This is a genomic window from Pseudoduganella flava, from assembly GCF_007830495.1.
In the GTDB taxonomy this organism is placed as follows: Bacteria; Pseudomonadota; Gammaproteobacteria; order Burkholderiales; family Burkholderiaceae_D; genus Rugamonas; species Rugamonas flava.
This window is the reverse complement of the sequence record NZ_VLKW01000007.1, coordinates 1-57,183: the sequence shown is the minus strand read 5'-3', so window position 1 is coordinate 57,183 and position 57,183 is coordinate 1. Positions and strand designations below refer to the sequence as shown.

Annotated in this window: 49 protein-coding genes, 1 tRNA gene, 1 rRNA gene and 1 pseudogene (1 of these 52 only partly in view); 27 read left to right on the top strand and 25 right to left on the bottom strand. The window is 66.4% G+C overall.

What is annotated here, in order from left to right; translation table 11 throughout:
* Positions 1–214: the 5' portion of a putative bifunctional diguanylate cyclase/phosphodiesterase gene (locus IP92_RS18175; RefSeq protein WP_229418839.1), read on the bottom strand. 2,102 nt of this gene lie to the left of the window's left edge; the window shows 214 of its 2,316 coding nt (coding positions 1–214); its start codon is at positions 212–214; the stop codon falls past the left edge of the window.
* A gap of 234 nt (positions 215–448) precedes the next feature.
* Between IP92_RS18175 and IP92_RS18170 the strand changes: the two genes are divergently transcribed.
* Both IP92_RS18170 and IP92_RS18165 read left to right on the top strand, forming a co-directional pair.
* Positions 449–970, top strand: coding sequence for a DUF805 domain-containing protein (locus tag IP92_RS18170; RefSeq protein ID WP_145877614.1), 522 nt, complete (start codon positions 449–451; stop codon positions 968–970).
* A complete protein-coding gene (locus tag IP92_RS18165; RefSeq protein ID WP_145877612.1) occupies positions 970–2,064 on the top strand; it encodes a hypothetical protein in 1,095 nt (364 codons plus the stop codon). Before IP92_RS18170 ends, IP92_RS18165 begins: the two co-directional genes overlap by 1 nt.
* A 94-nt stretch (positions 2,065–2,158) precedes the next feature.
* On the opposite strand, the gene IP92_RS18160 is transcribed toward IP92_RS18165, so the two are convergent.
* Positions 2,159–3,304, bottom strand: coding sequence for a glycerate kinase (locus IP92_RS18160; RefSeq protein WP_145877609.1), 1,146 nt, complete (start codon positions 3,302–3,304; stop codon positions 2,159–2,161).
* Positions 3,305–3,309: 5 nt separating this feature from the next.
* The gene (locus tag IP92_RS18155) at positions 3,310–4,641 is read right to left on the bottom strand and encodes an MFS transporter (RefSeq protein ID WP_145877607.1); all 1,332 of its coding nucleotides are present in this window, start codon (positions 4,639–4,641) and stop codon (positions 3,310–3,312) included.
* A 133-nt stretch (positions 4,642–4,774) separates the two neighbouring features.
* Here IP92_RS18155 and IP92_RS18150 point away from each other — a divergent pair, with 133 nt between their 5' ends.
* The 3 genes and pseudogenes from IP92_RS18150 (at position 4,775) to IP92_RS18140 (ending at position 7,755) form a co-directional block, all read left to right on the top strand.
* Positions 4,775–5,902, top strand: a complete 1,128-nt coding sequence (locus tag IP92_RS18150; RefSeq protein WP_145877605.1) for a sugar diacid recognition domain-containing protein — start codon at positions 4,775–4,777, stop codon at positions 5,900–5,902.
* Positions 5,903–5,939: 37 nt separating this feature from the next.
* Positions 5,940–6,689 carry a helix-turn-helix transcriptional regulator gene (locus IP92_RS18145; protein WP_145877603.1) on the top strand — a complete coding sequence of 250 codons (750 nt, stop codon included), beginning with the start codon at positions 5,940–5,942 and terminating at the stop codon, positions 6,687–6,689.
* Between the two features lie 76 nt (positions 6,690–6,765).
* A pseudogene (locus tag IP92_RS18140) lies at positions 6,766–7,755 on the top strand (DMT family transporter).
* Here the strand turns inward: IP92_RS18140 and IP92_RS18135 are convergent.
* From IP92_RS18135 to IP92_RS18105, 7 genes are all read right to left on the bottom strand, one after another.
* Positions 7,672–8,073: a VOC family protein gene (locus tag IP92_RS18135; RefSeq protein ID WP_145877601.1), complete on the bottom strand. Its 402-nt coding sequence runs from the start codon at positions 8,071–8,073 to the stop codon at positions 7,672–7,674. The pseudogene IP92_RS18140 and the gene IP92_RS18135 sit on opposite strands and share 84 nt — an antisense overlap.
* 200 nt (positions 8,074–8,273) lie before the next feature.
* Positions 8,274–9,743: an efflux transporter outer membrane subunit gene (locus IP92_RS18130; protein ID WP_145877598.1), complete on the bottom strand. Its 1,470-nt coding sequence runs from the start codon at positions 9,741–9,743 to the stop codon at positions 8,274–8,276.
* 9 nt (positions 9,744–9,752) lie between these two features.
* Complete coding sequence (locus IP92_RS18125; protein ID WP_145877596.1) at positions 9,753–10,682, bottom strand: efflux RND transporter periplasmic adaptor subunit; 930 nt, start codon at positions 10,680–10,682, stop codon at positions 9,753–9,755.
* Positions 10,675–10,869, bottom strand: a complete 195-nt coding sequence (locus IP92_RS18120; RefSeq protein WP_145878121.1) for a DUF1656 domain-containing protein — start codon at positions 10,867–10,869, stop codon at positions 10,675–10,677. Before IP92_RS18120 ends, IP92_RS18125 begins: the two co-directional genes overlap by 8 nt.
* Complete coding sequence (locus tag IP92_RS18115; RefSeq protein ID WP_145878120.1) at positions 10,859–12,871, bottom strand: FUSC family protein; 2,013 nt, start codon at positions 12,869–12,871, stop codon at positions 10,859–10,861. The genes IP92_RS18120 and IP92_RS18115 overlap by 11 nt, the downstream gene beginning before the upstream one ends.
* Positions 12,872–13,115: 244 nt before the next feature.
* The gene (locus IP92_RS18110; protein WP_145877593.1) at positions 13,116–14,048 is read right to left on the bottom strand and encodes a LysR family transcriptional regulator; all 933 of its coding nucleotides are present in this window, start codon (positions 14,046–14,048) and stop codon (positions 13,116–13,118) included.
* 121 nt (positions 14,049–14,169) lie between these two features.
* Complete coding sequence (locus tag IP92_RS18105) at positions 14,170–15,816, bottom strand: M28 family metallopeptidase (protein ID WP_145877590.1); 1,647 nt, start codon at positions 15,814–15,816, stop codon at positions 14,170–14,172.
* A 127-nt stretch (positions 15,817–15,943) separates the two neighbouring features.
* Between IP92_RS18105 and IP92_RS18100 the strand changes: the two genes are divergently transcribed.
* Both IP92_RS18100 and IP92_RS18095 read left to right on the top strand, forming a co-directional pair.
* The gene (locus IP92_RS18100; protein ID WP_145877588.1) at positions 15,944–16,852 is read left to right on the top strand and encodes a CE1 family esterase; all 909 of its coding nucleotides are present in this window, start codon (positions 15,944–15,946) and stop codon (positions 16,850–16,852) included.
* Between the two features lie 118 nt (positions 16,853–16,970).
* Positions 16,971–19,289 (top strand): sensor domain-containing diguanylate cyclase, encoded by a 2,319-nt coding sequence (locus IP92_RS18095; protein WP_145877586.1) that lies wholly within the window; start codon positions 16,971–16,973, stop codon positions 19,287–19,289.
* A gap of 4 nt (positions 19,290–19,293) precedes the next feature.
* Here IP92_RS18095 and trhP read toward each other — a convergent pair whose 3' ends face one another.
* Positions 19,294–20,652 carry a prephenate-dependent tRNA uridine(34) hydroxylase TrhP gene (gene trhP, locus IP92_RS18090; protein ID WP_199271800.1) on the bottom strand — a complete coding sequence of 453 codons (1,359 nt, stop codon included), beginning with the start codon at positions 20,650–20,652 and terminating at the stop codon, positions 19,294–19,296.
* Between the two features lie 195 nt (positions 20,653–20,847).
* On the opposite strand from trhP, the gene IP92_RS18085 reads away from it, so the two are divergent.
* On the top strand, positions 20,848–21,807 hold the full coding sequence (locus IP92_RS18085) for a MerR family transcriptional regulator (protein WP_229418838.1): 960 nt from the start codon (positions 20,848–20,850) through the stop codon (positions 21,805–21,807).
* On the opposite strand, the gene IP92_RS18080 is transcribed toward IP92_RS18085, so the two are convergent.
* The 3 genes from IP92_RS18080 to IP92_RS18070 are packed head-to-tail and all read right to left on the bottom strand — an operon-like array spanning position 21,808 to position 24,970.
* Complete coding sequence (locus IP92_RS18080) at positions 21,808–23,010, bottom strand: ferritin-like domain-containing protein (RefSeq protein ID WP_145877584.1); 1,203 nt, start codon at positions 23,008–23,010, stop codon at positions 21,808–21,810. It abuts the gene before it with no gap.
* Positions 22,988–23,842 (bottom strand): phosphate/phosphite/phosphonate ABC transporter substrate-binding protein, encoded by an 855-nt coding sequence (locus IP92_RS18075; protein WP_145877581.1) that lies wholly within the window; start codon positions 23,840–23,842, stop codon positions 22,988–22,990. The genes IP92_RS18080 and IP92_RS18075 overlap by 23 nt, the downstream gene beginning before the upstream one ends.
* Before the next feature lie 9 nt (positions 23,843–23,851).
* Positions 23,852–24,970: an acyl-CoA dehydrogenase family protein gene (locus IP92_RS18070; RefSeq protein ID WP_145877579.1), complete on the bottom strand. Its 1,119-nt coding sequence runs from the start codon at positions 24,968–24,970 to the stop codon at positions 23,852–23,854.
* 372 nt (positions 24,971–25,342) lie between these two features.
* Between IP92_RS18070 and IP92_RS18065 the strand changes: the two genes are divergently transcribed.
* The 7 genes from IP92_RS18065 (at position 25,343) to IP92_RS18035 (ending at position 35,774) form a co-directional block, all read left to right on the top strand.
* A complete protein-coding gene (locus tag IP92_RS18065; RefSeq protein WP_229418837.1) occupies positions 25,343–27,325 on the top strand; it encodes an LTA synthase family protein in 1,983 nt (660 codons plus the stop codon).
* 111 nt (positions 27,326–27,436) lie between these two features.
* Complete coding sequence (locus tag IP92_RS18060) at positions 27,437–28,723, top strand: GGDEF domain-containing protein (protein WP_229418836.1); 1,287 nt, start codon at positions 27,437–27,439, stop codon at positions 28,721–28,723.
* Complete coding sequence (locus tag IP92_RS18055) at positions 28,720–28,929, top strand: hypervirulence associated TUDOR domain-containing protein (RefSeq protein ID WP_145877574.1); 210 nt, start codon at positions 28,720–28,722, stop codon at positions 28,927–28,929. The genes IP92_RS18060 and IP92_RS18055 overlap by 4 nt, the downstream gene beginning before the upstream one ends.
* A gap of 121 nt (positions 28,930–29,050) precedes the next feature.
* Positions 29,051–29,797, top strand: coding sequence for a carbonic anhydrase (locus IP92_RS18050; protein ID WP_145877572.1), 747 nt, complete (start codon positions 29,051–29,053; stop codon positions 29,795–29,797).
* A gap of 188 nt (positions 29,798–29,985) precedes the next feature.
* Entirely contained in the window at positions 29,986–32,562 is a 2,577-nt protein-coding gene (gene rdrA, locus IP92_RS18045; RefSeq protein ID WP_145877570.1) for an antiviral RADAR system adenosine triphosphatase RdrA, read from the top strand.
* Positions 32,563–32,565: 3 nt separating this feature from the next.
* A complete protein-coding gene (gene rdrB / locus IP92_RS18040; RefSeq protein ID WP_145877568.1) occupies positions 32,566–35,127 on the top strand; it encodes an antiviral RADAR system adenosine deaminase RdrB in 2,562 nt (853 codons plus the stop codon).
* Positions 35,128–35,129: 2 nt separating this feature from the next.
* Positions 35,130–35,774, top strand: a complete 645-nt coding sequence (locus IP92_RS18035) for a hypothetical protein (RefSeq protein ID WP_145877565.1) — start codon at positions 35,130–35,132, stop codon at positions 35,772–35,774.
* Between the two features lie 51 nt (positions 35,775–35,825).
* On the opposite strand, the gene IP92_RS29945 is transcribed toward IP92_RS18035, so the two are convergent.
* Positions 35,826–35,966, bottom strand: a complete 141-nt coding sequence (locus IP92_RS29945) for a hypothetical protein (RefSeq protein ID WP_158206790.1) — start codon at positions 35,964–35,966, stop codon at positions 35,826–35,828.
* 42 nt (positions 35,967–36,008) lie between these two features.
* Positions 36,009–36,084 (bottom strand) — tRNA-Phe (locus tag IP92_RS18030).
* A 156-nt stretch (positions 36,085–36,240) separates the two neighbouring features.
* On the opposite strand from IP92_RS18030, the gene dkgB reads away from it, so the two are divergent.
* The 8 genes from dkgB to IP92_RS17990 all read left to right on the top strand — a co-directional run bounded on the left by dkgB (position 36,241) and on the right by IP92_RS17990 (position 45,668).
* Entirely contained in the window at positions 36,241–37,050 is an 810-nt protein-coding gene (dkgB, locus tag IP92_RS18025; protein ID WP_158206791.1) for a 2,5-didehydrogluconate reductase DkgB, read from the top strand.
* Between the two features lie 198 nt (positions 37,051–37,248).
* A complete protein-coding gene (locus tag IP92_RS18020) occupies positions 37,249–38,463 on the top strand; it encodes an FAD-dependent monooxygenase (RefSeq protein WP_145877561.1) in 1,215 nt (404 codons plus the stop codon).
* A 48-nt stretch (positions 38,464–38,511) separates the two neighbouring features.
* Entirely contained in the window at positions 38,512–39,237 is a 726-nt protein-coding gene (locus IP92_RS18015) for a DsbC family protein (protein ID WP_145877559.1), read from the top strand.
* A 128-nt stretch (positions 39,238–39,365) separates the two neighbouring features.
* The gene (locus IP92_RS18010; RefSeq protein WP_145877557.1) at positions 39,366–39,824 is read left to right on the top strand and encodes a (2Fe-2S)-binding protein; all 459 of its coding nucleotides are present in this window, start codon (positions 39,366–39,368) and stop codon (positions 39,822–39,824) included.
* A gap of 10 nt (positions 39,825–39,834) precedes the next feature.
* The gene (locus tag IP92_RS18005; RefSeq protein WP_145877555.1) at positions 39,835–42,057 is read left to right on the top strand and encodes a xanthine dehydrogenase family protein molybdopterin-binding subunit; all 2,223 of its coding nucleotides are present in this window, start codon (positions 39,835–39,837) and stop codon (positions 42,055–42,057) included.
* A gap of 2 nt (positions 42,058–42,059) precedes the next feature.
* Positions 42,060–42,632 (top strand): nucleotidyltransferase family protein, encoded by a 573-nt coding sequence (locus IP92_RS18000; RefSeq protein WP_145877552.1) that lies wholly within the window; start codon positions 42,060–42,062, stop codon positions 42,630–42,632.
* The gene (locus IP92_RS17995; RefSeq protein ID WP_145877550.1) at positions 42,629–44,500 is read left to right on the top strand and encodes a M61 family metallopeptidase; all 1,872 of its coding nucleotides are present in this window, start codon (positions 42,629–42,631) and stop codon (positions 44,498–44,500) included. Before IP92_RS18000 ends, IP92_RS17995 begins: the two co-directional genes overlap by 4 nt.
* Position 44,501: 1 nt before the next feature.
* The gene (locus IP92_RS17990) at positions 44,502–45,668 is read left to right on the top strand and encodes a GGDEF domain-containing protein (RefSeq protein ID WP_158206792.1); all 1,167 of its coding nucleotides are present in this window, start codon (positions 44,502–44,504) and stop codon (positions 45,666–45,668) included.
* Between the two features lie 287 nt (positions 45,669–45,955).
* Here the strand turns inward: IP92_RS17990 and trpC are convergent, their stop codons facing one another.
* The 7 genes from trpC to rpe all read right to left on the bottom strand — a co-directional run bounded on the left by trpC (position 45,956) and on the right by rpe (position 52,156).
* Positions 45,956–46,756, bottom strand: coding sequence for an indole-3-glycerol phosphate synthase TrpC (gene trpC / locus IP92_RS17985; RefSeq protein WP_145877546.1), 801 nt, complete (start codon positions 46,754–46,756; stop codon positions 45,956–45,958).
* Positions 46,757–46,763: 7 nt separating this feature from the next.
* The gene (locus IP92_RS17980) at positions 46,764–47,402 is read right to left on the bottom strand and encodes a LysE family translocator (protein WP_145877544.1); all 639 of its coding nucleotides are present in this window, start codon (positions 47,400–47,402) and stop codon (positions 46,764–46,766) included.
* 9 nt (positions 47,403–47,411) lie between these two features.
* Positions 47,412–48,449: an anthranilate phosphoribosyltransferase gene (gene trpD, locus IP92_RS17975; protein WP_145877542.1), complete on the bottom strand. Its 1,038-nt coding sequence runs from the start codon at positions 48,447–48,449 to the stop codon at positions 47,412–47,414.
* Positions 48,450–48,453: 4 nt separating this feature from the next.
* Positions 48,454–49,023, bottom strand: coding sequence for an aminodeoxychorismate/anthranilate synthase component II (locus IP92_RS17970; RefSeq protein WP_145877539.1), 570 nt, complete (start codon positions 49,021–49,023; stop codon positions 48,454–48,456).
* Position 49,024: 1 nt separating this feature from the next.
* Complete coding sequence (gene trpE, locus IP92_RS17965; protein WP_145877537.1) at positions 49,025–50,521, bottom strand: anthranilate synthase component I; 1,497 nt, start codon at positions 50,519–50,521, stop codon at positions 49,025–49,027.
* A gap of 268 nt (positions 50,522–50,789) precedes the next feature.
* On the bottom strand, positions 50,790–51,488 hold the full coding sequence (locus IP92_RS17960; protein WP_145877535.1) for a phosphoglycolate phosphatase: 699 nt from the start codon (positions 51,486–51,488) through the stop codon (positions 50,790–50,792).
* 2 nt (positions 51,489–51,490) lie between these two features.
* Positions 51,491–52,156 carry a ribulose-phosphate 3-epimerase gene (gene rpe, locus IP92_RS17955; RefSeq protein ID WP_145877533.1) on the bottom strand — a complete coding sequence of 222 codons (666 nt, stop codon included), beginning with the start codon at positions 52,154–52,156 and terminating at the stop codon, positions 51,491–51,493.
* 160 nt (positions 52,157–52,316) lie between these two features.
* On the opposite strand from rpe, the gene apaG reads away from it, so the two are divergent.
* Both apaG and mltA read left to right on the top strand, forming a co-directional pair.
* On the top strand, positions 52,317–52,691 hold the full coding sequence (gene apaG / locus IP92_RS17950) for a Co2+/Mg2+ efflux facilitator ApaG/CorD (protein ID WP_145877530.1): 375 nt from the start codon (positions 52,317–52,319) through the stop codon (positions 52,689–52,691).
* 168 nt (positions 52,692–52,859) lie between these two features.
* Positions 52,860–54,086, top strand: coding sequence for a murein transglycosylase A (gene mltA / locus IP92_RS17945; RefSeq protein ID WP_145877528.1), 1,227 nt, complete (start codon positions 52,860–52,862; stop codon positions 54,084–54,086).
* Between the two features lie 21 nt (positions 54,087–54,107).
* Here mltA and IP92_RS17940 read toward each other — a convergent pair whose 3' ends face one another.
* Together IP92_RS17940 and IP92_RS17935 are read right to left on the bottom strand one after the other, a co-directional pair.
* Positions 54,108–54,548, bottom strand: coding sequence for a universal stress protein (locus tag IP92_RS17940; RefSeq protein WP_145877525.1), 441 nt, complete (start codon positions 54,546–54,548; stop codon positions 54,108–54,110).
* Positions 54,549–54,624: 76 nt separating this feature from the next.
* Positions 54,625–55,896 (bottom strand): MFS transporter, encoded by a 1,272-nt coding sequence (locus IP92_RS17935; protein WP_229418835.1) that lies wholly within the window; start codon positions 55,894–55,896, stop codon positions 54,625–54,627.
* 73 nt (positions 55,897–55,969) lie between these two features.
* Between IP92_RS17935 and IP92_RS17930 the strand changes: the two genes are divergently transcribed.
* Together IP92_RS17930 and IP92_RS17925 are read left to right on the top strand one after the other, a co-directional pair.
* The gene (locus IP92_RS17930; protein ID WP_145877522.1) at positions 55,970–56,746 is read left to right on the top strand and encodes an enoyl-CoA hydratase; all 777 of its coding nucleotides are present in this window, start codon (positions 55,970–55,972) and stop codon (positions 56,744–56,746) included.
* A 350-nt stretch (positions 56,747–57,096) separates the two neighbouring features.
* Positions 57,097–57,183 (top strand): 16S ribosomal RNA (locus tag IP92_RS17925); the annotation flags it as partial.

Sequence of the window (57,183 nt, the reverse complement as noted above, 5' to 3'; positions counted from 1 at the left end):
TGCATACGCGCGTCGCGTACGGCAGCCCGCGCGCGCGCCACAGGACCAGCACCCACACGAATGCCAGCGTGTCGACGAGCGCGATGGCCCACAGGCCCTCGTGCAGCGCGAGCGCGATGCTCGGCACCGCGGCGGCCGTGCCGACCATTGCCGTCGTCGACAGCAGGGATGCGAGGATCTGTGTGCGCCAGTGCGCGATATCGTTGAAGACCACGGAACTGCCTTGCCGGTTGGTGGAACATGGAAATCTTCATTTCCAAGGGGAAACAGGATACCGCGCCACCGTCCTGAAGTCACTAACTTCGGCTATTTTGTTGCTAGTTGCTCACAAAAGTGGCATTCCAGCTAATAATGCGACAAATTCCAGGCCGGCCATGCAGAATGGTTTGCACACCCCCGCATCAGCCCCTACTATTTTCCCCTAAGTAATTACCTGGAGCATTGCCCCGTGACCGATTTCGCCAGCACGCCCGACACCCCCGTCACCCCCGACACCTATACACCCCGCATGTTCGCGTGGCGCGGCCGGATCGGCCGGCTGCGCTACCTGGCGTACGTGCTCGGGCTGGGCCTGTTGACGACGGTGCCGCCGATGTTCCTCGTCGCGCTGCTCGCCAAGCCGGAATCGTCCGCCTACATTGCGGTGCAAGTCCTGGTGTCGGTGGCGAGCGTCGTCGTATCCGTCCTGCTGGGCAGGCGCCGCCTGAACGACATGGGCCATGCCGGCTGGCAGGCGTTCGGAATGATCATCCCGCTCGTCAACGTGGTTGTCTTCCTGTGGATCGCGTGCGCGCGTGGCGATGCGGGGCCGAACCGCCATGGGCCGGCACCCGGGCCAAACACGCCCGGCATTGTGGCCGCCGCGCTGCTGTTCGTGGCGCTGCTGGTGATCGGGGTCGTCGCCGCCTTCGTGAGCGGCCCGCATCCCGGCTACCAGAACCGCAACGCACCTTCGGGCCAGGTGTTGTGATGGCGCCGCCGACGACGTTCCCGGCGCTGCGCCGGCTTGCCTGCGCGGCCGGTGCCGCGCTCGCGCTGACCGGGTGCGGCACGCCCGGCGGTACGCCATGGCCGCTGACCGATGCGCAAAGCGCCCATCCAGCGGGCAAGGAATATGGCGAATACCTGCAGGATAACTGGACGACCGATTCGTTTGTGATGCTGCGCCGTTCGCGCCTGCTCCCAGCGGAGCAGCGCGTACTGCTGCTGTTGCTCACGCTGCCGATGGCGGTCGGCGGCGCGCACTGCGCGCCGGGGGAGATGCTGGAGATCGTGCAGGTCGACGGTGGGCGCGACGAGGTGTGGAAGGCCCGCGTGTGCGGCAAGGTGGTTGAAACGCCGTCGGCGCAACGTGCCGGGGGCCCTTGCCCGGCGGGAGCCGGTACCACCGATACCGCCGGCGGCACGAGCCTGGCCTGCAACGCCAGGCCGGCGTTTGCCACGGCTGCCGAGTTCCGCCGCCTGCACCCGGCCCCCGCGCAGCTCGAAGCGGCTGTAGCCGCCCATGCCGCGGCAAATGCGCGCCTGGTCGAACGGGCGCGGACCGGGCTGCGCACCGATGTCCACCTCGTCGCGCCCGACGGCGCCGCACAGGAAGGCTACGACGAATACTTCGCGGCGCCGCCCGTGCGGTTCCGCGAAGTGAGGAGCGAGCGCGAAAGCATCATCGTGGGCGACAGCATCTGCAGGAAACCGGCACGCGGCACCTTCCGCTGCGAGAACCTGCCACCCGACATGAACATGGATTTCGGTATGCGCAAGCTCGTACCCGACGCGATCATGTCGATCGCACAGTCGACTGTCGCGTGCGGGCAGGCGCGCTGCACATCGTATGAGATCGTGCAAGCCGCGTCACTCGAGGAGAACGGGCGGTGGCTGGTCACGGCCGAGCCGGACCTGAACCAGTATGTGCTGACGCTCGTCGTGACCCCGGATGGCATGCCGTATTCGTTCCGCGAACGGGAGCGCTCGAACGGCAAGGCAACCGGCATGGATGCGACCTTCCGTTACGCCTACGGCACCGCCGTCGCCAGCTTCGCGCTGCCGGCGAGCGGATCGCGTTGAGCGGGAGCGGCGCGCCTGCCGGGTCAGCACCCGCGCATTGCTGACGGCCGGCGGCTCCGCCGACCGGTACTGCAGCGTGCAGACGAGGCTTCGTTCAGCACCGCAGCCGCATCCCGATCGCGATCGCCGCCGCCGCATTGCGCGCCGCGCGCCGCACGTTCTCCGTGCCGGCCGCCAGCGCTTCGGCCACGGTGCCCGGACGGTTCACGGCGGCGAACACGGCGTCGATGCCGTGCGCGTGCACGAGGTGCGTGTCCGGCGCCAGCGAGCCGCCGATCGCGATCACCGGCACACCATGGCGCTGCGCGACGCGGGCGACACCGACCGGGGTCTTGCCGTTCACCGTCTGGCCGTCGATACGGCCTTCGCCGGTGACGACGACGTCCGCATCGGCCACGGCGGCATCGAGCCCCACCGCTTCGGTGACGATCTCGCTGCCGGGGCGCAGCCGGCCTTGCAGGAAGGCCAGCATCGCGGCACCGATGCCGCCGCCCGCGCCGGCGCCCGGCACGTCGGCCACGGCGCGGCCCGTGCAGGCGGCCACCAGTTCGCCGAAGCGGGCCAGGTTCGCGTCGAGGGTTTGCACCATCGCCGACGTCGCGCCTTTCTGCGGGCCGAAGATGGCTGACGCGCCGTTCGGGCCCGTCAGCGGGTTGCTGACGTCACAGGCGATGTCGAACGTGCTGCCGGCGATGCGGGCATCGAGCCCGGATGCGTCGATGTGCGCGAGCTGCGCCAGCGCGCCGCCGCCATCCGGGAGGTCGGCACCCGCCGCGTCAAGCGGGCGCACGCCGAGCGCGCACAGCATGCCCGCGCCGCCGTCGTTGGTGGCGCTGCCGCCGATACCGAGCACGAAGCGGCGCGCGCCCGCGTCGAGGGCGGCGCGGATCAATTCGCCGGTGCCGCGGCTCGTCGTGACCAATGGATCGCGCCGTGCCGGCGGCACCAGTTCCAGCCCGCTGGCGGCGGCCATCTCGATGACGGCCGTGACGCCGTCGCCCATGATGCCGTAGAACGCGGCGACGGGTTCTCCCAGCGGTCCCGTCACGGTGGCCTCGACGCGGCGGCCGCCGCTGGCATCGATCAGCGCCTGCACGGTGCCTTCGCCGCCGTCGGCGACGGGCAGTTTCACGTAGCGCGCGTCGGGCAGCACTTCGCGCATGCCTTGCTCGATGGCCTCGGCGACGGCCAGCGCGCTGAGGCTTTCCTTGAACGAATCGGGGGCGATGACGATCTTCATGGGGTTCACCGGTTGACGAGGCGGGCCGGCACGCGCAGCACCAGCACGGCGCCGACGAACAGCACGGAAGAGAGGATGTACAGCGCGACGTCGGTGCTGCCCGTCGCGTCCTTGATCCAGCCCACCAGGAACGGGCTGACGAAGCCGGCGATCTGGCCCAGCGAATTGATGAGGGCCAGGCCGGCCGCGGCGGCGGCGCTGCCGAGGAAGGCGGACGGCAGCGGCCAGAACATCGGCAGCGCCGTCAGCGCGCCCATCGTGGCCAGCGTCAGGCCCGTCATCACGATGACGGTATTGGTCGAGAAGTTCGCCGCCAGCAGCAGGCCGGCAAGGCCCATCAGCATTGGCACCGCCAGGTGCAGGCGGCGCTCGCCGCGCGCATCGGCGGAGCGGCCGACGAACACCATGAACACGCCGGCCAGCAGGTAGGGGATCGCGCTGAGCCAGCCGACCGTCACGGCGCTGGCGAAGCCCAGTGCCTTGATGATCGACGGCAGCCAGAAGTTCAGCGCGTACACGCCCATCTGGATCGAGAAGTAGATCACGCCCAGCATCCACACGTGCGGATTGGCGAACGCGCTGCCGGTCGACTGCACGGCTTGCGGTGCCTGCACGCGGCGTTGCTCGTCGTCGGCCAGCGCGACCAGCATCGCCGCCTTTTCGTCGGCCGTCAGCCAGCGCGCCTGGCGCACGCCTTCGGACAGGTAGCACCACACGGCCACGCCCAGCACCACCGTCGGCAGGCCTTGCAGCAGGAACAGCCACTGCCAGCCGGCGAGACCGCCCTGGCCGGCCGCGAAGTGCTCCAGCATCCAGCCGGACAGCGGACCGCCGATCAGGCCGGACACGGGAATCGCCGACATGAACAGCGCCATCACCTGGCCCCGTTTCGCGGCGGGGAACCAGTGCGTGAAGTACAGCACCATGCCGGGGAAGAAGCCCGCTTCGGCCACGCCGGTGAAAAAGCGCAGCACGTAGAACGACAGCGGCGACGTCACGGTCAGCATCGCGGCCGACAGCGCGCCCCATGCCACCATCATCACGGCGATCCAGCGGCGCGCGCCGATGCGGTGCAGGATCAGGTTGCTGGGCACGCCGGACAGCACGTAGCCGATGAAGAAGATGCCGGCACCCAGCCCGTACACGGTGTTGCTGAGCTTGAGCGCATCGAGCATCTCCAGCTTCGCGAAGCCGACGTTCACACGGTCCAGGTAATTGAACAGGTAGCAGACGAAGATGAATGGAATCAGGTGCCAGGTGGCCTTGCGATAGCCCCGCTCGAGGATGGGCGAAGCCGCGCCGGCGTCGGCGCGGGCGGCGGAAAGCGTGGTGCTCATGCATGTCTCCTTATCGTGGTTTGCCGATTATGTGGAAACGCGATGCCAAAGTCCTCGTGCATGCGCACAATAATCGAAGCCGTGGCAGTGCGAATTCCTGGGAATATGCACAAGCTTGCGCTAGACTCGCTGAATGGACATCCTGACCACCGGCCTCGCGCGGGACATCGTCGACCGCACCATGCGCATCATCCCGTTCAACGTCAACGTGATGGACGCGCACGGCACGATCCTGGCCAGCGGCACGCCGTCGCGCATCGGCGAGCTGCATGCGGGCGCGCTGCTGGCGCTGGCCAAGCAGGTGCCCGTGGAGATCGACGCGGCGACGGCGCGCAATATGCATGGCGCGAAGCCGGGCATCAACCTGCCGCTCGTCGTCAACGGCCAGGTGTGCGGCGCGGTGGGGCTGTCCGGCACGCCGGACGAGGTGCGCCAGTTCGGCGCGCTGGTGCGGCTGACGGCCGAGATGATCCTCGAGCAGGCCGCGCTGGCCGGCGCGCTGCAGCGCGACTCGCGCCACCGCGAAGCGTTCGTGCTGAACCTGATCCGCTACGACGAGGCGACGCGCGGCGAACTGGCGGCGTGGGGCCAGCGGCTCGGGCTCGACTTTGGCCGCACCCAGCTCGTGTTCCTGCTGCAGCTGGACGACGGTGCCGACGCGCTGGCCGAGATCCAGCGTCTGCAACTGCGTCTACTGGCCCGCGACGGCGCGCTGCTGACGGCGGCCGCGGGCCCGCGCGAGATGGTGCTGCTGGCATCGTACGACCCGGCCTCGGCGCCGCCACCGCGCCGGCAAGGCGACCTGCTGGCGGCCATGCTGCGCGACGAATGCCGGCAGCCGCATGCGCTGGCGATGGGTATCGCGCTGCCGGGCGTCGACGGCGCCGCGATCTCGTACCAGAGCGCGCAGGCGGCCGCCCGCATCGGCCGCGCGCGCGACCCGGCCGCGCGCCGCTTCAGCTACGACGAGCTGGCGCTGCCCGTGCTGCTGTCGGGCCTGGGCGCGGGCTGGCAGGCGCGCCAGCTGCGCCAGCCGATGGCCCGCCTGCATGCCGGCGACCGCAAGGGCCTGTTGCGCCGCACGCTGGACGCATGGTTCGCCCATGACGGCAATGGGGGAGCCACGGCGGCCGCACTGCACATCCACCGCAACACGCTCGATTACCGGCTGCGGCGCATCGCCGACATCACGGGGCTGGACCTGGCGCGCACCGAGGACCGCTTCCTGCTGTACGTGTCCGCGCTGCTGGAAACGCCGTGACGCGTGCTAGACTGGTTCTTCTTCCGCGCCTTTCACGATGATCACCCAGCCCTTCACCGACCTCCACGTACGCAGCTACGGCGCGCGCGAGGCGCCCGACCGCCATGCGTTCGCGCAGCTCGTGCTGCCCGTTTCTGGCGCCGTCGTGCTCGAGATCGAGGGCAGGGAAGGGCGGCTCGATCCGCTGCATGGCGCGCTGGTGGCGCCGGGCGCCTGGCATACTCAGAGTGGCGCGGCCGGCAACCGCTCGCTGATCGTCGACGTCGACGCCGCCTTCATCGACGCCCAGCGCGAGCGCCTGCTGGAGCGGCCGTTCACCGCATTGCCGCCGGCCGCCCGCAAGCTGGTCGACTACATGGCGCTGATGGCCGACGCACCCGCTACCGGCGGCGTGCTGGCGAACTGGGTGCCGCTCCTGCTGGACACGCTGGCCGCCAGCCCCGTGCAGCCGGCCTCGCGGCTGGCCGCGTTGCGCGCCCGCGTCGAGGCGGAACCGGGGCTGCCATGGAGCACGGCGGCGATGGCGCAAGCTGCCGGCGTTAGCGTCAGCCGCCTGCATGCGCTGTTTCGCAGCGAGCTCGATACCAGCCCGCACGCTTGGCTGCTGGCGCTGCGCCTGGACCGGGCCTGCGCCTGGCTGGCCAACACTACCCGGCCGATCGCCGACGTGGCGCTGGCGGCCGGCTTCTCCGACCAGAGCGCGCTGACGCGGGCAATGCGCGACACGCTGGGCGTCACCCCGGCCGCTTACCGCCGCGCCGTGCAGGATTCGTCAAAAACACTGTAGACGGCGCCAAGACGGCCGCGCCGCCGCCACCGAGAATTCCCGCTTTCTGGAGATTTCATCGATGGTGGTTCATGACATCCGCCGCGGCATCGCCGCCGGCATCGCGGCCGGCGCCCTGTGGGGACTGGTCTTTCTCGCGCCGGAACTGACGCCGGGCTTCAAGCCGCTGCAGCTGTCCGCCGGCCGCTACCTCGCGTACGGCGCCGTGGCTGCGCTGCTGATCGCGCCGATGTGGCGCACGCTGCGCACGCGCCTCACGTGGCGCACCTGGCGCGGCCTGGCGTGGCTCGCGTTCAGCGGCAACATCCTGTATTAAGTGCTGCTGGCGGAGGCCGTGCAATCGGGCGGCGTGGCGATGGCATCGCTCGTGATCGGGTTGCTGCCCGTGGCCGTCACGCTTGCGGGCTCCCGCGACCGGCATGCCGTGCCGCTGCGCCGGCTGCTGCCGTCGCTGGCGCTCAGCATCGCGGGCCTGGCATGCATCGGCTGGCAGTCGCTGGCCGTGTCGCCGGGCGGCCTGCTGTGCGCACTGGGCGCGCTGGCATCGTGGACCGCGTACGCCGTCGGCAACAGCCGCTGGCTCGGCCGGCTGCACGACGTGGGCGCCCATGAATGGAGCCTGCTGCTGGGCGTCGTCACGGGGGCCGAGGCGCTGCTGCTGGCGGTACCCGCGTTCGTGCTGATGGACGGCACGGCGACGGCCGCGCAATGGTGGCGCTTTCTCGGCGTCGTCAGTGCGGTGGCGCTGCTGTGCTCCGTGCTCGGCAACGCGCTGTGGAACCGCGCCAGCCGCGCGTTGCCGCTGGCGTTGACGGGCCAGATGATCGTGTTCGAGACGGTGTTCGGCCTGCTGTATGGCCTGGTGTGGGAAGCACGCCTGCCGACGGCGCTGGAAGCGGCCGCGATGCTGCTGCTGGTGGCAGGCGTGGTGTCGTGCACGGCGGCGCACCGCCCGGTGCGGACGGTGCGCCGCAGCCCGCCGTCAGTCGAGGACCTGCACGAGCCAGTCCATGCCGAAGCGGTCGCACACGGCGCCGAAGGCTCCCGTCCACGACGTCTCACGTAGCGGTAACCGCACGTTGCCGCCGTCGGCCAGCGCATCGAGCGTGCGCTGCGCCGCCGCGCGGTCGGGCAGGGTCAACGTCAGCGAAACGCCGGCGAAGGTGGGGGTGTCGCGGTGGCCGTCGGACAGGTAGACAACACTGTCGCCGATGCGCAGCGCGGCACGCAGCACCTTGTGCTCGGTGCCGGGTTTTTGCTGGGCCAGCGGGATGTCGGTGGCGACCTTTTTGATGAACAGCAGCTCGGCGCCGAGCGCCTTGCCGTAGAACGCAATGGCATCGTCGCAAATGCCAGGGAAGTAGATGGTGGGTGTCAGTTGCATGAGTCGCCTCGATTCAATGGGGATGCAAAGACCCGCCGAGCGACTCCGCCTGGATCAAGCCAGGACGTTTCAATCCAGGAGTCGCGCCCTCATGAGCTTTCGGTGGGGACAGGTTTTCACGATGGCCTCCTTTCCTGGGGTTGAACGGTAGCGGCCAGTGTAGCGCAGGTAGCCGGCATAAACAAAGGCTTCTTGCGGCATCACCGGGCTGCTGCCTTTTCTAACTCGCCGGCTTGATCCGCCTCCGACCACCCCGCCCCCAGCGACTTGTAGAGCGCAATGACCCCGCGCACTTCCTCCCATTGGCTGAGGGCCAGTTCATCGCGCGCCTGGTTGACCGTGCGCTGCGCCACCAGCACGGGCAGGTAAGCGCTCAAGCCGCGGCCGTACAGTCGGGTCGCATGGTCCAGCGCTTGCTGGCTGTCCGCAACGGCGAGCCGCAACGATGCTTGCCGCTGGCGTTCGCTAGTCCATCCTGTCAATGCATCTTCCACGTCGCGTAGCGCCAGCCGCACGTCCCGTTCGTAGACCAGCCGGGCCGCGTCGGCATTGGCCTGTGCGCCGGCTACCCCGGCCTGGGCGCGCCCGCCGTCGTAGAGGGACTGGCTGACCTGCACTCCGGCCACCCACGCCATGCTGGCACTGGAGAAGAGGCGGTGAATGACGCTCGCGGTGGTGCCGATGCCCAGCGGGATACTGAACTTGGGGACGCGCTCGGCCTCCGCCACGCCGATCTGCGCGGTGGCGGCGGCAAGGCGCCGTTCGTCCGCCCGCAAATCGGGGCGTTGGCGTATCACTTCGGAAGGCAACGACAGCGGCAAGCGCGCAGGCCTGGGCAGGGCGGGCGCCGGCGCGGCCAACGCTGCGTGCCAATCGCCGGGGAAACCGCCCGCCAGGACGCCGATGGCGTGGCTGAAACGGGCGATATCGGCGTCCATCAAGGGCGGCTGCGCTTCGGCCAGTTCCCGTTCGGCGCGCGCCTGCATCACGGTCGCCAGCGTGCCGAACCCCGTGCGTTGCGACTGTTCAGCCAAGCGCTCGGCTTCGACCAGCGTGCGGATGTTGGCGTGCGCGATCCCCAGGCGCAGCTGGGTGGCACGCAGCCCGGCGTAATTTGACACGAGTTCGGCGACGAGGCTCACCTGCAGCGCGCGGCGGTCTTCCGTCAGCGCCGCGATGCCCGCATCGGCCGCTTCGACCGCCCGGCGCGTGCCGCCGAACAGGTCCAGCTCCCAGCTCGCATCGAAACCAAGCTGCCAGGTGCGCGACTCGCCGCCGGGTTGCCCGCCGAGCGCCTTGCTGCTGCGCCGGGTCTCGCCGGAACCTCCAGCGCTCACATGAAGTCCGGTTGCCGAGGCGATCTGCACGCGCTCGGCGCGCGCCTGCCGCAGGCGCGCCAAGGCGATATCGAGATCCTGGTTGCGCGCCAGCGTCTGGTCCACCAGGCTGTCGAGCATGGGATCGTCGAACGATCGCCACCACGTGCGCAGTCCCTCCTCGTCGCTGGCGGTCGTGGCGCGATGGTCCTCGATCCAGTTGGCAGGCACACTCACAGTGGGCGCGTGATAGTCGGGGCCTGCCGTCGTGCAGCCCGACAGGGCCGCCACTAACGAGAAGAGCAACAATGCGCCGCGACGGCGCAACCGGGGATGATTGGAAGATGCGTACATGATCGTTCCTTACATCCAGCGGTGCAGCAGCGCGATGAGCCGGCCCTGCGGTGGCGCGTCGGCTCCCGGCGCCGCCACCTCGATGCTGCCCGTCATGCCGGCAGACAGCACCAGGTCCTGCGGGAATTTTTCAAACGCGATCCGCACGGGAATGCGCTGCGCCAGGCGGATCCAGCTGAAGCTTGGCGCGACGTTCGGCAAGCCCTGCGCGTCGGCCTGCTGGTTGGTGTCGGTGATGCCGCGGCCGATGCTGACTACCCGGCCGGCAAGCACGCCGTCAAACCCCATCAATCGGATCCGCGCCGGTGCGCCGGGGCGGATGCCGTGCAATTTGGTCTCCTCGAAATAGCCGGTGATCAGGAAGCTCTTCGCGTCCACCAGGGCGATGTTCGGTTGGCCGGCCACCGCGTAGTCGCCCTTGTTCAAGCGCAGGCGTGTGACATATCCATCGGCGGGAGCACGCAGGACGGTGCGCTCGATATTGAGCCTGGCCATGTCGACGGCGACCTGCGCACCACGCAGCTCGGCCTGGGCGATCGCCACCGCCTGGTTCGCACGCTGGATTTCTTCGCCAGGGACCAGGGTTTCCATGCCCTGGCGCCGTTTCGCGTCCTCGGTTTTCTGGCGCAGCGCGGCATGCGCCGCCGCCAACTGCGCCTCGGCCTGTGCGAGCGCCAGCGTGAAGTGGGCAGGGTCGATGCGGTACAACACATCCCCCTGTTTGACATACCGGTCGTCCGATACCGGGACCTCCGCGACTGTGCCGGACACCTCCGGCGCGATCCGCACGATCTGCGCACTGACGCGGCCATCGCGCGTCCACGGCGCGAGCACATAGGCGCGCCACAGCGCGCTGACCAGGATGCCGGCAGCAACGATGGCAATGAGGGTGAGTGCCGCGCGGATGAGCGGCTTGACGGGGAAGGAACGTTTAGACATGGAGAATCAGCACTGATACAAGGCAGAGGGAAATCGCGAACTCGAACAAACCCGGGTGCCACACCCACCGCAACAGGCCACTGCGGGCGAGCACGAAGCGAAGCGCCAGGTAGATCGGCAGCGCGATACACGCATAGACAAAAAATGGCGGCAGGTAGATTCCCGCCAACGAGAACTCACTGAGCATCGGCATGGCCTCCAGGTCGTTGGGAAAAGTAATCGGCGTGGTGCTCGAGCAGCGCTGCGATATCGAGCAGTACGACCGCCCAGCGCTGCGCGTCGGCCATCGCGGCTTGTTCCGTCAACGGCAACCGCGCCAGGGATTGCGCAGCACGGCGGGCGTGCCGCGCGGCCAGGCGGGGCGCACGGGCCCGCCGGCTCACATGGCGAAAAGCGACGGCGAGCAGGCTGCGCGCCGCGCTGTCCCGCGGTTGCCGACGCAACCAATCGCGCACTCGCAGCACTTCCCGACCGAGATGCATACTGGCCAACGCATCGGCAATGGATCGGTCCATCGCTTCCGGCTGCGCTTTGAGCAGGGCACCGAGTTGCGCCGTTCGATGCTGCTGGCGCCATTGCCATGCCTTCGCATCCGTGCGCTTGCCGGTGAAGGTGCCCAGCGCCTCGTTGCGGATCGCAACGCGCAGGCGCGACAGGTCCCGCGACAGGTCCCGCGGCAGCACGATCCGGAAGCCCAGCAGCGTGAAGAACGTCGCCAGGATCCAGGCCACCGAATTGTTGAGGAAGACGGCGAAGTCGTAGCGCATCGGATTGTCCGCCGCGGCCAGCGTCGTGAACGCGACGAGATAGGCCACGCCGGCCAATGCATGGCGGGGCAGTGTCGTCGCATAAATGGCGGGCAACCAGAACAGGCCCAGAACCGCCAGCAACAGCGGCAGCCCGGAGATATGGGGCAGCACGACGAACGAGCAGAGAAACGCCATCACGACGGCGATCACAGTGCCCTTGATGAAGGCGACGGCGCCGAGCGGCGGGTTCGGCGCCGTGCACAGCAGCGCGCATGCCGCCGCCAGTCCGGCCAGCATCAGGTTCCCGTTCGTCCACCCGGTCGCGATCCAGAAGGCCCCGCCCAGTACGACGGTCAGCAATGCCCGCAAGCCGTTCTGGAGCGCCGCCCACGTGTCGCGGTGAAATGGTACGGCGACGCTTGCCGCTGTCGGCCGATGCCGGTGGAAGCGCCCGATGCCATCGAGGGCTTCCAGGTAGTCGTCGAGCTGTTCGATCAGCCGGTCGCCGGCGATCAGCAATGCCGCATGCTCCGATGCTTCGCTCAGCGATGTCCCGGCAAGCTGCGCGACCGTTTGCGCACGCAGGTCGGCCAGCGTGTGAACGGCGCGCTGCAGCCCGATCGGACCTGGTTCCTGCACCAGCGCCTGGCTGGCCTGTTGCCACGCCTGCTCCCATGCCGGCTGCAGCGATCGCAGCGCATGCAAGCTCGCACTGCCTTGCCGCATCGGCGGCGTGCCGCCGACCAGCGCGGCGAACAAGGCCACCATCGTGTGCCGAACGGTCGCCGCGCGGTGCGCCAGGTCGGCGGACTCGGATTTGCCGAGGGCCAGCAGGTCATCCACGCCATACACTTCAACAATGAGGTTGCGCCTGCCCGCATCCAGTGTCCTGGCGCCCGGTGCGCGGTCACCGTGGATGGCCTGGTGGTTCGTCGCGAGAAGGTCCGCCGTGGCCGATGCCAGGCGATGCAACTGCGCCGCGAGGCGGCTGCGTACGCTCCGTGTGCTGAAGAGTGCGGACACGATGCCCAGGCAAACGACGCCAACGAGCACGGAAGCGCCGCGCCCCATCACCTGGTCGAACGCGAGTTCCGGATGCTGCATGGCACCGGCGGCGGCCAGCCCCACGGTGTATCCAGCAAGGGTTGCGCCATACGCCCGGAAATGCCGCAACAGCGTCATCCCCACCACGCAGATACCCACCCACGCGCCAAAGCCGATCAGGAACAGCCAGGGGCTCTGCCCGAATGCGCTCATCAAGATGAAGGCTGCCAGCATGCCGGCCAAGGTGCCGAGCACCCGCCAGACGCCCTTGCCGATGACGGCGCCCTGCACCGGATTGATGACGAGCAGAACGGAGGATGCCGCGGCATACGGCGGATGCAGATCCAGCAGATAGGCCACCACCAGCGCCAGCCAGGCCGCGAGAATCGAGCGCATCACATACGTGGCGCGCGGCGTCGTCAGGTCGAGGTAGGCCAGTCCGCTAGCGAACCACTCCCGTAACCGGGAGAAGCAGGAGCACAGGATGGCTGGAAGGGGCGATGGCGCATTCGCAGGACGCACGATAAAACTCTTTTGCAGTGATCGATATGCATCACTGTAGAGACCATCGATCGTTCAGAAAAGTGAATTTGTTGCACTTACACTAGTGCGTCAGACGCACTGATGCAGGGGTCTACTCTCAGGTTCGCGTCCGTTTGGCCGCCTGCGCGGCATCCTCATTGCAGAGCGCGTGGATTGTCTGCCGCAGCCATTGATGGGCAGGGTCGCTGTCCAGCCGCGGATGCCAGGCCTGCGTCAGCAGCACGGTCTCCAGCGGCGTCGGCAGGTCGAATAGGCGGATGCGCAGACCCGCGGCGCGAGCACTGCTGGCGAGGTGCTTCGGCAGCGGTAGCAGCAGATCGGAGTCCTGCAACGCGAACAATGCCGTGTAGGGACTGGGGACCACCAGCGCGACATGCCGGCGCAGGCCCAACGCTTCCAGCGCGGTGTCCACCGGCCCGACGGACTTCCCCCGCCGCGACACGTTGACGTGCTCCCAGCGGGTCAGGCGCTCGGGCGTGATCTCGTCGTCGAAAATCGGGTGGTTGGTGCGGGCGACGCCGACGAACGTCGTGGTGAACAGCGACTGCACGCGAATCTCCGGCCCTAGTTTGCGCGACGCGCTGATGAACAGGTCGATGCGGCCGCTGCGCAGCGCCTCCTCGTCCACGTCATCTTCTTCCGGCGAAAAACGCAGCATCGCGCGCGGCATGTCCACCGCCATCGCGCCCAACAGATGGCCCAGGTGGATGCTGACGAATTCATCGGTGGCACGGACGTTGAACCGCCTGTCGAGCGACTTCAGGTCGATGCCGGTGCCAGGTTCGAACACCTGGGTCGCCTGTTCGACCGCCATGCGCACCTGCTCGCGCAACGCCAGCGCCTTCGGTGTCGGCATCAGCTTGCGGCCGACCTGGACGAAGACCGGGTCATCCAGCGCTTCGCGAATGCGGCTCAACGTACGGCTCATCGCCGGCGGGCTCAGATTCATGCGCCGCGCAGCGCCGATGACGCTGCCTTCCGCCAGCAACGCATCCAGCGCCAGGAGCAGGTTCAGGTCCGGCCGCGCCATATTGGTCCCTTCGATTGATCACGAAAACGCAATCATAGTGCAGGTTCGATTACCGCATACAACATCATGCGGACGAAAAAAAGCCCGCCATGAAGGCGGGCCCGCAGGATGACGGTTGCGCCTATTTGCGCGTGCCCGCGCTCTTGTCGCGGATTTCGCGGAACTCGGAATCCTTCGCCCAGTTCGGCCAGTCGCGCGATTCGGCCAGGTCGCGGCCCAGGCCATACAGCAGCTGCAGGTCGCTGGCCATGCCGGTGAATGGCCACTGCGCGCTCCATTCGTCCGACGGCTGGTGGTAGTTGTCGGTGACGTACTTGTCTTCCGCGCCCTTGCCGGCGGCGACACCGCCCTCGACCCAGTCCTCGCCCGAGCCGAACGACACGGCCGGCACGCCGCGCTTGGCGAACGGGAAGTGGTCGGAGCGGAAGAAGTGGCCCGCTTCCGGTTTCGGGTCCGGCGCATAGGCCTGGTTGCGGGCACGGGCCTTGGCGATCAGCTGGTCCAGCAGGTCCAGCTTCGCGCTGCCGGAGATCGTGAAGTTGCGCGCCGGGCCGAAGGGGCTCAGGGCATCCATATTGATCACGCCGACCGTCTTCTCGAGCGGGTACAGCGGGTTGGCCGCATAGTACTCGGAGCCCAGCAGGCCCTTTTCCTCGGCCGTCACGGCCAGGAAGGCCACGCTGCGCTTCGGTGCCGGTGCCTTCGCATAGGCGCGCGCCAGCTCCAGCAGTGCGGCGATGCCAGTGGCGTTGTCGACGGCGCCGTTGTAGATCTTGTCGCCCTTCGCATCCGGCAGACCGACGCCCAGGTGGTCCCAGTGACCGCTGTAGATCACCGTCTCGTCGGGCCGCTCGGTGCCGGCGATGCGCGCGGCCACGTTCTGCGACTTGATCACCTGCGCATCGACGGCGTAGTGGGCCGTCAGCGTGACGCCGTTCAAAGGCATCGGCTTGAAGTCGCGGCTTTGCGCCGCTTTCTTGGCCGTGTCGAAATCAAGGCCGGCGCGCTTGAACAGGTCGGCGACCGCGTCGCGCTGGATCCATGCTTCCATCGGCGCGTGCGACTTGGCCGGGTCCTTGCGCACGATGTCGTACATGACGTTCGTGTTCGAGTTCTTCACCGTGGCCCAGCCGTACGATGCCGGCGCCGTCTCGTGCACGATGATCGTGCCCAGCGCGCCGCGGCGGGCCAGTTCCTCGTACTTGTAGGTCCAGCGGCCGTAGTAGGTCATCGCCTTGCCGCCGAAGTCGCCCGCGCCCGTCTCGAAGTCCGGGTCGTTGATCAGCACCACGGCCAGCTTGCCCTTCAGGTCGACGCCCTTGAAGTCGTCCCAGTTGCGCTCCGGCGCCGTCACGCCGTAGCCGACGAACACCAGGGGCGCGTTCTTGAAGTCGACCAGCTTCTTGCCATTCATCGCCGCGCGCACGGCCATCTGTTCGCCCTGTTCGTACGTGAGCTTGTCCTTGCCGGCGCCGACCGTCAGCGTGACGGGCCCCTTGATCTCGAAGCGGCCCAGCGGCACTTCCTGCGTCCACACACGCTTGCCCTTGACCATGTCGCCGCCCGGCTGCAGGCCGGCCGCCTTGAACTGTTCGACCAGGTAGGCAATCGTCTTCTTCTCGCCCGCCGTGTTCGGGCCGCGGCCTTCGAACTCGTCGGAGGCAAGCACCTTCACGTGCTGCGACAGGCGCTGCGGATCGAACGTGGGGTTATCGGCATGCGCCGCGAATGCGGCGAACAGCAGGGTGGCCAGCAGGGTTTTTTTCACCGGGACTCTCCTTGTGCAAAGCAATGATGCAGAAAAAGCCAAGTATCGTCGGAACGCCTGGCCGCGTCAAAACGTTTGTTGGTCGCTGCCCCTTTGTCTATCGCTGTCGGCATGGCATCATCGCCTCATGGACCCCGAGATCAGCTCACATCAACTGGATACGGCCGACGGCCCCCGTCATTACCTTGTCGCCCGCCCGCCGGGCAGTGCGGGGCAGCGGCTGCCGGCGATCCTGCTGCTGCATGGGCATGGCCAGTCGGGCGCCTACATGCTGGGGCAGGCGCCGTTCTTCGGCTACCGCACGCGGATCTGGGCGCAGCTGGCGGCGCGCGAGCGCGTGCTGCTGATCGCGCCGGACGGCACGCCGGCCAGCGACGGCCGGCGCGCGTGGAACGATTGCCGCGCCGATGCGCAAACGAACGCGCCGACGGACGATGTGGCCTTTCTCGGCGCGCTGCTCGACCGCGCGATCGATGCCGAGGGCGCGGATCCGCAGCGCATCTACGCGTTCGGCAGCTCGAACGGCGGCGGCATGGTGTACCGGCTGGCGATCGAGATCGGCGCGCGCCTCGCGGCGATCGCCACGCAAAGCGCCGTGCTGCCGGCGCACAGCCGCTGCGCCGCGCCCTCGCATCCGCTGCCGGTGCTGCTGACGCACGGCACGGCCGATCCGATCACGCCGTATGCGGGCGGTGCCATCAGCGCGCCCGGCATGCAGGGCAGGGGCACCGGCATCGGCGTGGAGGCGACCGCGGAAGTGTGGCGCACACTTGCCGGCCTGCCGCCGGCACCGGTCACCGAGCGCATCGCGCGGCGCTACCCGGGCAACGCCACCGCCGTGGTGCGCCTGACGTGGGGCAGGCAGGATGGCCCGCAGGTCGTGCTGCTGAGGGTCGAAGGGGGCGGTCACACGGCGCCGGCGGGCGACGAGGTGTTGCCGAACATGCTGCGCCAGCTGGTCGGTGAACAGAACCGTGACGTCGACCTCGCGGCCGAGGCGTGGACGTTCTTTCAAGGCCGGCGCAGGCAAACGTGACAGAAGCTGAACACTCTGTCGCTTTTCCGTCGTGGCCCGCCGCGCACGAATGAATTCCTGAGCCGCGGTAATTTGCACGCTGCTAGTATCCGGTGTCACGCCTTGCGCCGGAATTTTCATGGGTTCGTTCTTCGCCAACATCTACAAGGCCATCGGCCGCCACTCGTTGCCGGCGCTTGTCTTCGTCGCCGGTCTCGCCGCTTCCGGCTGGGCCTACGTGGCGCGGTTCGAGCATGCCGAGGCGCAGCGCATGGACCAGTTGCGCGACGCGGCCGAGGACTATGTCTTCCTGCTGCGCCACCGGCTCGACCTGTATGCCGGCGCCAGCCGCGACCTGGGCGCGTTCTTCAGCGCGTCGAACCAGATCGAGGCGGAGGAATTCGCCGCATTCGTCAACGCCAGCCGCGTGTTCGACCGGCTGGACGGGGTGCGCGCACTGGGCTACCTGCCGCGCGTGCCCAGCCGGGAGGCGGAGCGCTTCGAGGCGGCGGCGTCCCGTCAATTCCCCGGCTACCGGATCACCGAGCGCCGGCCCGGCGCCGAGGACTATTACCCGCTGCTGTATGGCCAGCACGCTTCCGACCCGGCCCGCATCGACACGCTGCGCGGGCTCGATTATGCCGCGGCGCCGGAGCGGCGCACGGCGATGGAGGAAGCTGCGTGGCGCGACGCCCCGACGGCAACCCGCCGGATGGCTGCCGTGCGTGACCCGGAGCAGCGCCAGGTGATCCTGATCTTCTCGCCGGTGCGCACCCCGCGCGCCAGCGCGACCCCTGCGCAACCGGAAGGCTCGCTGCGCGGTTTCATCTTCTCCGCGTTGTATCTCGACCGGCTGTTCCTCGGTTTCGACAACGGCCGCATGGCGCGCGAATTCGACCTCGAAGTGTACGACGGCGCTGTCACGTCGGAGAACGTGGTGTTCGATGCGGACGGCACGCCCCATGCGCTGCATGCCAAGCCGCGGCGCCTGCTGGCCCATTCGGCCGAAGTGCAGTTCGCCAACCGCCGCTGGCTGATCTACTTCTATGCGAAACCGGCCGGCGTGGACATTGGCTCCGTGCACGCCGCCGCACTGGTGGCGCTGCTTGGCGTGCTGCTGTCGACGATCGCCAGCTATGCGGTCGCCGCCTGGCCGCGCTACCGGGCACGCAAGCGGGCGATGCACGATTTTTCGGAGCGCTTCGCCGGCTTCTTTGAAAACCATCCGTTCGCCGTCTATGCGATGGATGCCCAGCGCCGCTTCCTGCACGTGAACCAGCAGATGGCGAAGGAACTGGGTGTTCCGGCCGAGACGCTGGTCGGGACCGAGATCGACCAGTACGTCAGCAACGAGGACCGCGGCGAGGTCGCGCGCAAGTTCGGCGAGGCGCTGCGCGGCCAGGCCGTCGCGTACACGACCCGGGTCACCGACCACGCGGGCCGCCGCTCGGACATGTCGATCGTGCTGATCCCGATGAGCATCGGCGACCGCGTCACGCACGTGCTGGGCTTTGCCGAGAACATCACGGAGCGCAAGGAGGCGGAGCGCGCGCTGTACGCATCGCGGCAGATGCTGCAGCTTATCCTCGACAATATTCCGCAGAGCGTGTTCTGGAAAAACCTCGACAGCGTGTACGAAGGCGGCAACCGCGCGCTGCTGGCCGACGCCGGCCTCGCCAGCGACACGGAACTGATCGGCAGGACAGACTTCGACCTGCGCTGGAAGGGCCAGGCGGAGCACTACCGCCAGGTGGACCTGGAAGTCATGTCGTCCGGGGTGCCGCGCATGCGGATGCAAGGCCTGGACGTGCGCCCGGACGGCACCGAGTGCTGGATCGAGACCAACAAGATTCCGCTGAAGGACGACACGGGCCGTGTGGTCGGCGTGCTGGCGGTGACGGAGGACATCACGGCGCGCAAGTACATGGAACAGGAGCTATTCCGCCGCGCCAACCACGATCCGCTGACGGGGCTGCCGAACCGGGGCTACTTCAACAGCCACCTGGAACAGGCCGTCGCGCGCGCGCAGCGGGGCGGGCCGATGGCGCTGATGTACTTCGATATCGACCGCTTCAAGCAGATCAACGACACCTACGGCCACGACGTCGGCGACGACGTGATCCGCATGTTCGCGAGCCGTGTGCGCGCCGTCGTGCGCGAAGCGGACTTCCTGGCGCGGCTGGGCGGCGACGAGTTCGTGCTGGTTGCCGAGGGATTGAGCGGCACCGGCGACGGCGCCGTGATCGCCGGGAAGATCCTGGCCGCGATGGTGCCGCCGTTCCAGCTGGGGATGGCCGCGCTGCGCGTGACGACCAGCATCGGCGTCGCGTGCGTCGCGCCGGGCATGAAGCCGGAGACGCTGATCAAGGCGGCCGACCAGGCGATGTACGACGCCAAGCGCGCCGGGCGCGGCTGCTTCCGCGAGGCTACCAGCCCGGCCGTCCAGCCGGTCGAATGAGCCCCTACAGATAACGCGCCAGCAGCGCGCCATCGGCCGGCGCATCGAGCTCGATGCGCACGACGTGGCCGCTGCCCGGCGCGACGGCGATGGCGCTGCCGTCGTCCGCCAGCATGCGGTCGATCGTGATGTCGCGGTTGCCGGCAGGGTGCACGACCTCGATGCGGTCACCGACGGCGAAGCGGTTCTTCACGTCGATGCGCGCCCAGCCATCCTCGATGCCGAGCACGTCGCCGACGTACTGGCTGCGGTCCACTTCGGACGCACCGCGCATGTAGTTCTGGTAGGACTGCGTGTGGTGGCGCTGGTAGAAGCCGTCCGTGTAGCCACGGTTCGCCAGGCCTTGCAGCTGGCCCAGCAAGCCTTCGTCGAACGGGCGGCCGGCCACGGCGTCGTCGATCGCGCGGCGATACACCTGGGCGGTGCGCGCCACGTAGTACAGCGACTTCGTGCGGCCTTCGATCTTCAGCGAATCGACGCCGATCTTCACCAGCCGCTCGATGTGCTCGACGGCGCGCAAGTCCTTCGAATTCATGATGTAGGTGCCGTGTTCGTCCTCGAGGATCGGCATCAGCTGGCCGGGCCGCTGGGCTTCCTCGATCAGGTACGGGCGGTCCGCCAGCGGATGGCGCGGCTGCTGGTGCAGCGCCGACAGGGGCCGCTCCGCCTCCGCGACGGCGCGGTGGAAATCGATCGGCACCACTTCCATCCGCGCCAGGTCGCCGCTGGCGTCTTCATCCGCATTCGCCACCTTGTAATCCCAGCGGCAGGAATTGGTGCAGGTGCCCTGGTTCGGATCGCGGTGGTTGAAGTAGCCGGACAGCAGGCAGCGCCCCGAGTAGGCGATGCACAGCGCGCCGTGCACGAACACTTCCAGTTCCATCTCCGGGCATTGCTGGCGGATTTCCTCGATCTCGTCCAGCGACAGCTCGCGCGACAGGATCACGCGCGTCAGGCCCATGCGGTGCCAGAACTTCACGTCCGCCCAGTTCACCGCGTTGGCCTGCACGGACAGGTGCACCGGCACTTCCGGCCATTTATCGCGCACCATCATGATGAGGCCCGGGTCGGCCATGATCAGCGCATCGGGGCGCATCGCGATCACGGGTTCCATGTCGCGCAGATAGGTCTTCAGCTTGGCGTTGTGCGCGAAGATGTTACTGGCGACGAAAAACTGCTTGCCGCGCGCATGGGCACCGTCGATGCCTTCGCGCAGCGCCTGCAAGGTGGAGAAATCGTTGTTGCGCACCCGCAGGCTGTAGCGGGGCTGGCCGGCATACACGGCGTCGGCGCCGAAATCGAAGGCGGCATGCATCTTGGCCAGCGAGCCGGCGGGGAGGAGAAGTTCGGGAGCGCGCAGCATGGTCAAAGCTGCGTATGCTAGAGGCCGCTATCCTGTCTTTCCTTGATCTTGATCAAAAAATCCAGCCGTCGCTTTGAAATCTGGGATTGACCAGGGTGATGAACAGGTAACGAACCGATATCATGGGGATGTCGCGCTGCTGACCTGGCAATGACGCGGTATCATTCGCCCATATTCGTGCAATGGCGGGTCGCTATGAACAAGAGTGAACATGAACCGATGTACCGCAGCGGCGTGGCCGCGCGGCTGGCGGGGCTCAGCGTGGAGACGCTGCGGGTGTGGGAGCGCCGCTATGGCGTCTCGGACACGCAGCGCTCCGAACGTGGCCAGCGCCTGTATTCCGCCGGGCAGGTGCGCCGGCTGGGGCTCCTGAAGCAGCTGGTGGACAACGGCCACGCGATCGGCACGCTGGCGCGCCTGCCCATCGAGCGGCTGGAGGAAATGACGGGCGTGCACGCCGACGCGGCCGAGGCGCCGCGCGGTCCCGTGCGCGTGGCGCTGGTCGGCGCCGCGCTGGCCCGCCGCATCGCGGCCGTCGGTGCCGCCAGCCTGGGCCTGGACGTGCGCCGCTCGTGCGCCCGCCTGGACGAGGACATGACGGTGCTCGATGGTGCCGAGGCGGAGGTGCTGCTGTTGGAACTGTCCGAGCCGGACGAAGCGGCGCTGCCGCTGATCGCCGCGGCGCGCGCCAATGCGGGCGTGGCCGCCGTCGTTGTGCTGTACCGCTTCTGTTCCAGTGCCACGATCCGCGCGCTGCGTGCGCACGACTGCATGGTGGCGCGCATGCCGTCCGAGATGGGCGAGCTGGCGCTGTTGTGCCGCGCCGCGCTGACGGGCCGGCAGCTGCCCTCACCCGTGCGCACGCCCGGCATGGTGCCGCCCGTGCGGTTCGACGAGGAAGGGCTGGCGACGATCACGGCGGCGGGCAATCGCATCGCGTGCGAATGCCCGCGCCACCTGGCCGACCTGCTGATGATGGTGGGCAGCTTCGAGCGCTACAGCGCACAATGCGCATCGCGCAACGAGGCCGATGCGGAGCTGCACCGCGAGCTGGGCCACGCCGCCGGGCTGGCGCGCAGTGTGCTGGAGACGGCGATGGAGCGGCTGGTGCTGGCCGAAGGCCTGCCGCTGCCGCCACCGCCGAAGCGGGCCTGATCACATGAAGTTACGGGTGTGCAGTGCCGACAGGTCGCGCGCCGCATCGCTCGTGAAGCCCAGCTTTTCGAGGCGCGCCTGGCGGCCGTCCGCCATGTCGCGCATCAGCTCCTGCACGCGGGTATAGCCGCGGGCGATCGCCGCCGGCGTGAACTCGCCGGCCGCCAGCAACACGAGCGCATCGAACACTTCCTCGTTCAGGCCGGACGTGGCGGACAGCGCGTCGTTGCGCGCTTGTACCGCATTGGCCAGGCGCACGCGCAGCGCCGGCTCGTGTTCCAGCCGTTCGGCCAGGTGCAGCATGCCGAACGCCACGTGGCGCGCTTCGTCGCGCGCGGCCAGCCTGGCGATCTGCCGCGTTACCGGATCCGGCGCATGGGCGTGCAGGAACTGCAGCAGGCTGACGAACGTGCCTTCGCCCAGCACGGACAGCAGGAAGCCGGCCACTGAAAAGTCGGTCTCGTCCAGCAGCGTCTTCAGCGACGCCTGGCCGCCGGCCGTCGACAGCCCCGGCTCGCGGCCCTTCAGCCGCACGCGCCGCGTGAACACCTCGATGTGGCGCGCCTCGTCGGCCACCTGCACGGCCAGCACGGCTTGCACCTCGCGGTAGTGCGGGTGCACCTGGCCGAGGAAGCGCGCCGGCACGACCAGTGCCGCTTCCTCGTTTTCGATCATGTATGTGAACACCTGCACGACGGCGTCCTCGACGACGTCCGGCAGCGTGAACTCGGCGTGCCAGTCGATCGCCGTTTCCGGGTCCCATTGGGCGGCAGCGGCCTGCGCGTACAGGTCGGCCGCGCGCGGCGTCCACACCTCCTCCTTGCGGTCGAGGCGGAAGTACATCTCCGGCGAGCCCGCTTCGACGGTGGCGCCGCGGGCAGCGAGGCCCCAGCGCGGCTGTGCCTGGGCTGCGACGGCATCCGGCGCCGCGATGGCCGAGCGGCCCGTCGCCAGCGCATCGCGCCAGCGCCCGGCCGCCGCGCCGCCGCGCGTGACGACGGCTACCGTGCCACTATCCGTGGCGGACAGCGTGCACGCATGGCCCTGGGCGCGGCACCACGCCGCCAGCTGGGCATCCCAGCCGGGGCTGCGGCCCGTCACGTGCACGCTGGCGCCGACCGGCACGTCCAGCAGCGCGTGCTTGACGAGCAGGTGGGCGCCGGCGTCGAAGCCCAGCGCTTCAATATCGATAGCCGTCTGCAACGATGTTCCCTTCCTGGTCGTAGAACCGCTCGTCGTCGACGGCGCGCACCAGTGCGTCGTAGCCGCTGGTGCGGCCCGGCAGCCACTGCTTCAGGCCTTCCAGTTCGAGCAGCGGGCGCACGGCCTGGTCGTCCCACTGCATCGCCAGCAGCAGTTCCGTGAAGCGCGCGATCTGCGCTTGCGGCGCGCCAGGGCTCGTCGTGAAGTTGCAATGGTCGAAGCGCTCCGTGCGCGCGACGATCGTCGTTGCGCCGGCCGGCAGCACGCCCTCACGGGAGAACGCCATGTGGTTCCCGTCGATCATCCAGGCCGCATCGATCTCGCTGCGCATCAGCGCCAGCGCCGCGTCGCGTTCGCCGCCGATATGGTCGCCGTGCTTGCCGCCCAGGACGTCGAAGCGGCGCGCCGTGAAGTCGCGGCCCGCCACCAAGCCGTGCCGGCGCAGGTGGTCCAGCGGGATCAGCGTGGCCTGTGGCGAATCGATCGCGCCGAAGCCGATCGTCTTGCCGCGCAGGCCTTCGATGGCGATGGCCGTGCCGGCGCGGGCGACCAGCACGGAGGTCAGGTCGCAGTCCGTGTCGCGCATCGCGACGGCGCGTACCTGCTGGCCGCGGGCGCGGGCCATCCGATCGGCACGCACCCACGCCAGCGGCGAGTTCCACGCCACGGCGATGGTGCCGTCGAACTGCGCCTGCACCTGCGCCTCGTAGTTCGAATACAGGATGTAGTCGAAGGCGAAGCCGTGCTGGTAAAAGTATTCCTTGAAGCCTTCCCAGATCGTCACGACCTTCGGCGCATAAGCCACCGCGCCCATCGTCAGAGGTTTCGTCATGGCGCCTCCTTAACCGAAGACCGGCATGCCGCAGACGGCCTTGCCGATGAAATCGAACAGCACGTCGGACGTCGGGCCCATCACCGATGCCGCGCGGGCATCGCGGAAATAGCGTTCCACGCCGAGATCCTTGCGGAACGCGGCGCCGCCGCACACGCGCATCGCCGTGTCCGTGACTTCCAGTGCCGCCTCGGCCGCCGCGGCCTTCACCTGCATCACGCGCAGCATCGCGTCGGCGCGTTGCGCTGCCAGTGCGGCTACCGTGTCGTCGCGCAGCACGCGCGCCATGTCGGCCTGGATGCGCGCGCGGGCCAGATAGGCGCGGATCGTCGGCAGGTCCGCCAGCGTGCTGCCCAGGTGTTCTAAGCGGTTGCCGGCCACGTGCGTGCACGCCGCGGTCAGCACGGCTTCCATCATGCCGATCGAGCACGAGGCAACGAGCGTCGCGAACACGGGCAGCACCGCGCCCGTCATCGTGTCGAAGCCGCCGCCGTCCTGGCCCAGCATGCGCGACAGCGGCACCCGCACGTCGCGTGCCGTCAGCGGCGACGAGCTGTTGCCGCGCAGGCCCAGGCCGTCGAACGGCTTCGGCTGCGACAGGCCGTCGGCCTTGCCGTCGACGAGCCACAGCGTGCTGACGCCGTTGCCGTCCAGCGGCGGCGTCGACCACACATAGGAGTCGGCCGCGCCGGCCGACGTGACCATCGTCTTGCTGCCGTCGATCAGCCCATGGTCACCTTCGCGCCGCACGGCACCGGTCGGCGCCCAGAAATGGCTGCGCGAGCCGCTGTCGGACCACGCCAGCGTGGACAGGTGACGGCCGGCGGCGATATCGCGCCGCACGTCTTCAGGTCCGCTTTGTTCGATCACGGTGGTGGCGCAGTAATGCATGCAGACGACCATCGCGGTGGAAGGGCAGGCTTGCGCGATCCGTTCGACGACCTGCGCGGCGTCGGCCAGGCCCAGGCCCATGCCGCCCACGTCGGTGGCGCTGACGAGGCCCAGCAGGCCGGTTTCGCCCAGCGCGCGCAGCGCGGCATGCGGGAAGGCGGCGTCGCGGTCCGTGGCTTGCGCGGCCGGGGCGATGACGTCGCGGATGATGGCTTCGAGTGATTGTATTGTTGGCATGGCATCCCTCTGTATGGACAGGCGCCATCAGCGGGACAGGACCACAGAGCCCGCGGATGCGGGCGAACGAACGCGTACGCCGCGCTTACGCTGGATCGGGAAGCGGGCATGCTGGCGCACCTCTCTATGTTCCGCTGGACCTGCATGATGGCAGCGCTTGGAAACGGTACATACCGCGGCGGTTCGATACGCCAGCCTCGCGAACGGCCGTCTGACCCGGGCGCCGAAGGGCGCGGCCGGCGGTACGGCGGACCAGCGTGAACGAAACGTCCACGGCGTGGGCAGTGTAGCAGACTTGCAACGGCCGGCGCCGTATCGGCGCCGCGTTGGCTGCCGTACAATGCCGGGCTACCGTACTTCCAGGAAACCCGGATGTTCAACGATCACTCCCCCCTGCAACGGGCGGCCGCGCGGCTGCGCGCCGCCACCGCGTTTGCCGGTCCTTATGCGAGCCTGCTGCAGATGCTGCTGGTCGGCCTGGTGCTGCTGTCGCTGTCGCGCATCGGCTTGATGGCGTGGCAATGGGAGCGCGTGCGCGCCGCCGGCATTCCTGGCCAGATGCTGCTGCAGGGCGTGCGCGCGGACCTGATCCTGCTCGGCTACTTCGAGGCCGTGCTGCTCGTGCTGGCGCCGCTGCTGGCGCACCGCGTCACCGCTGCGCTGTGGCGGCGGCTGAACGTGGCCTGGGCCACGCTGGCCGTCGTGTTCATCCTGTTCATGGAATTCTCGACACCGCAGTTCATCATGCAGTACGACGTGCGGCCGAACCGGTTGTTCGTCGAATACCTGTCCGATCCCGTCGAAGTGGCTGCCACACTGTGGAACGGCTTTCGCATCGCCGTAATCCTCGGCGTGGGCGGCACCATCGTGCTGGGCGTGGCGTTATACCGGCTGCTGCGCGCCGCGTCCGTACAGCACCAGTGGTCGACCGGGAAGCTGTTATGGACCTGGCCACTGATCGTGCTCGCCGTGTTCATGCAGATCCGCTCGACGACGGCGCATCGGCCTGCCAATGCGGCGCTGTTCGCGCTGACGGGCGATGCGATGGTCAATGCGCTGATCATCAACTCGCCGTGGTCGGTACTGCAAGGCGTGGCATCGATGGTGGAAGAGACCAAGTCGTCCGAGATCTACGGGAACATGGCGCGCGAGCGTGTGCTGGCCGAGGTGAAGGCGGCGCCATGGCTGCGCGATTACCAGTTCCCCCGTGCCGACTTGCCGACCCTGCACCGGCAGCCCAGCGCGATCCACCGCGACAAGCCGCTGAACCTCGTGATCGTGCTGGAGGAAAGCCTGGGTGCGACGTTCGTGCAGTCGCTGGGCGGCCTGCCGGTGACGCCGGAGCTGGAAAAGCTCAAGGGCGAGGGCTGGTGGTTCGAGCAGCTGTATGCGACGGGCACGCGCTCGGTGCGCGGCATCGAGGCCGTGGTGGCGGGGAATGCGCCGACGCCGGCGCGCAGCGTCGTCAAGCTGTCGCTGGCGCAGAGCGGGTTCTACACGCTGGCCGCCGGCCTGGCGCAGCAGGGCTACCAGACGGAGTTCGTCTACGGCGGCGAGGCGCATTTCGACAATATGCGCGGCTTCTTCACGGGGAACGGTTTCCAGAACATCGTCGACCGCAAGCAGATGAAGCCGAAATTCGTCGGCAGCTGGGGCGCGTCCGACGAAGACCTGTTCGACAAGGCGCTCGAGCGCCTCGGCACGCTGCACGCCGCGAACAAGCCGTTCTTCAGCCTGATCTTCACGTCGTCGAACCACGAACCGTTCGAATTCCCGGACGGCCGCATCGCGCTGCACGACCCGGACAAGCAGACGGTCAACAACGCCGTCAAGTACGCCGACTACGCGCTGGGCCGCTTCATCGCCCAGGCCCGCCAACAAGCCTATTGGCAGGATACGGTGTTCCTGATCGTGGCCGACCACGACAACCGCGTGTACGGTAACAGCCTCGTGCCGATCAAGAAGTTCCACATCCCGGGCCTGATCCTGGGCGCCGACATCAAACCGAAGCGCATCGCGACGATGGCCAGCCAGATCGACCTTGCGCCCACGCTGCTGTCGCTGATCGGCATCGACAGCGAGCACCCGATGATCGGCCGCGACCTGGCGCGCGAGACCGACGCGCCGGGCCGCGCGCTGCTGCAGTTCAACGACTACTTCGCGTACCTGGAAGGGCGCGACGCGACGATCCTGCGGCCGGGTAAGAGTCCGCTGCAGGCGCGCTACGACCAGGCGACGGGCAACGTCGACGTAGGCACCGCCACGCCGACACAGGCGCAGGTGGACCGCGCGATGGCGCACGTGATGCTGCCTTCACTGTTGTATCGGGAACGGTCGTACCGCCTACCTGAATGAAGGTTTGTTGCGGCAGGGTGCGACCCGCGCGGAAATTCTTGTGTAATGTGATGTCTTCCACCGGCGGGGACCTCGCACATGCCAAGTACGCCTCTCTACAGGAATCAGGTCTTGCTGTTGTCCCAGAGCTTTTTCATCAAGGACAACCGCGACGAGCTGCTGCTGCACGCCCATAAATACGATTTCGACATCGCTTTCTTCAGCGAGCTGGCCGAGTTCGTCCACGCGGTGGAGCACAGTTCGGCGAACACGCTGTTCGTCGTCGACCTGGACTCGCTGCACAATATGCAAGCCGACATGCACGACCGGCGCAAGATGCTGCTGTTGGGCGAATTGCTGGCCCGCCTGCCGGCCGACCGCAGCTACGTCTACCTGCAATCGGTGCGGCAGGGCGGGCGCTTCCTGTTGCAGCAACGGCTCGTCGACAGCAACTGCCTGGCCTACGCGGAAAAGCCGATCCCAAACGACGTGCTGGTCGATAAATTGTTCAACCTGTTCGTGCAGAAGAAGCGGGGCGACGTGGTGCGCCTGATCTTCCTGGGCGGCGCGGCGGACGTCGACGGCGCCGCGCTGCTGCGCCACCGCATCGAGCTGATACGGCACGACGACGTGCGCACCTTGCACCTGCGCGTGAAGGAACTGCAGCCCGACATGGTGCTGATCGCCGACGTGGAATTCGAGCGCACCGAAGCGATCGGCCGGGTACTGAAAAAGGACATCGAAGCCGATCCGGTGCGCGAAGTGATCCTGCTGCTGCACCAGCCCAATGCCGAGCTGGCGCGCCGCGCGCTGGCCGGCGGCTTCGACGACGTGCTGCTGCTGACCGCACCCGACCTGCTGCACCGCCAACTGGTGAACCGGGCCGGCAAGATCCGCGTCAGCAAGGACCTGATCGGCAAGGACCGGGCGACCGGCCTGCTGAACAAGGTGGGCTTGCAAAAGAAGGCCCAGGAAGCGATCCGCCAGGCGGGTCGCGACGGCCGCCAGCTCGCCTTCGGCATCGTCGACATCGACAAGTTCAAGACGATCAACGACACGTGGGGCCATTATTTCGGCGACATCGTCATCAAGCGGCTGTCGCTGACGTTGGCGCAGCACATCGGCGACAACGACCTGCTGTCGCGCTTCGGCGGCGAGGAATTCGTGCTCGTGTTCTGGGACTGCACGCTGGAGCAGGGCTTGCAAAAGCTGGAAGCGATGCGGCAAGCCTTCTGCGCGCTGCCTTTCGAGGTGAAAGCGGGCGACGTGCGGCACTTCTCGTTTTCCGGCGGGATTGCCGCCTATCCCGACTACAAGAACCAGAACGAACTGTTCCTGCGCGCCGACGCGATGCTGTACGAAGCCAAGCAAGGCGGCCGCAATCAGATACGTTGCAACCCTATGGAGAAATCGGCATGACGGACACGTTGAAAGTCGGCGACAAGGTCGAATGGCATTCGTCCCAGGGCCCCGTGCAGGGCACGGTGAAGAAGAAACTGACGGCGCCTTGCGAGATCAAGGGGCACCACGTGGCCGCGTCGCCGGAACACCCGGAGTACCTTGTCGTCAGCGACAAGACGGGAGCCGAAGCGGCGCACAAGGCGGAGGCATTGAAGAAGGTGTGAGGCGGAATTGACACGGCTCTACCTTGGCCTAACGGAAGTTTAACGCCGGGCTTGATAGCGTGGACGAGGCCGGTTGCAATGCGCGACCGTATCGCGAAGTCTCTTACAAGCCAGGTGTTATATGAAAGTCAAACTGATGATGGTGGCGGCCGCCCTGGCCGCCGCTGCAGCCACGAGCGGCGCGCAGGCGGCGGATGCCGCGCATTGGGAATACAAGGGCAAGGCGGGCGCGTCCCACTGGGGCGAGCTGGAGCCCGATTTCTCCGCTTGCAAACTGGGCAAGGCCCAGTCGCCGATCGACATCCGCCACCCGAAGGCGGGGCCGGCGGCGCCGATCGATTTCGGCTACACGCCCAGCGCGGCTGAAATCGTCAACAACGGCCACACCGTGCAGGTGAACCTGCCGGCCGGCGGCACCGTCCACCTGCCGGGCGGCGACTACAAGCTCGTCCAGTTCCACTTCCACACGCCGAGCGAGGAAGCGATCAACGGCAAGCACTACCCGCTGGTGGCGCACCTGGTGCACAAGAACGACGCCGGCGAACTGGCCGTCGTCGCCGTGCTGTTCAAGCAGGGCAAGGAAAACGCCGCGCTGAAGCCCGTCTTCGCGGGCCTGCCAGGCACGGGCGAAAAGCACCCGCTGGACGGCGACTTCGACGCAGCCGCGCTGCTGCCCACCGATCATGCCTACTACGCCTACATGGGCTCGCTGACGACGCCGCCGTGCAGCGAAGGCGTGCACTGGCAGATCCTGAAGCAGCCGGTGGAGATCTCGAAGGCGCAGCTGGCGGCGTTTCGCAAGCTGTACCGGATGAATGCAAGGCCGGTGCAGCCATTGAATGGGCGGGATGTGGAGGTGCATGGCTGACGAGCCGCACCTTTGTTGGACAAAAACACGCCACCTGACGGGTGGCGTTGTTTTTGGTGGCGGTTTTTGGGGGAACTTGCCGCTATAGGGCGTGATGCCAATTGCAGTTCGGAAAGTTGTTGTGTAAATTGAAGAGTTTCTAGTGCAGATCGCAACTAGAGTTACTTCAATACAGCAAGTTTCCGTCCATGGCCTCTTCTCAAATTATCTTTCCTCTTCGGCAGCCTGACAGTACGTCCCAACCGGATGCCGCCAATTTGCTGGCACGGCCGGTTTTCGAGGAGCTGCTTAAACTGATTCAAGAGCGGCGCGATGAATTGGCGTCTTCCAAACATGGCATGCGCCTGCGCCATGGGGCAGTACTCATCGACGGGGCGCGCGGCACGGGCAAAACTTCCGTCCTCGATAACCTCGAGTTGTATTTGGGGAGCGTGGACAAGGAACTGGTCAATTCGGTTCATGTGCTGAAGCCCATTGATCCCACGCTGCTGGAAGACCATGATGACTTGTTCCTGAACATTGTGGTAGCCGCGATCCTCTCGGACAAGGCGGTGAAATCAGCGTTGGAAAAGGACTCCGAGGCGCGCACCGCCATGTACAAGGAGCTGCACCAACTGGGCCATGCGCTCGAACACATGCAGACGCAGCGCGAAAAGAAAGGTCTGGACAAGGTCCGCGCATTCATCGGCAACCAGGACTTGATCGGCCATATCCACAAGTTCTTCGAGCGCGTACTGAAGCTGCTTGACAAGAAGCTGCTGGTGATGCCGATCGACGATGTCGATACGTCGCTCCATCGCGCGTTTGAAAACCTGGAAGTGGTGCGTCGATATCTCACGTCGCCGCTGGTTCTGCCCGTCATTTCCGGTGACGCGAAGCTGTATCACGACGTCACGTGGCGGGATTTTCATGGCCGGCTTCTGAAGGACAGCAAGTCGCACCGGATGGAGGCGGAGAAGCTCGCGCGCGAACTCGCACGCGAATATCACCGCAAAGTGCTGCCACCGCAGTTCCGGCTTGAAATGCCGACGATGCGCTCGTATCTCGCAAACCACGCGATTACGCTTGGAGAGGACGCGGGCCCTACTCTCACTTTCCCGCAGTTCCACGCGTGGCTGGAAGCGCTGTTGAATGACCGCACGAACGGTGTCGAAAACAGCTATTTGCCGGTACCGATTCGCACCGTGCGCGCGTTCGGTCAATTGGTCTATCGGCTGCGCGGCTTGATTCCCGATCTGGGCCAGGCCATCGAAGCCGGCAAGTTGACCAAGGAATCGATCCGCCATTATTTGCTAATGCCGGACCTGCCCATCGAGGCGATCGAGAGGTTCAGGAGTGATTACCAGACCGCGACATCCACCGGGCCGGAAGAGTCCCGCCGCAATTCCCGTGAGGTGGCTTACGAAGAGTTTGCACGTAACTATGGTGCGAATCACGCGTACAAGAAGATCGCTTCGCCTCTGGAAGGGGTGTCGGTCCCTACGTGGATCGAAACCCTGCAACAGCACTTCAAATACGACCATACGGCGGGAGCGGCCTACCTGGTGTTGAAGGCGCAGAGCGACTGGACCGCAGGGAGAAATGAAGTAAGCGAGCAGTGGACGAGCATGTTCGACACGCCGTTGTTCCAGCCGCAGCGGCAGAACGTCGACTATCCGGACTTCAGGGCCACCGGGGACCTGGACGACTGGCGAACCAAACTCAAAGACAGAGTCCCGGAAAGCTGGCTGAGCCATCTGCCAGGTGCCAGCATCCTGTCCTATCCGGTTCCAGAGATCGGCCCCATGGTGTCGCAAAGCTTGATCAATGCATACAACAGCATGCATCTTGAACCAGACCAGCTCCTGCTGGCCGAATTACTGTTGCATCGGAATTTCTATAATCAAAGCAAAACTGGCGTGCTTCTGTGCGTGGGCCGTATTTTCGAACTGGTCATGACAAGCCTGCTGCGGGACATGACGGCGAACGATATCGCCACCATTCTCCATCGCGCGCCATTCTATTCGTTCAGTTCCATCGCGCAAACAAAGACGCTCGAAAGCGGTGAACCGGAGGACGAAGAGCAGGAAGAGACGTACTTCGATCACTCGGAACTCGCCGACGCGCAAGCGCTTCTCGCCGATGCGATCAATACATGGCGTCGCGACGTTAAGGCAGGCGATTTGCGGCTGTCTCCCTGGCTGGTCTATAACGTGATGAACAAGTTCTTCAACCAGGCGTGGATCTTCAACGATCCGAAGGGCGCCACCGTGCCGGATCCTTTCCTGCACATGCGGCAGGTGGCGAAGAAAGCGTTCAACAGTCTATGGGCAGCCTTCGGCAGCTTTGAAAAAGGTCCGTTGTACGGCCTTCCGCCAATCATCGCAACAGTCAATATCGGGGATGGCGAGGACTTCACCAGGAGCGATATCTATCGGCAGAACATCACGCCGTTTGCCGGCGGGAATAGCCGAGAGTTCGGTTTGCGCGTCGGTGCGATCACGGCGATGCTGGAGACGCATCCCATCAAAGGCATGGCGTACACGGTATATGGGAGGTCATCGGCCGCCGTGCTGACACTCGAAGCCTCCGCAAAACCAACGGCCAAGCGGCAGACGCGCAGCGAGTGGCTGTACGAGAAAACCGGGAAGAAACAATTTGAAGCGGCCGCTCGCGTCATGCTTACCTTGTCGGAACAGCAGGCTGAAAGCATACTCGCAGAGTATCTCGCGCGGTTCAAGGATCCAAAATTGGGCGCGGCCTACCGCCGCCTGAAGGGCCAGTAAGCAATGCTGAAACGGTCCTTGACCGAGCTCGCGACAGGCGCCGCCTTCTCGAGTGAGAAACTGTCAGCGTGCCTGCGCGCGTACCTGCGCGAGCAGGTCACGCCGATCGATGACAAGAAGCTGACCAGCGATTGCCGCAAGGCCCTGGCCGAGGACCTGGACCGCCAGCATCCGCATCGCTTCCGGCTGAACGACCTGGCGCGTGCGTTCGATGTGTGGTGGCCCGACGACCTGTTCACGAGCGGGAAATGGCCGCTGTTCGATGACCTGTTCGGACAGCTCATGCAGCGCAACGGCGACTTCCTGCAGTACCGCGACGACCAGGTGCAGGCCTACGCGCGGCTGGCCGCCGACGTCGAACCGACCCTGCTGGCCGGCTGGCACATCGCCGGCTGGGCGCTGAACGGGGACGTGCTGCCGCGCGATATGGCCCGCGTCGTCGCGTGCCAGCAACCGTTCTTCGCACCGCCACCCCGGCCCAACCGGCAATACGCCGAGGGCCACGTGCATCTCGGCGGTATCCATTTCGATGCCCTGGCACTGCTGGGCAACCTGGACGGCGAACTTGCCGCGCAATTCAACAGCAAGTTCGCACCACTGCGGCAGTTGACGAAGCTGCTGCTGGAAGAACCGTTGCGGAAAGGGGAAGGGGACTCCAACAAGTTCCGCGACCAGTGCAGGAACGTGCTGACCGGTCGCGAAATCGGCACGCCGGAGCGGATGGACTGGGCCTTGCTGGCCGACGAGCAAGGCCACGCCTACACGATGGGCGGGGCTTGGCTGAAAGCTCGCCTGGCTTCCGCGATGGTCGCCGAGGACCAAGGGCTGGCCTGGCGCTGGCTCGTGATCTATCTGTGGTACAGCTTCCGCGACCCGGCCACCGTCGAGTATGCCCGCGTCGTGATCTTCTATCTGCTCGGCAGCCTGATGCAGTTTCGCCGCGGGTTGATCATGGACGGACAGGGCCTCACGAGGTTCACGGACATGTACTACCGTAACAAGCTGCGCGACACGATCGAGTTCGACGTCAAGATGCAGGATGCCGTCGCGCGTATGTTCGCGGGCAGGCAGGATCTTGCGGAGATCAAGACGAGCCCGGATTCGTTCAGTGCCGGAATGATCGGCAAGGTGGCGAAAGCGGTGGCAAGGCATGGCGGCGTTGTGGCGCCCGAGTTCGGCATGCCGCTGCCCGAGGCCGCGGTGCGCCCTTACGTGGAGCACATGGAGCGGTGGCATTTTTGTGCGCATTTCCTGCGTCGCGAGAAGTACGCCAACGAGCGGCGCGTGCTGTGGGAAGATGCGGAGCGATTTGCCCGGGCACTGGAGGAGGAATCCGGCTGGAACCTGGACGAGTTCCTGGGCGGCCACCTGAACCCGAACTATCGCTTCTATCCGGGGCGCTGGCTGCGCGGGCTGGACGTCGCCGGCGATGAAAACCTGGTGCGCAGCGAAGTGTTCGCGCCGGTGTTGCGCTGGCTGCGCCGCGGCTTGCTGTCGCGCCCTCCGGGCGAGCAGGGTTCGGCGGGTTTTCACCTCAGCATTCATGCCGGCGAAGACTACGCGCACCCGCTCTCCGGGATGCGGCACGTCGACGAAACCGTGCGTTTCTGCGACATGCGCGCCGGGGACCGGATCGGCCACGGCCTCGCGCTGGGCATCGAGCCGCAGGCATGGGTCGCGCGCCACGGCGACATGCTGTTGACGGTGGACGAGCACGTGGACAACCTCGTGTGGGCCTGGCACCAGGCCTGCGAACTGAGCGCGCGCCTGCCGCTGGCCGCGCAGATCATTCCCCGCCTGGAGCGCCGCATCGCCAGCTTCCTGCCGCACGTCAGCTGGAGCAAGACGCGGCTCGACGTCACGCCCCAGTGCCTGCACGATGCCTGGGCGCTGCGCCGCAATTGTCATTACCAGATCCTGAGCAATCCCACGCGTATCTACGACACCAAGTTGCGCGCCGCGGCGCCGGATTACGACCGCCTCGTGGAGCACCAGCACGATACGGCAAGCACGCCTGAACGGCTGTACTTCCTGTATCAGCAGCGCGACCCCGCCGCCAAGCCCCGCAACGTGTTGATCCGGCAGCCGTCAGGTTCGGGCAGCGACTTGCCGCCACCCCGCGCCGGCAATTTGCTGCACGACGAAGAGACCGAGCAAGACCTCGAATTCATGTGCGCGCTGCAGGACCACCTGCTCGATCACTACGACGTGATGGGCCTCATAATCGAAGCCAATCCCACGTCGAACGTGTACATCGCGCGGCTGGAGAACCACAGCGAGCACCCGATCTTTCGCTGGTATCCGCCCAACGAATCCTGCCTCGGCGCAGGGGAGCGGTGGAACCGGTTCGGCTTGCGGCGCGGGCCCATCAAGGTGCTCGTCAACACGGACGACCCCGGCATCATGCCGACGACGTTACGCACCGAGTACGCCCTGCTGGGCGAAGCAGCGCGCGACCTGGGTTACTCGCGCACGTGCGTCGAGGCATGGCAGGAGCGGCTGCGGCAGTTCGGCCTCGATGAATTCCATCGCAATCACCTTCCAGTATTCGAAGAAAGCCAATAACAATGACGCAACAGAACCCCTCGTTTGAGGCACAGCTCAATGGCACCGAGAAATCCGCCAGTTTAGCCAGCTACATCACGCGGCGGCTCGCCGCCATCGGCACGATCTATGCGCTGGTATTCGGCGCGTTCCTGCTGCTCGCGTTTGCATGGAAAGAGGAAGCGAAGGATGGCAAGCCGGCGCTGAACCTCTTCTCCTACTTCGACAAAAGCGTCTTCGAGCCGGTCATGTCGACACCCGTGCAAGCGGCCGTCGCGGTGATCCTGCTGCTCCTGTGCGTGGACTGGCGTCTGGACGGCCGGCTGCCGGAGCGAATCGGGGGTACGCTGATCGTGGCCGCGCTGGTGGTGCCTGCCGTGTTCCTGCACGGCGACGCGCTGACCCTCGTGCTTGTCCGCTTCCTGCACGCGGTACTCCTGCTCGCATGCGGGCTGATCCTCGACCGCACCTTCGGTTACACCCGCGCGCATGCACGCAGCCAGTTCTACCTGACGCGCGTCGAGACGGTGAACCAGTACACGGACGAGGCGAAGAAAGAAGAGGAACTGCGCAAACTGGCCGAGGCGTGCGCGGTCGACAAGTACCGCGATTACGTCGGCGATACGTTCTTTACGCTCGATGCGCTGAAGGCAAAGCTCGGGAGTTGATTGCTGCCGGCGCGGCGAACGGCGCGAGCAGCAAGAAGAAGTCAGCGGAAATTACGGTGCGGCGGTGGCTGCCGCGCCGGCCGGTGCCGTCGTCCGCGCCGGTTCGCTCTCGTTACCGTCCCACAGGCGCTGCGCGGCGGCGCAGTCGAACGGCGGCAATGGTGCCGTGTCGAAGTGCAAGAGACGGACCACAAAACAAAAACGCCACCCGAAGGTGGCGTTTTTGTTGAATCTTGGTGGCCCGGGGCGGAATCGAACCACCGACACAAGGATTTTCAGTCCTCTGCTCTACCAACTGAGCTACCAGGCCAAGAGGCAGCATTATAGCAGGCAAATGCAGAGTTGCAAGAGTCCCCCGTGGATTTTGCTATCGTTGCGCTCGTCTCAAAGATCATTTGCCCAGCCGGTGGTTTTTCTCAACAAAGCGAAAAGGCATCATGTGCTCCTCGTCATCAAGGAGCGCACCATGCAACACATCATCCCCAGCATCGGCCTCGGCACATTCCGCCTGAAGGACCAGGTTGTCATCGATTCCGTCCGCACGGGCCTCGAACTGGGCTACCGGCACATCGACACGGCACAGATCTACGGCAACGAAGTGGAGGTTGGTGAAGCGATCGCCGCAAGCGGCGTACCGCGTGGCGAACTGTTCGTCACGACGAAGATCTGGACGGACAACCTGGCCGGCGACAAGCTCATTCCCAGCCTGAAGGACAGCCTGGCCAAGTTGAAGCTGGAGCAGGTCGACCTGACGCTGATCCACTGGCCGTCGCCGGGCGACGCGGTGCCTGTCGCGGAGTACATGCAGGCGCTGCTGGAGGCGCGCAATGCCGGGCTGACGGGCGCCATAGGCATCTCGAACTTCACGATCCGCCACATGCGCGAGGCGATCGCCGCGGTAGGCGCCGAAGCGATCGCGACGAACCAGGTCGAAATCCACCCGTTCCTGCAGAACCGCGCCGTCGCCGCGTTCGCGCGCGAGCATGGCATCCACGTAACGGCCTACATGCCGCTCGCCTATGGCAAGGTGATGCAGGACCCGGTCATTGCCCGCATCGCCGACCGGCTGCGTGCGACACCCGCCCAGGTGGCGCTGGCGTGGTCGCTGCGCCAGGGATATGCGGTGATCCCGTCGTCGACGCGGCGTGCCAACCTGGAGGCGAACCTGCGTGCCGCCAGCCTCGCGTTGACGGACGACGACATGGCCGCCATCGCCGCACTCGATGCGAACGAGCGGATCGCCAATCCGGAAGGCATCGCTCCGGCCTGGGACTAGCCTTGGACTGTCAGCGTGCAGGTTCCGCCGATAAGTCGGCGCCGTCGCCCGTGCGGCATGCCGCAGCGTCGTCGCCGGCTTCGGCATCGGCTACATAGGGTCTTCGTGGACTTCGCCTGTGCGAAGCGGTTCCCGCCAGCGTGTTGAACCGCCCGGCATTCGAGCGCGGCCTGTGCCCGTGAAAGTTATAATGGCAGGATGAACACGCCATCCTCTTCCAAACAGCACGTGCAGACGGCCGTCTGCATCGTCGGCAATGGCGCCATCGCGAAAACGGCCGCGCTGGCATTCGCCCAGGCTGGGCAGAGCGTTACCCTGCTCGGGCCGCCGCCGGCCCCGGCCGGCACGGGCCCCGAAGCGTCGTGGGACGTGCGCGTGTATGCGCTGAACCATACGGCATACGACCTGCTGTCAGGCCTGAAGGTCTGGGGCGCGATGGACCAGCAGCGCGTCGCGACGGTCGATGCGATGGTCGTCAAGGGCGATGGCGAGCAGCCCGGCCACCTCAACTTCGATGCCTACGGCGCCCATAAGGATGCGCTGGCGTGGATCGTCGAGGACCGCAACCTGAACCAGGCGCTCGATGCCGCGCTGCGCTTTGCCCAGAACGTGCACTTCGTGGCCGGCCGCGCCATCGCTTTGAAATGCGACGAGGAGGGCGCAACCGTGCAGCTCGAAGACGGCAGCGCGCTGAAGGCGGCCCTTGTCGTCGGTGCCGACGGCGCCCAGTCGTGGGTACGCGGCCAGTGCGACATCGGCCTCGATTACAAGCCTTACGGCCAGAAGGGCGTCGTCGCCAACTTCGATACCGAGCTGCCGCACCACGGCGCCGCACACCAGTGGTTCACGTGCGACCGCGGCATCGTCGCGCTGCTGCCGCTGCCGGGCAACCGCGTGTCGCTCGTGTGGTCCGCGCCGGACATGCTGGCCGACCAGCTGTGCAGCGAGGGCGCGCAGGCGCTGGCCGACCGGCTCGCCGAATTCGCCGCCGACAAACTGGGCAAACTGACCCCCGTGCAGCCGGAACTCGTGCGCGCGTTCCCGCTGTCGTTGATCCGCCCCCATTCGCTGGTGGCCCAGCGTGTCGCGCTGATCGGCGATGCCGCCCACGTCGTGCATCCGCTGGCCGGCCACGGCATGAACCTGGGCTTCGGCGACGTGCGTGACCTGGTGCGCGCCGTCGGCGAGTGCGAGGAACACCGCTCGATCGGCGACGAGCGCGTGCTGGCGCGCTATGCCCGCGCCCGCAAGGAGGAGGTATTGCTGATGCAAGCCACCACCGACGGCCTGCAACGGCTGTTCGGCGCGAATCTCGAACCGGTGCGCGCAGTGCGCAATTTCGGGCTAAACTTGCTCGATAAATTGCCAGTCGTAAAGCGCAAACTGATGTCGCACGCGCTCGGCCGGCACTGATCCCATCACCAGGGAGAGCGCCGCCGCGTTCTCCCGCCCGGAGAATCTATGAAAGTATTGAAGACCAGCCTCGTGCTGGCATCGGCGCTGCTGATGTCGTGCGCGGGCGCCGACAACGGCGTCGAAGCCACCATCCGCAAGAACGTCGAGCCCAAGCTGGGCGAAGACGTGAAGATCGATGCGATCCGCGAGACGCCGTACGCGGGGCTGTACGAGATCCGCATCGGCAACGAGATCCGCTACACGGACAAGACGGGCACCTACCTGTTCGTCGGCCATGTGTTCAGCCTGAAGACGAGCGAAGACCTGACGCAGGCCCGCATCGACGACATCAGCAAGATCAAGTTCTCCGACCTGCCGCTGGAACTGGCGCTGAAGACGGTGAAGGGCGACGGCAAGCGCGTGATCGCCGTGTTCGAAGACCCGAACTGCGGCTACTGCAAGCGCTTCCGCCAGCAGACCCTGGCGAAGATGGACAACATCACCGTGTACACGTTCATGTACAACATCCTGTCGCCCGATTCGTTGGTGAAGTCGAAGAACATCTGGTGCTCGGCCGATCGTAACCGCGCGTGGGACGACTGGATGGTCAACAACAAGCCGGCACCGTCCGCCCCGGCAGGCTGCGTGGCGCCGAACGACAAGGTGCTGGCGCTGGGCCGCAAGCTGGGCGTGCAGGGCACGCCGGCGCTGTTCTTCGCGGACGGCAGCCGCGTCCCCGGCGCGATCGACATGCAGGCGCTGGAAGAAAAACTGGCCACCATCAAGAAGTAATCCAGCCACCATCTGAAGCAGCAGGAAGCACCAAGCGGACATCAGAATCCGCGCATGCCGGCGCGACCCTCGGGCGCGCCGGCTTCGTTAACAGCTCTCTCGAGCAGCCGCAAACTAAGGAGCTATCCATGGTCACCTTGAACATCAACGGACGCGATACGCAGGTCGACGCCGATCCCTCGACGCCGATCCTGTGGGCGCTGCGCGATAACCTGAACATGACGGGAACGAAGTTCGGCTGCGGCGCCGCCTTGTGCGGCGCCTGCACCGTGCACCTGGGCGGGCAACCGATCCGCTCCTGTGTGACGCCGATCTCCGCCGCCGTCGGCCAGAAGATCACGACGATCGAAGCGATGGAACACGACAAGGTCGGCAAGGCCGTGCAGGATGCCTGGGTGAAGCACGACGTGCCGCAGTGCGGCTACTGCCAGAGCGGGCAGGTGATGAGCGCGACCGCGCTGCTGAAGACGAACAAGGCGCCGTCCGATGCGGACATCGACAACGCCATGGCCGGCAATATCTGCCGCTGCGGCACCTATCAACGGATCCGCGCTGCCATCAAGGATGCGGCCAAGACGATCGCCTGACGGAGGACACATGCGCAAAGAATGGTTCCACGACAGTAGTGCCGGTGCTGCCGGCGCTGAAGGTATATCGCGCCGCGGCTTCATCAAGGCGGCCGGTGCCGGCCTCGTGCTCGGCTTCACGGTGACGGGTGGCGGCCGCATGGCCCGCGCCGCGGCACCGAAGCCTTCCGAACAACCGAATGCGTTCCTGCGCATCGCGCCGGACAACACGATCACTGTGCAGGTCAATCGCCTCGAATTCGGCCAGGGCGTGCAGACGGCGCTGCCGATGCTGATCGCCGAGGAGCTCGATGCCGACTGGTCGCAGATCCGCGGCGCGCTGGCGCCGGCCGGCGAGGCCTACAAGGACCCGTCGTTCGGCATCCAGATCACCGGCGGTTCCGGCTCGGTCGCCCACTCGTGGGTGCAGTACCGCGAGATCGGTGCGAAGGCGCGTGCGATGCTCGTCGCTGCCGCCGCCGAGGAATGGAAGGTGCCCGCCAGCCAGGTCAAGGCGGTAAAGGGCATGCTGACCGGCCCGAACGGCCGCAAGGCCACGTACGGCCAGATGGCCGACGCGGCGATGCGCCAGCCGGTGCCGGAGCACGTGGTGCTGAAGAACGTCGAGAAATTCCGCTTCATCGGCAAGCCGATGCCGCGGCTGGACGCGCGCGCGAAATCGAACGGCAGCCAGCAGTTCGGCATGGACTTCAAGCCGGCCGGCGCGAAGGTGGCCGTGGTCGCCCGTCCGCCCGTGTTCGGCGCGAAGGTCAAGCAGTTCGACGCCGCGCAGGCGAAGAAGATCAAGGGTGTGGTGGCCGTACTGCCCGTCGAGACGGACCGCGGCGGCAGCGGCGTGGCCGTGATCGCGGACGGCTACTGGCCGGCCAAGCAGGGCCGCGACGCGCTGTCGATCGACTGGGACACGAGCGCCGTCGAGAAGGTCAGCAGCGAGCAGCAGATGGCCGAGTTCCGCGCGCTGGCCGCCAAGCCGGGCACCGTGGCGAAGCAGGCCGACACGTCGAAGCTGGCGGCCGCGCCGAAGAAGATATCGGCCGTCTATGAATTCCCGTACCTGGCGCATGCGCCGATGGAGCCGCTGAACTGCGTCGTCGACCTGAAGAAGGATGGCTGCACGATCTGGGCCGGCAGCCAGTTCCAGACGATGGACCAGGCCGCGGCCGCGAAGGCGGCCGGCCTGAAGCCGGAGCAGGTGACGCTGAACACGATGACGGCTGGTGGCGGCTTCGGCCGGCGTGCCACGCCGACGTCCGACTACATCGTCGAAGCCGTCAACGTGGCCAAGGCCTACGGCAAGGCGGGCCACGCGGGCCCGGTGAAGGTGATCTGGAGCCGCGAGGACGACATCAAGGGCGGCTACTACCGGCCGTCGCACGTGCATCGCGCCGAACTGGGGCTCGATGCGCAAGGCAATATCGTCGGCTGGGATCACACGATCGTCGGCCAGTCGATCATCACCGGTTCGCCGTTCGAGCCGATGATGGTGAAGAACGGCGTCGATGCGACGATGGTCGAAGGCATGGGCGAGCCGTACAAGGTGCCGCTGAACCTTTCCGTTCACAACGCCAAGGCGAACGTGCCGGTGCTGTGGTGGCGCTCCGTCGGCTCGACCCACACGGCATTCGTGATGGAGACGCTGATCGACGAGGCGGCCGTCGCCGCCGGTGTCGACCCGGTGGCCTACCGCAAGAAGCTGATCCCGGCCGAGCATCAACGGCATCACCTGGCGCTGGATCTCGCCGTCGGCAAGTCCGGCTACGGCACCGTCAAGCTGCCGGCGGGGCAGGCGTACGGCGTGGCGCTGCACGAGTCGTTCAACACGGTGGTCGCGTACGTCGTCACGGCCTCCGTGGAGAACGGCACGCCGAAGCTGCACAAGGTGACGGCGGCCGTGCATTGCAACCAGCCCGTCAACCCGCTGACGATCGAGGCGCAGGTGCAGGGCGCGATCCTGATGGCCGTCGGCACGACGCTGCCGGGCGCCGCGATCACGCTGAAGGATGGTAAGGTGGAACAGAACCAGCTCAGCGATTACACCGTGGCGCGCATGCCGGACATGCCGCAGGTCGAGGTGCACATCGTGCCGTCGACCGAGCCGCCGACCGGCGTGGGCGAACCGGGCCTGCCGCCGCTGGCACCCGCGTTCGCGAATGCACTGTTCCGCCTGACGGGCAAGCGGTTGCGCAAGCTGCCGTTCGACCTGGCGGCCGCCGCCGCGCCGCAGGCGGCGTAACGGTGCCCGGCATCGTCGGCATTCTGCTGGCGGCCGGCCGCGGCCGCCGCTTCGATCCGCTGGGGCAGCGCAACAAGCTGCTGCAGCCGGTCGATGGCGGCGAGGCCGTCGTGGCCGCCAGTGCCCGGCACTTGCTGGCGGCGCTGCCGCACGTGGTTGCCGTGGTGCGACCGGATGACGACGCCGTGGCCGCGCAGCTGGCGGCACTCGGTTGCAACGTGACTGTGTGCGGCGCTGCGGACAGCGGCATGGCCGCGTCGCTGGTGCATGGCCTGCGCCAGGCGCCGGACGCACAGGGATGGCTGGTGGCGCTGGGCGACATGCCCCGCGTGCGGCCGGCAACGATCGCCGCGCTGGCGCTGGCGGTCGAACAGGGCGCGGACATCGCCGTGCCCGTGTACCAGGAACAGCGCGGCAATCCGGTGGCCTTCGGCCGCCGCCACTTGCCGCAGCTGCTCGCGCTCACCGGAGACCAGGGCGCGCGCGGCATCGTCAGGAACCAAACCGTCAACGAAGTCGCGGTGGACGATCCGGGCATCCTGCTCGACGTCGATACGCCGCTCGATCTGCAATGAAGAAAAAAACCTCGCTCAAGAACAAGACCCCGATCAAGCTGGCGCCGGTGAGCCGGCCCGTTGCGACCCGCGCCGCCGCGCCGGACGTCGCGTATGCGATCGTGCCGAAGGATCTCGCCGCCCACCTGTTCGAGGTGACGCTGACCGTGCGCCGGCCCGCCGCGGACGGCCAGGTGCTGGTGCTGCCGGCCTGGATCCCGGGCAGCTACATGATCCGCGAATTCTCGCGCAACATCGTGCGCATCCACGCCGAGGTGGATGGCGCAGCCGTGCCGTTGACGAAGCTCGACAAGCATTCGTGGCGGGCACCCGCCGTGACCGGGCCGCTGGTGGTGCGCTACGAAGTGTACGCATGGGACCTGTCGGTCCGTGCCGCGCACCTGGACCAGACGCACGGCTTCTTCAACGGCACCAGCGTGTTCCTGCGCGTGGTGGGCCAGGAGGAAGTGCCGCACGTGGTGGACATCGTCCGCCCGGCCGACGAAGCAGCGCGCACGTGGCGCGTGGCCACCGCGCTGCCGGAGCTGAAGGCGAAGCGCTACGGCTTCGGCACGTATGTGGCGGCCGATTACGATGAGCTGATCGACAGCCCCGTCGAGATGGGCGACTTCGCGCTGGCGACGTTCACGGCGCATGGCGTGCCGCACGATATCGTCATCACGGGGCGGGTACCGAACCTGGACATGGCGCGGCTGTGCGCCGACCTGAAGGCGATCTGCGAAACCCAGATCGCGTTCTTCGAGCCGAAGACGAAGAAGGCGCCGATGGACCGCTACGTGTTCATGACCCTCGCTGTCGGCGACGGCTACGGCGGCCTGGAACACCGCGCATCGACGGCGCTGATCTGCGCCCGCGCCGACCTGCCGACGACTGCAACCCAGGGCAAGGAGCGCAGCGAGGGCTATGTGAAGTTCCTCGGCCTGTGCAGCCACGAGTACTTCCATACGTGGAACGTGAAGCGCATCAAGCCTGCCGTGTTCGCGCCGTACGACCTGCAGGTGGAGAACTACACGCCGCTCCTGTGGCTGTTCGAAGGCTTCACGAGCTATTACGACGACCTGTTCCTCGTCCGCTCCGGCATGATCACGGAACAGGCGTACTACAAGACGCTGGGCAAGACGGTCGGCAGCGTGCTGCGCGGCGCCGGCCGCACCAAGCAGAGCGTGGCCGATTCCAGCTTCGACGCCTGGGGAAAGTACTACCGGCAGGATGAGAACGCGCCGAACGCGATCGTCAGCTACTACGCCAAGGGCTCGCTGGTGGGCCTCGGGCTGGACCTGACGATCCGCGCGAAGACGGGCGGCAAGCGCTCGCTGGACGACATCATGCTGGCGCTGTGGCAGCGCTACGGACGCGACTTCTATCCGGACGGCCGCCGCGGCGTGACCCCGGCCGACGTCGAAGCGCTGTTCGACGAGATCAGCGGCATGAAGCTGAAGAGCTACTTTGAAAAATACATCCGCGGCACCGAAGACGTGCCGCTGGCGAAGCTGCTGGCACCGTTCGGCGTCAAGTACACGGACGAGCGCAAATCGCGCAAGCCGAGCCTGGACGCGAACATCGGCCGCGATGGCGCCGACGCGAAGCTGTCGGCTGTCCACGAGGGCGGTGCCGCGCATCGCGCCGGCCTGTCGGCGGGCGACCTGCTGGTGGCGATCGACGGCCTGCGCGTGACCGGCAATCCGGCCAATCTCGATACGCTGCTGGCCCGCTACCAGGTCGGCGACACCATCGAGGTGCATGCGTTCCGGCGCGACGAGCTGATGACGTTCGCCGTGCAGCTGCAGGGCGATCGCGTGCCCGGCATCACGCTGGCACTCGATGCGGAGCGCAAGCTGGCCGTCGCGCGCCCGACGATGCAACGCTGACGTGCGGCTGCTGGACCCATTCAGCGTCGTGCTGATGGCGGCGCTGATGTGCGCCGTGATGAGTGCCGTGCTGTTCGGCGCGCGCCGCGGCTTTCCCGCCGAGGTGCGCGGCATCAGCCACTGGGGCGCCGCGCTGGCGGTGCAGGTGTTGTCCGCGTTCTGCTTCGCGCTACGCGGCTCGCTGCCCGACCTGCTCGTGCTGCCCATTGCGAACGTGCTGTTCGTGTTCGGGAACGGCTTGTGCCTGATGGGGCTGCAGCGCTTCTACGGCTTGGCCAGGGGCTGGCTCATGCTGGGCGGTGCCTGTGGCTTCGCGCTGGCGGGCATGCTGTACTTCCTGATCGTGTCGCCCGATTACGCGGCGCGGGTAGTGTGGATGGCGCTGCCGATGACGCTGATAAACGGCACCATGCTGCTGCTCGTGCTGCGGCACGGCCGGCGCAAGCTCGCCACGTGGTTCTTCGGCTCGCTCATCTCCATCAACACGTCGCTCATCGCGATCCGCGGCATCCTCGCGTTGACGCACGGCCCGGCCGTGGTGGACGTTACCCGGCCCGGCGTGTTCCAGGGCTTTTACCTGGCGATCACGGCGCTGCAACCGGCGTTGCTGTCCGTGGGCTTCCTGATGGTGGCGTACGAGCGCATGCGCATCATCCTCGAACGCCGCTCGGCCAGCGACCCGCTGACCGGCGTGTTCAACCGGCGCGGCTTCGGCGAAGCCTATGCCCGCGAGGTGGCGCGGATGGCCCGCATGCGCCAGCGTTCGCGCTCGCTGGCGCTGTTGTGCGTCGATCTGGACTACTTCAAGCGCATCAACGACCGGTACGGCCACGCGGAAGGCGATCGCGTGCTGGTGAGCGTGGCCCAGATGATCTCCGCCGCGCTGCGCGAGACCGACGTGCTGGCGCGCTTCGGCGGCGAGGAATTCAGCGTGCTGCTGCCGGAGACGGACCTGAAGCGCGCCCTCGGCGTCGCCCATCGCATCCAGGCCATGCTGCGCGAAGCCTGCGCCGGCGACCTGCCATCGTGCACGGCGAGCATCGGCGTGGCCGTCCAGTCCGACCCCGCCGAAGGCCTTGAGCCACTGATGAGCCGCGCCGACGCCGCGCTGTACCGCGCAAAGGAAAACGGTCGCGACCGCATCGAAGCGGGCCGCGCCGCCGCCTGACCTTCAACCCGCCAACATTTCCAACTTCGAGGGACTGTCCCACAATTCCGGAAATATTTCCTCAAACGAGGGACAGTCCCGCCCCGCGCAGCAACAGTCTTCGTTGTTTTGGTGTGACGTTTTGGTCGAATCGGCGCGGTGCTTCAGGGGCGTCTCCCGGCGCTTCACTCTGACGGCGAGATGTTGCCAAAATTCGGGGACTGTCCCTCGATTCAGGAAATATTTCCAGAAGCGAGGGACAGTCCCCAGTGGTGAAGCAACGGTTTTTGTTGGGTTGTTGCGACGTTTTAGTCGAACAGGCGGCGCAGTTCGGTGCCGGGGTTGGCGGCGCGCATGAACGCTTCGCCGACGAGGAAGCCGTGCACGTTCGCGGTGCGCATGCGGGCGACGTCGTCGCGCGACAGGATGCCGGACTCGGTGATCACCATCCGCTCGGCCGGGATGCGTGGCAGCAGGTTCAGCGTCGTGTCCAGCGAGACGTCGAACGTGCGCAGGTTGCGGTTGTTGATGCCGATGAGGTTCGTCTTCAGTGTCAAAGCGGCCGTCAGCTCGTCGCCGTCGTGCGATTCGACCAGCACGTCCATCCCCAGCTCGTGCGCGCATGCTTCCATCTCGGCCATCAGGCCGTGATCGAGCCCGGCGACGATCAGCAGGATGCAGTCCGCGCCCATCGCGCGCGCTTCATACACTTGGTACATATCGACCAGGAAGTCCTTGCGCAGCACGGGCAGCGTGCACGCGGCGCGCGCGGCCTTCAGGTACTCGGTCGAGCCCTGGAAGAACTGCTCGTCCGTCAGCACGGACAGGCATGCCGCGCCACCTTCCGCGTAGCTGGCAGCGATGTCGGCCGGACGGAAGTCCGCGCGCAGCACGCCTTTCGACGGCGAAGCCTTCTTCACTTCCGCGATCACACCCGCGGCGCCTGCGCCAATGCGATCGCGCAGGCTCGCTTCGAAGCCGCGGATGGCGGCGCGCGATTCGCGGTCGCCTTCGACGTCGGCGCGCAGGCTCGCAAGGCTGCGGTGCTTCTTGGCGGCCGCCACTTCGTCGGCCTTCACGGCCAGGATCTTGTTCAGGATGTCGGACATGGTTTTCTTAATGACGATCGGCCAGCGCGAGACGCGCGCCGAGCACGAGGAACAGGCTGCCGGTGACGCGGTTCAGCCACAGCGCGACCAGCGGTTTGACTTTCAGCCGCGCGCTGGCGAACGCCGTGAACAGTGCCAGGCCGTTACACCACAACATGCCGTTGAAATTGAAGATGCAGCCGAGGATCACGAACGCCAGCGGCTTGTTCGTCGCATCAGCGTCGATGAACTGCGGCACGAACGCGAGGAAGAACAGCGCCACCTTCGGGTTCAGCACATTGGTCAGGAAGCCCTGCGCATAGATGCGGCGCAAGGGCAGGGGCGGCGGTGGCGGCGGCGCGTCCACGGCCTCGGACCGAAGCCGTGCGCGCAGCATGCCGATGCCGCACCAGACGATGTACGCCGCGCCCACCCACTTCACCACCGTGAACGCCGTCGCGGACGTGGCCAGCAGCGCGGATAACCCTACTGCCGCCGCCAGCACGTGCACCATCGTGCCCGTGCCGATGCCCAGCGCGGCGGCAACGCCGGCACGCCAGCCCTGCGCCGCACTGCGTGCCATGATCAGTAGGGAATCGGGGCCGGGCATGATGTTCAGCAGCAGCCCCGAAACGATGAAGAGACCCAGGTCGTGGATGCCGAACATGGTGCCCCGTCAGTTGTTGGCGCCGAGCGCCTGGGTGACTTCGACGAACTGCTTCAGCTTCGCCAGCGCCGCGCCCGATTCGATCGCATGCCTTGCCTTGATGAGGCCCACCTCGATCGACGGCGTCACGCCGGCCGCATACAGCGCCGTGCCGGCATTGAGCGCGACGATGTCCGTCGCGGCCCCCGTCTCGCCGGACAGCACGCCCAGCACCTTGGCCTTCGATTCGGCCGCGTTGGCCACCTTCAGGTTGCGGCTCGCGATCATCGCCAGGCCGAAGTCTTCCGGATGGATTTCGTACTCGCGGATCTCGCCGTCGACCAGTTCGCCGACCATCGTGCCGGCGCCCAGCGACACCTCGTCCATATTGTCGCGGCCATACACGACGAGGGCATGCTGCGCACCGAGGCGCTGCAGCACGCGCACCTGGATGCCGACGAGGTCCGGATGGAACACGCCCATCAGGATGTTCGGCGCGCCGGCGGGGTTCGTCAGCGGGCCCAGGATGTTGAAGATCGAGCGCACGCCCAGCTCGCGGCGCACCGGCGCCACGTGCTTCATCGCCGTGTGGTGGTTCGGCGCGAACATGAAGCCGATACCCGTCTGCGCGATCGACTGCGCGATCTGTTCCGGTTTCAGGTTGATGTTGGCGCCCAGCGATTCGATGAGGTCCGCACTGCCGGACGACGACGACACGCTGCGCCCGCCGTGCTTGGCGATGCGTGCGCCGGCGGCGGCGGCAACGAACATCGCCGCGCTGCTGATGTTGAACGTGTGCGCACCGTCGCCGCCGGTGCCGACGATGTCCAGCAGGTTCGTCGTGTCGGCCATCGGCACCTTGGTCGAGAACTCGCGCATCACCTGGGCGGCGGCGGTGATCTCGCCGATGGTTTCCTTCTTCACGCGCAGGCCCATCGTCAGCGCGGCCACCATCACGGGCGACATCTCGCCGCTCATGATCTGGCGGAACAGGTGCAGCATCTCGTCGTGGAAGATCTCGCGGTGCTCGATGCAGCGGATCAGGGCTTCCTGGTGAGTGATCGGCATGGCGTTATCCTTGGCGGTCGAGGAAATTCTTCAGCATGGCGTGGCCATGCTCGGAGAGGATCGATTCGGGGTGGAACTGCACACCCTCGATGTCGTATTCCTTGTGACGCACGCCCATGATTTCACCGTCGTCCGTCCATGCCGTCACTTCCAGGCACGCCGGCAGCGACGCGCGCTCGATCGCCAGCGAGTGGTAGCGGATCACCGTGAAGGGGCTCGGCAAGTCCTTGAACACGCCGACACCCGTGTGCGCGATCGGCGACGTCTTGCCGTGCATGACTTCCTTGGCGCGGATGATCTTGCCGCCGAACGCTTCGCCGATCGCCTGGTGGCCCAGGCACACGCCGAGGATCGGCTTCTTGCCGGCGAAGTGCTTCAGCACGTCCACCGAGATGCCTGCCTGCGCCGGCGCCTTCGGGCCGGGCGAGATGCAGATGCGGTCCGGGTTCAAGGCCTCGATCTGTTCGATCGTGATTTCATCGTTGCGGTAGACCCGCACGTCCTCACCGAGCTCGCCGAAGTACTGCACGATGTTGTAGGTGAAGGAGTCGTAATTGTCGATCATCAGCAGCATGTCAGAACTCCCCATCCAGGCCATCTTGCACTTGCTCGGCCGCGCGCAGCACGGCGCGCGCCTTGTTTTCCGTTTCCTGCCATTCCATCTCGGGTATCGAGTCGGCGACGACGCCGGCCGCGGCCTGCACGTAAAGCATGCCGTCCTTGATGACGCCCGTGCGGATCGCGATCGCCACATCCATCTCGCCGCCGAACGACAGGTAGCCGCAGGCGCCGCCGTAGATGCCGCGCTTGCTGATCTCCAGCTCGTCGATCACTTCCATCGCATGCACCTTCGGCGCACCGGTCAGCGTGCCGGCCGGGAAGGTGGCGCGCAGCACGTCGAGGTTCGACATGCCGGACTTCAGCCGGCCTTCGACGTTCGACACGATGTGCTGCACGTGCGAGTATTTTTCGATGACCATCTTGTCCGTGACCTTCACGCTGCCCGTCTCCGAGATGCGTCCCAGGTCGTTGCGGGCCAAGTCGATCAGCATCACGTGCTCGGCGACCTCCTTCGGATCGGCGAGCAGTTCCTCGGCCAGCTGCGCATCCTTTTCCGGCGTGCTGCCGCGCGGGCGCGTGCCGGCGATCGGGCGCAGCGTGACCTTCTTCTCGCCGTCCGGCAGGGTCTCGTTGCGGACCAGGATCTCAGGCGATGCGCCGACGATCTGCATGTCGCCGAAGTTATAGAAGTACATGTACGGCGACGGGTTCAGCGAGCGCAGCGCGCGGTACAGCGACAGCGGCGAATCGACGTACGGCTTCCTGATCCGCTGGCCGATCTGCACCTGCATCAGGTCGCCCGCCATGATGTATTCCTTCGCCTTCAGCACGGCGGCCAGATACGCTTCCTTGTCGAAGTCGCGGATCGTTTCGGTACGCACGGACGACGACGTCACCGGCGCATCGACGCCGCGGCGCAGCAGCGCCTTCAGGTCCTTCAGCCGCTGGCGCGCCTTCGAATAGGATTCCGGCTGCGTCGTATCGGCATACACGATCAGATACAGCTTGCCGGACAGGTTGTCGATGACGGCCAGTTCTTCCGTGACCATCAGCTGGATGTCCGGCAGGCCCAGGTCGTCCTTCTGCGCGCTGTTGGCGAGCTTCTTCTCGATGAAGCGCACCGTGTCGTAGCCGAAGTAGCCGGCCAGGCCGCCGACGAAGCGCGGCATGCCCGGGCGTAGCGCCACCTTGAAGCGGGCCTGGTACTGTTCGATGAATTCGAGGGGATTGCCGTCGTGCGTTTCGACGACTTCGCCGTTCTGCAGGATCTCGGTATGGCTGCCCGTCGTGCGCAGCAGCGTCTTCGCGGGCAGGCCGATGAACGAATAGCGGCCGAAGCGCTCGCCGCCGACGACGGACTCCAGCAGGAACGTGTTCTTGCCGGCGTTCTGCGTCTGCGCCAGTTTCAGGTACAGCGACAGCGGCGTTTCCAGGTCAGCGAACGCTTCCGCGATCAGGGGGATACGGTTGTAGCCTTGCGTGGCCAGCGATTTGAATTCGAGTTCGGTCATGCTTCTCTCCAAGCCGCCACCCGACAATCAATGTCTACACCAAGATATGGTGGTGGCGGTGAGGTTCAAAAAACCTGCCGGGAGAGTGCTAGGAAGGGATAAGTCGAGCGAAGTCTCCGACGGCAGCAATCAATGTGGCTTAGTTAGCCCAGGATTGCCAGCGTCGCCACAGCCAGGCCTCGATGGAGCCCCGGTGAGTAACGTTGTGTCTTTTGTTCAGAAACATCGTTGATGACGACCGTAACAGGTTTGACGTTTTAGCCGAAATTCAGCTGTGGTTGTGCGAGTTGATAAGCTCAGCCGCATGAAGCAGCGTGTCAACTATACCATCGGAATCCGTCTCGTGTATAGACTCTCCGTGGTTATAACCATATGGTACCGTCAGCACCGGGCAACCGGCCGCGCGGGCGGCCTGCGCATCGTTCGACGAGTCGCCGATCGCCACCACCTGCTCCGGCGGCAGGCCGAAGTACTCGCAGGCTTTCAGCAGCGGCAGCGGGTCCGGCTTCTTCTTCGCGAACGAGTCGCCGCCGTAGATCACTTCGAAATAGCCGTCCAGTTCCTTCAGCTTCAACAGCGGCAGCGCGAACGCCAGCGGCTTGTTCGTCACGCAGGCGAGGCGGATGCCGGCATCCTTCAGTTCCGTCAGGCCGGCCGCCACGTCCGGATACAGCGTGCTGTGGTGGCCATTGATGGCCAGGTAGTGGCGTTGATACGCGTCCATCGCGGCGGCGAAGTGCTGCTCGACGGCTTCGTCGTCATGGTCCAGCGAGAGCACGCTGCGGATCAGGTTTTCGGAACCTTTACCCACCATGTTCTTGATCTGCTCCGCCGTGATCGGCGCCAATCCCAGCTCGCCGCGCATGCGGTTGATCGCAACGTGGAAGTCGGGCACGGTGTCGAGCATCGTGCCGTCCAGGTCGATGATGGCGGCGCGGACGCCGGCGAGGGGATGGGGCGCCGTCATGGTTACACCGCCGCCAGTTGGGTGCGCATCGCGTCGATCACGGCCTTGTAGTCGGGCTGGCCGAAGATCGCCGAACCGGCCACGAACGTGTCAGCACCGGCCTTCGCGGCGGCGGCGATGTTCTCGACCTTGATGCCGCCGTCGACTTCCAGCATGATGTCGCGGCCCGATTCGTCGATCAGGCGGCGTGCCTGTTCGATCTTCTTCAGTGCCTGCGGAATGAACGACTGGCCGCCGAAGCCGGGGTTCACCGACATAATCAGGATCATGTCTACCTTGTCCATCACGTGCTCGAGGTAGGACAGCGGCGTGGCCGGGTTGAATACGAGGCCGGCCTTGCAGCCGTGGTCGCGGATCAGCTGCAGCGAACGGTCGATGTGGTCGGAAGCCTCGGGGTGGAACGTGATGATGTTCGCGCCCGCCTTGGCGAAGTCGGGAATGATGCGGTCGACGGGCTTGACCATCAGGTGCACGTCGATCGGCACCTGCACGTGCGGGCGGATCGCCTGGCAGACCAGCGGGCCGACGGTAAGGTTCGGCACATAGTGATTGTCCATCACGTCGAAGTGGATGATGTCGGCGCCGGCGGCGACGACGTTACGCACTTCCTCGCCGAGGCGGGCGAAGTCGGCGGACAGGATGCTGGGGGCGATGCGGAAAGTAGTCATGACAACATGGGTAGAAAAAAGATGCGCTATTTTACGCCGCTCCTCCGTTATCTGCGGTACGCGGCTTGCGCGCGCCGCCGAAATCGGGTGCAATGTGAGCCCGAATTAATAAAACGCCATATTTGATTTTTTGGCACCAGCCCAGTAGCGAGGAACATCGATGGCCCAATATGAATTCGCTGTGTCGGTCAGGACGCAGTACCTGCCCGAGCAGTCCGACCCCGACCGCACCAACTTCGTGTTCACGTATTCGATCACGATCAAGAACGTCGGGACGGTGGCCGCACAGCTGATCTCGCGCCACTGGATCATCACGGACGCGAACAACCACAAGCAGGAAGTGCGCGGCCTCGGCGTCGTCGGGCACCAGCCGCTGTTGCAGCCGGGCGAGCAGTTCGAGTACACCAGCGGCACGGCGCTGCAGACCCCGCAGGGTTCGATGGTGGGCGAATACTTCTGCGTGGCCGAGGACGGCCATCAGTTCGAAGCGAAGATCCCGGAATTCATCCTGTCGCTGCCGCACACCCTGCACTGACGGCGTCAGCCCGCTGTGCGTGCGGCGGGCGAGCCTATATCATTCAGGCTGGTCCGGCCGTTCGGCCGGCGGCGTCTTTTTCTTGCGCGGCAGCGTCCACCAGACGATGAAGACGAACAGGAACAGCGCCACCAATGCCTCGATCATCAGATACCACATACAGCCCCCATGTCTTTTGCACGCCGTAGTCTACCCCGTTCTTCCCGGTTTCTCGTCCTTGGCGGCTTGCTGGCCGCGCTGCTGGCCGGTTGTGTGACGCCGCCCAAGCCGGCGCCCGCACCGGTGCCTCAGCCGGTACCCCAACCCGTTCCGCAACCGGTGCCGCCCACACCGGCGCCGCCGGCCCCGCCGGCCCGGACCGCTTTCGTGCCCGCGTCGTTCGCCGACCTGCCCGGCTGGCAGCGCGACGACGTGCGCGCCGCCTGGCCGGCGTTCCAGTCGTCCTGCGCCGTGATCGGCAAGCGGGCCGAGTGGAAGGAAGTGTGCGGCATCGCCCGTACCGTGAACGGCGACGACGAGCGCGCGGTGCGCCTGTTCCTGGAGACGTTCCTGCAGCCACACCGCGTGATCGCACCGGACGGTGCCGATACCGGCCTCGTGACCGGCTATTACGAACCGCTGCTGCGCGGTTCGCGCAAGCAGGTCGGCCCGTACCAGACCCCGCTGCACAAGGTGCCGGACGACCTGCTGACGATCGACCTCGCCACCGTCTACCCGGACCTGAAGGGCAAGCGCGTGCGCGGCCGGCTGCAGGGCCGCAAGGTCGTGCCGTATGCGACGCGCGAAGAGATCGCACGCACCGAGTTGAAGGGCAGGGAGCTGCTGTGGGTGGACGACCCGGTCGAAGCGTTCTTCCTCGAGGTGCAAGGCTCCGGCCGGGTGCAGCTCGACACGGGCGAGACGGTGCGCGTGGCCTACGCGGACCAGAACGGCCATCCGTATAAATCGATCGGCAAATGGCTGATCGAGCAGGGCGAGCTGACGCCGGAGCAGGCGTCCGCGCAGGGCATCAAGGCGTGGATCGCCGGCCACCCGACCCGCCGCCAGGAACTGTTCAACACGAATCCGAGCTATGTGTTCTTCAGGGAGGAAAAGCTGCCCGACCCCAGCGTGGGGCCGAAGGGATCGCTGGGCATGGCGTTGACGCCGCAGCGTTCGGTGGCGATCGATGCTTCGCAGATGCCGCTCGGCGTGCCGTTGTACCTGGCGACGACGCAGCCGGCCAGCGACATCCCGCTGCAGCGCCTCGTGATGGCGCAGGATACGGGCGGCGCCATCAAGGGCGCCATCCGGGTGGACTTCTTCTTCGGGTTCGGGACCGAGGCGGCGGAGAACGCTGGGCGGATGAAGCAGAGCGGCCAGGTCTGGGTGCTGCTGCCGCGGCCCACCCGCTGACTACGTCCGGGAGGCGGCGCGTCAGCGCAGCACGAGCACCGGCAGCGTCGTGTGGGCGAGCACCTTCTGCGTCTCGCTGCCGAGGAACAGCTTGTTCAGGCCCTTGCGGCCATGCGACGCCATGACGATGATGTCGCAATTGTGCTTTTCCGCCGCCTTGACGATTTCCTCGTAGGGATTGTGCGAGTTGCCGACGACGCCTTCGAACGGCACGCCGCCGGCGGCACAGGCCGCGGCCACTTTGGCCAGGTGCGTCTGCGCGGCCGACTTCAACTGGGTTTCAAACACTTCCGCATCCGGCACGACGGCGCCGCCATCCGACAGCGGGACGAACGGGAACGGCTGGGCAACGCACACGCCGACAATGCGGGCACCGTGCACCTTGGCGAATTGCACCGCGGTGGCGGTGGCTTTTTCCGACAGCGGCGAGCCGTCGGTGGGTAACAGGATGTTCTTGAACATGGCGGTCCCCTTGCAAGTTAGGCAACTGGGAGTGTAGAACCGCCGCCTGTTCAGGGGCGCACGCTTCGCCGTCCGCTCAGGGGCGCACGCCGCGGATGGCGCGCGAAGACAGCATCGCCGCCGTCAGCAGCAGGCCGCCACCGGCCACGCAGTACAGCGCCGCGCGCAAGCCGAAGCGGTCGGCCAGGTAGCCGGCCGCCAGCGCGCCCAGCGGCGCCACCGCGACGGTCAGGAAGCGCATCGTCGACACCATCCGGCCCAGCATCTCGTCCGGCGTGATCTTCTGCCGCAGCGACGTGTACGGCACGAGGAACAGGATCACGCCGCAATCGACGAAGAACGTGAGGACGGCCAGCGCCGCGGCCGAGCCGTTGGTGGTGCCGAACAGGTTGGCGGGAATCGTCGGCACCAGCACGAAGCCGAGCGCCGTCGACGCGATCCCGCACAGCATCGTGATACCGGCACCCCAGCGGCGGTTCAGGGTACGCAGCAGGAACGAGCTGGCGAGCACGCCGGCGCCGCCGACGATGTTCGTCGCGCCCAGCATGCCGGCCGAGAGACCCAGGTCGCGCGTCGCATACAGTACGAGCAGCGCCTGGTAGCCATAGAAGATCACGTGCCAGAAGCCGGCCAGCCACGCGAGCGTGCGCAGCAGCGGCTGGCTGCCGATGAACAGGAAGCCGTCGTGGATGTCGCGCAGCGGATGTTTGTCGCTGGGGACGGGCGCCGGCTCCCGCACCGTCATCTGCGTGAGGTTGCGCAGGCAGATGAAGAACGTGGCCGCGTCGACGAGGATGGCGACGGGCGCCGTCAGTGCCTGGATCAGCACACCGGCGAGGCCCGGCGCCAGCAGCCGCGAGATCGAATCCGTCGTGATGAAGCGCGACTGCGCCTCGATGATGCGGTCGCGCCCGACGAGCAGGGTCAGGAAAATCTGGTCGGCGCCGCCGCCGATCACCGAGCAGGTGCCGACCGTCGCCGCGACCAGGTACAGCCAGGGCATGCCCAGCAAGTCCAGCCACCACGCAACCGCGATCGACGCGAGTGCGAGGCCGTTGACGGCTTTGCTGGCCAGCAGGATCGGCAGCTTGCGGCTGCGGTCCAGCAGCACCCCGGCTGGCAGCGCGAACAGCGCGAATGGAATCGCCTGCGACGCGGTCAGGATGCCCATCTGCGCCGGTGTCGCGTGCAACAGAAGGGCGGCGCACAGCGGCAGCGCCATCGCGCCGATTTGCGCGCCAAAGCTTGTCAGCACCACGTTCGCCCAGTAGCGGCGGAAGTTGGGATCGGCCAGCAGCGCATCGCTGCGCCAGCGCTCGGTGATGGAGGAGAAAAGGTTGGCGGGCATCGGTCATCCGATCATAGCAGCGGCTGGGGGATGACGCTACAATCGCCCGATCGAACCGTCCTGGGAGACAAGCATGCAATATGAAGACCTGATCGTCGAAGTCCACGGCAAGGTGGCGCTGATCCGCCTGAACCGGCCGAAGGCGCTGAACGCGCTGAACGACCGCATGATGAACGAGCTGGGCGAAGCGTTCACCCTGTTCGACGAGGATCCGCAGATCGGTTGCATCGTGTTGTCCGGCAGCGAGAAGGCGTTCGCGGCTGGCGCGGACATCCCGGCGATGATCGATTACACGTACCAGGACACGTACCGCGACGACTACATCACCCGCAACTGGGAACACATCCTGAAAGTACGCAAGCCGGTGATCGGCGCCGTGGCCGGCTATGCACTGGGCGGCGGTTGCGAGCTGGCGATGATGTGCGACTTCATCATCGCGGCCGACAGCGCGAAGTTCGGCCAGCCGGAAATCAAGATCGGCGTCACGCCGGGCGCCGGTGCCACGCAGCGGCTGCCTCGGGCGATCGGCAAGGCCAAGGCGATGGACATGCTGCTGACCGCGCGCACGATCGATGCGGCGGAGGCGGAGCGCACCGGGCTGGTGTCGCGGGTGGTCCCGGCGGACAAGCTGATCGAAGAGGCGCTGGCCGTGGCCGCGACGATCGCCGCGATGCCGCTGTCGGTCGCCATGCAGATCAAGGAAGCGGTGAACCGCGCGTACGAAGTGCCGCTGACGGAAGGGGTGCGTTACGAGCGCCGCATGTTCCATGCCGCGTTCGGTACGCCGGCACAACGCGAAGGGATGCACGCCTTCCTCGAAAAACGCTTGCCAAACTTCGAGGGGCTTTGATATAGTTCTGTCCCTCGCAGCAACGCAGCTGTCACGAAAGTGAAACAAGCAGCTTGATGTGAGAAAGAGAGAAGCTTGACGAAACGCACGAAACACCGCATAATTTCGCTTCTCTGCTGCTGACAAACACAACGATTTGTCGCTAACGTAGCAAGGCCTGTAAGGGCAGAATTCTTTAACAATCAACAGTCGATAAGTGTGGGCGTTTGATGATGTGCCCGGCAGCTGGTCTGCCGAAGCTCAAAACATATAGCATCAAATGCTCGCACAAAATACGTATCCATCTTCGGATGGATCGTCAGTATTTTGAGTGGGCGACCTCCGGCAGCGATGCCGGAAAAACAGAGATTAAACTGAAGAGTTTGATCCTGGCTCAGATTGAACGCTGGCGGCATGCTTTACACATGCAAGTCGAACGGCAGCGCGGGCTTCGGCCT

What these genes read in the sequence shown, in the direction of transcription:
- rpe (WP_145877533.1), bottom strand. Translation starts at nt 52,156, where the DNA reads ATGACTACTTTCCGCATCGCCCCCAGCATCCTGTCCGCCGACTTCGCC.
- IP92_RS18115 (WP_145878120.1), bottom strand. Translation starts at nt 12,871, where the DNA reads ATGCGCTCGATTCTCGCGGCCTGGCTGGCGCTGGTGGTGGCCTATCTG.
- IP92_RS18125 (WP_145877596.1), bottom strand. Translation starts at nt 10,682, where the DNA reads ATGTCTAAACGTTCCTTCCCCGTCAAGCCGCTCATCCGCGCGGCACTC.
- IP92_RS18130 (WP_145877598.1), bottom strand. Translation starts at nt 9,743, where the DNA reads ATGTACGCATCTTCCAATCATCCCCGGTTGCGCCGTCGCGGCGCATTG.
- IP92_RS18050 (WP_145877572.1), top strand. Translation starts at nt 29,051, where the DNA reads ATGAAAGTCAAACTGATGATGGTGGCGGCCGCCCTGGCCGCCGCTGCA.
- IP92_RS18010 (WP_145877557.1), top strand. Translation starts at nt 39,366, where the DNA reads ATGGTCACCTTGAACATCAACGGACGCGATACGCAGGTCGACGCCGAT.
- IP92_RS17930 (WP_145877522.1), top strand. Translation starts at nt 55,970, where the DNA reads ATGCAATATGAAGACCTGATCGTCGAAGTCCACGGCAAGGTGGCGCTG.
- IP92_RS18055 (WP_145877574.1), top strand. Translation starts at nt 28,720, where the DNA reads ATGACGGACACGTTGAAAGTCGGCGACAAGGTCGAATGGCATTCGTCC.
- IP92_RS17935 (WP_229418835.1), bottom strand. Translation starts at nt 55,896, where the DNA reads ATGCCCGCCAACCTTTTCTCCTCCATCACCGAGCGCTGGCGCAGCGAT.
- IP92_RS18035 (WP_145877565.1), top strand. Translation starts at nt 35,130, where the DNA reads ATGACGCAACAGAACCCCTCGTTTGAGGCACAGCTCAATGGCACCGAG.
- IP92_RS18015 (WP_145877559.1), top strand. Translation starts at nt 38,512, where the DNA reads ATGAAAGTATTGAAGACCAGCCTCGTGCTGGCATCGGCGCTGCTGATG.
- IP92_RS18075 (WP_145877581.1), bottom strand. Translation starts at nt 23,842, where the DNA reads ATGACGAAACCTCTGACGATGGGCGCGGTGGCTTATGCGCCGAAGGTC.
- trhP (WP_199271800.1), bottom strand. Translation starts at nt 20,652, where the DNA reads ATGCTGCGCGCTCCCGAACTTCTCCTCCCCGCCGGCTCGCTGGCCAAG.
- IP92_RS18145 (WP_145877603.1), top strand. Translation starts at nt 5,940, where the DNA reads ATGATCACCCAGCCCTTCACCGACCTCCACGTACGCAGCTACGGCGCG.
- IP92_RS18065 (WP_229418837.1), top strand. Translation starts at nt 25,343, where the DNA reads ATGTTCAACGATCACTCCCCCCTGCAACGGGCGGCCGCGCGGCTGCGC.
- IP92_RS18165 (WP_145877612.1), top strand. Translation starts at nt 970, where the DNA reads ATGGCGCCGCCGACGACGTTCCCGGCGCTGCGCCGGCTTGCCTGCGCG.
- mltA (WP_145877528.1), top strand. Translation starts at nt 52,860, where the DNA reads ATGTCTTTTGCACGCCGTAGTCTACCCCGTTCTTCCCGGTTTCTCGTC.
- rdrA (WP_145877570.1), top strand. Translation starts at nt 29,986, where the DNA reads ATGGCCTCTTCTCAAATTATCTTTCCTCTTCGGCAGCCTGACAGTACG.
- IP92_RS18070 (WP_145877579.1), bottom strand. Translation starts at nt 24,970, where the DNA reads ATGCCAACAATACAATCACTCGAAGCCATCATCCGCGACGTCATCGCC.
- IP92_RS17940 (WP_145877525.1), bottom strand. Translation starts at nt 54,548, where the DNA reads ATGTTCAAGAACATCCTGTTACCCACCGACGGCTCGCCGCTGTCGGAA.
- trpC (WP_145877546.1), bottom strand. Translation starts at nt 46,756, where the DNA reads ATGTCCGACATCCTGAACAAGATCCTGGCCGTGAAGGCCGACGAAGTG.
- IP92_RS17995 (WP_145877550.1), top strand. Translation starts at nt 42,629, where the DNA reads ATGAAGAAAAAAACCTCGCTCAAGAACAAGACCCCGATCAAGCTGGCG.
- dkgB (WP_158206791.1), top strand. Translation starts at nt 36,241, where the DNA reads ATGCAACACATCATCCCCAGCATCGGCCTCGGCACATTCCGCCTGAAG.
- rdrB (WP_145877568.1), top strand. Translation starts at nt 32,566, where the DNA reads ATGCTGAAACGGTCCTTGACCGAGCTCGCGACAGGCGCCGCCTTCTCG.
- IP92_RS18160 (WP_145877609.1), bottom strand. Translation starts at nt 3,304, where the DNA reads ATGAAGATCGTCATCGCCCCCGATTCGTTCAAGGAAAGCCTCAGCGCG.
- IP92_RS18120 (WP_145878121.1), bottom strand. Translation starts at nt 10,869, where the DNA reads ATGCTCAGTGAGTTCTCGTTGGCGGGAATCTACCTGCCGCCATTTTTT.
- trpE (WP_145877537.1), bottom strand. Translation starts at nt 50,521, where the DNA reads ATGACCGAACTCGAATTCAAATCGCTGGCCACGCAAGGCTACAACCGT.
- IP92_RS18150 (WP_145877605.1), top strand. Translation starts at nt 4,775, where the DNA reads ATGGACATCCTGACCACCGGCCTCGCGCGGGACATCGTCGACCGCACC.
- IP92_RS18005 (WP_145877555.1), top strand. Translation starts at nt 39,835, where the DNA reads ATGCGCAAAGAATGGTTCCACGACAGTAGTGCCGGTGCTGCCGGCGCT.
- IP92_RS17970 (WP_145877539.1), bottom strand. Translation starts at nt 49,023, where the DNA reads ATGCTGCTGATGATCGACAATTACGACTCCTTCACCTACAACATCGTG.
- IP92_RS17960 (WP_145877535.1), bottom strand. Translation starts at nt 51,488, where the DNA reads ATGACGGCGCCCCATCCCCTCGCCGGCGTCCGCGCCGCCATCATCGAC.
- IP92_RS18095 (WP_145877586.1), top strand. Translation starts at nt 16,971, where the DNA reads ATGGGTTCGTTCTTCGCCAACATCTACAAGGCCATCGGCCGCCACTCG.
- IP92_RS18155 (WP_145877607.1), bottom strand. Translation starts at nt 4,641, where the DNA reads ATGAGCACCACGCTTTCCGCCGCCCGCGCCGACGCCGGCGCGGCTTCG.
- apaG (WP_145877530.1), top strand. Translation starts at nt 52,317, where the DNA reads ATGGCCCAATATGAATTCGCTGTGTCGGTCAGGACGCAGTACCTGCCC.
- IP92_RS18110 (WP_145877593.1), bottom strand. Translation starts at nt 14,048, where the DNA reads ATGGCGCGGCCGGACCTGAACCTGCTCCTGGCGCTGGATGCGTTGCTG.
- IP92_RS17980 (WP_145877544.1), bottom strand. Translation starts at nt 47,402, where the DNA reads ATGTTCGGCATCCACGACCTGGGTCTCTTCATCGTTTCGGGGCTGCTG.
- trpD (WP_145877542.1), bottom strand. Translation starts at nt 48,449, where the DNA reads ATGCCGATCACTCACCAGGAAGCCCTGATCCGCTGCATCGAGCACCGC.
- IP92_RS18135 (WP_145877601.1), bottom strand. Translation starts at nt 8,073, where the DNA reads ATGCAACTGACACCCACCATCTACTTCCCTGGCATTTGCGACGATGCC.
- IP92_RS18020 (WP_145877561.1), top strand. Translation starts at nt 37,249, where the DNA reads ATGAACACGCCATCCTCTTCCAAACAGCACGTGCAGACGGCCGTCTGC.
- IP92_RS18085 (WP_229418838.1), top strand. Translation starts at nt 20,848, where the DNA reads ATGAACAAGAGTGAACATGAACCGATGTACCGCAGCGGCGTGGCCGCG.
- IP92_RS18100 (WP_145877588.1), top strand. Translation starts at nt 15,944, where the DNA reads ATGGACCCCGAGATCAGCTCACATCAACTGGATACGGCCGACGGCCCC.